The 55,965-nt window shown below is 67.6% G+C and carries 52 protein-coding genes and 1 tRNA gene (1 of these 53 cut by a window edge); 19 read left to right on the forward strand and 34 right to left on the reverse strand.

Annotated features, from left to right (window positions below; genetic code table 11):
- Positions 1-26: 26 nt before the first annotated feature.
- Together ACW175_RS12075 and ACW175_RS12080 are read right to left on the reverse strand one after the other, a co-directional pair.
- The gene (locus tag ACW175_RS12075; RefSeq protein WP_492104695.1) at positions 27-599 is read right to left on the reverse strand and encodes a gluconate 2-dehydrogenase subunit 3 family protein; all 573 of its coding nucleotides are present in this window, start codon (positions 597-599) and stop codon (positions 27-29) included.
- Positions 599-2,338, reverse strand: a complete 1,740-nt coding sequence (locus ACW175_RS12080) for an FAD-dependent oxidoreductase (RefSeq protein WP_492104696.1) — start codon at positions 2,336-2,338, stop codon at positions 599-601. The genes ACW175_RS12075 and ACW175_RS12080 overlap by 1 nt, the downstream gene beginning before the upstream one ends.
- Positions 2,339-2,510: 172 nt before the next feature.
- Between ACW175_RS12080 and ACW175_RS12085 the strand changes: the two genes are divergently transcribed.
- The gene (locus ACW175_RS12085; protein WP_492104697.1) at positions 2,511-3,329 is read left to right on the forward strand and encodes a 3-keto-disaccharide hydrolase; all 819 of its coding nucleotides are present in this window, start codon (positions 2,511-2,513) and stop codon (positions 3,327-3,329) included.
- A 50-nt stretch (positions 3,330-3,379) separates the two neighbouring features.
- Here the strand turns inward: ACW175_RS12085 and ACW175_RS12090 are convergent, their stop codons facing one another.
- The 6 genes from ACW175_RS12090 to ACW175_RS12115 form a co-directional block, all read right to left on the reverse strand.
- Positions 3,380-3,889 (reverse strand): cupin domain-containing protein, encoded by a 510-nt coding sequence (locus ACW175_RS12090; protein WP_492104698.1) that lies wholly within the window; start codon positions 3,887-3,889, stop codon positions 3,380-3,382.
- Positions 3,890-3,910: 21 nt separating this feature from the next.
- Complete coding sequence (locus tag ACW175_RS12095) at positions 3,911-4,270, reverse strand: c-type cytochrome (protein WP_492104699.1); 360 nt, start codon at positions 4,268-4,270, stop codon at positions 3,911-3,913.
- 136 nt (positions 4,271-4,406) lie between these two features.
- Complete coding sequence (locus ACW175_RS12100; RefSeq protein WP_492104700.1) at positions 4,407-5,462, reverse strand: sugar phosphate isomerase/epimerase family protein; 1,056 nt, start codon at positions 5,460-5,462, stop codon at positions 4,407-4,409.
- Positions 5,459-6,592, reverse strand: coding sequence for a Gfo/Idh/MocA family protein (locus ACW175_RS12105; protein WP_492104701.1), 1,134 nt, complete (start codon positions 6,590-6,592; stop codon positions 5,459-5,461). Before ACW175_RS12105 ends, ACW175_RS12100 begins: the two co-directional genes overlap by 4 nt.
- Positions 6,592-7,515 carry a sugar phosphate isomerase/epimerase family protein gene (locus ACW175_RS12110; protein WP_492104702.1) on the reverse strand — a complete coding sequence of 308 codons (924 nt, stop codon included), beginning with the start codon at positions 7,513-7,515 and terminating at the stop codon, positions 6,592-6,594. Before ACW175_RS12110 ends, ACW175_RS12105 begins: the two co-directional genes overlap by 1 nt.
- Positions 7,516-7,537: 22 nt before the next feature.
- Entirely contained in the window at positions 7,538-8,779 is a 1,242-nt protein-coding gene (locus ACW175_RS12115; RefSeq protein WP_492104703.1) for an MFS transporter, read from the reverse strand.
- A 135-nt stretch (positions 8,780-8,914) separates the two neighbouring features.
- Between ACW175_RS12115 and ACW175_RS12120 the strand changes: the two genes are divergently transcribed.
- Positions 8,915-9,922, forward strand: coding sequence for a LacI family DNA-binding transcriptional regulator (locus tag ACW175_RS12120; protein ID WP_492104704.1), 1,008 nt, complete (start codon positions 8,915-8,917; stop codon positions 9,920-9,922).
- On the opposite strand, the gene ACW175_RS12125 is transcribed toward ACW175_RS12120, so the two are convergent.
- Positions 9,919-10,692 carry a 3-keto-disaccharide hydrolase gene (locus ACW175_RS12125; RefSeq protein WP_492104705.1) on the reverse strand — a complete coding sequence of 258 codons (774 nt, stop codon included), beginning with the start codon at positions 10,690-10,692 and terminating at the stop codon, positions 9,919-9,921. The genes ACW175_RS12120 and ACW175_RS12125 overlap by 4 nt on opposite strands.
- Positions 10,693-10,914: 222 nt before the next feature.
- Here ACW175_RS12125 and ACW175_RS12130 point away from each other — a divergent pair, with 222 nt between their 5' ends.
- Positions 10,915-12,408 (forward strand): putative 2OG-Fe(II) oxygenase, encoded by a 1,494-nt coding sequence (locus ACW175_RS12130; RefSeq protein ID WP_492104706.1) that lies wholly within the window; start codon positions 10,915-10,917, stop codon positions 12,406-12,408.
- 109 nt (positions 12,409-12,517) lie between these two features.
- On the opposite strand, the gene ACW175_RS12135 is transcribed toward ACW175_RS12130, so the two are convergent.
- The gene (locus tag ACW175_RS12135; RefSeq protein ID WP_492104951.1) at positions 12,518-15,385 is read right to left on the reverse strand and encodes a TonB-dependent receptor domain-containing protein; all 2,868 of its coding nucleotides are present in this window, start codon (positions 15,383-15,385) and stop codon (positions 12,518-12,520) included.
- A 646-nt stretch (positions 15,386-16,031) separates the two neighbouring features.
- Between ACW175_RS12135 and ACW175_RS12140 the strand changes: the two genes are divergently transcribed.
- On the forward strand, positions 16,032-16,766 hold the full coding sequence (locus ACW175_RS12140) for a 2OG-Fe(II) oxygenase family protein (protein WP_492104707.1): 735 nt from the start codon (positions 16,032-16,034) through the stop codon (positions 16,764-16,766).
- 25 nt (positions 16,767-16,791) lie between these two features.
- Entirely contained in the window at positions 16,792-17,322 is a 531-nt protein-coding gene (locus ACW175_RS12145; RefSeq protein WP_492104708.1) for a hypothetical protein, read from the forward strand.
- Here the strand turns inward: ACW175_RS12145 and ACW175_RS12150 are convergent, their stop codons facing one another.
- The 12 genes from ACW175_RS12150 to ACW175_RS12205 all read right to left on the reverse strand — a co-directional run bounded on the left by ACW175_RS12150 (position 17,323) and on the right by ACW175_RS12205 (position 30,130).
- Positions 17,323-18,021 carry a winged helix-turn-helix domain-containing protein gene (locus tag ACW175_RS12150; protein ID WP_492104709.1) on the reverse strand — a complete coding sequence of 233 codons (699 nt, stop codon included), beginning with the start codon at positions 18,019-18,021 and terminating at the stop codon, positions 17,323-17,325.
- Positions 18,022-18,028: 7 nt separating this feature from the next.
- On the reverse strand, positions 18,029-20,614 hold the full coding sequence (locus ACW175_RS12155; protein WP_492104952.1) for an ATP-binding protein: 2,586 nt from the start codon (positions 20,612-20,614) through the stop codon (positions 18,029-18,031).
- A 108-nt stretch (positions 20,615-20,722) separates the two neighbouring features.
- Positions 20,723-21,301 (reverse strand): potassium-transporting ATPase subunit KdpC, encoded by a 579-nt coding sequence (kdpC, locus tag ACW175_RS12160; RefSeq protein WP_492104710.1) that lies wholly within the window; start codon positions 21,299-21,301, stop codon positions 20,723-20,725.
- A 20-nt stretch (positions 21,302-21,321) separates the two neighbouring features.
- Complete coding sequence (kdpB, locus tag ACW175_RS12165; RefSeq protein WP_492104711.1) at positions 21,322-23,394, reverse strand: potassium-transporting ATPase subunit KdpB; 2,073 nt, start codon at positions 23,392-23,394, stop codon at positions 21,322-21,324.
- A gap of 18 nt (positions 23,395-23,412) precedes the next feature.
- Positions 23,413-25,122: a potassium-transporting ATPase subunit KdpA gene (gene kdpA / locus ACW175_RS12170; protein ID WP_492104712.1), complete on the reverse strand. Its 1,710-nt coding sequence runs from the start codon at positions 25,120-25,122 to the stop codon at positions 23,413-23,415.
- A gap of 13 nt (positions 25,123-25,135) precedes the next feature.
- Positions 25,136-25,228 (reverse strand): potassium-transporting ATPase subunit F, encoded by a 93-nt coding sequence (locus ACW175_RS12175; protein ID WP_143324376.1) that lies wholly within the window; start codon positions 25,226-25,228, stop codon positions 25,136-25,138.
- Positions 25,229-25,422: 194 nt separating this feature from the next.
- Complete coding sequence (locus tag ACW175_RS12180) at positions 25,423-25,629, reverse strand: hypothetical protein (protein WP_099577983.1); 207 nt, start codon at positions 25,627-25,629, stop codon at positions 25,423-25,425.
- A 216-nt stretch (positions 25,630-25,845) separates the two neighbouring features.
- Positions 25,846-26,652: an MBL fold metallo-hydrolase gene (locus ACW175_RS12185; protein WP_492104713.1), complete on the reverse strand. Its 807-nt coding sequence runs from the start codon at positions 26,650-26,652 to the stop codon at positions 25,846-25,848.
- On the reverse strand, positions 26,649-27,437 hold the full coding sequence (locus ACW175_RS12190) for a TatD family hydrolase (RefSeq protein ID WP_492104714.1): 789 nt from the start codon (positions 27,435-27,437) through the stop codon (positions 26,649-26,651). Before ACW175_RS12190 ends, ACW175_RS12185 begins: the two co-directional genes overlap by 4 nt.
- Positions 27,434-28,438 (reverse strand): DNA polymerase III subunit delta', encoded by a 1,005-nt coding sequence (locus ACW175_RS12195; protein WP_492104715.1) that lies wholly within the window; start codon positions 28,436-28,438, stop codon positions 27,434-27,436. Before ACW175_RS12195 ends, ACW175_RS12190 begins: the two co-directional genes overlap by 4 nt.
- A complete protein-coding gene (tmk, locus tag ACW175_RS12200) occupies positions 28,438-29,064 on the reverse strand; it encodes a dTMP kinase (RefSeq protein ID WP_492104716.1) in 627 nt (208 codons plus the stop codon). Before tmk ends, ACW175_RS12195 begins: the two co-directional genes overlap by 1 nt.
- 55 nt (positions 29,065-29,119) lie before the next feature.
- The gene (locus ACW175_RS12205) at positions 29,120-30,130 is read right to left on the reverse strand and encodes a septal ring lytic transglycosylase RlpA family protein (protein ID WP_492104717.1); all 1,011 of its coding nucleotides are present in this window, start codon (positions 30,128-30,130) and stop codon (positions 29,120-29,122) included.
- Between the two features lie 105 nt (positions 30,131-30,235).
- Between ACW175_RS12205 and ACW175_RS12210 the strand changes: the two genes are divergently transcribed.
- From ACW175_RS12210 to ACW175_RS12225, 4 genes are all read left to right on the forward strand, one after another.
- Positions 30,236-30,325 (forward strand) — tRNA-Ser (locus ACW175_RS12210).
- Between the two features lie 37 nt (positions 30,326-30,362).
- Complete coding sequence (locus ACW175_RS12215; protein ID WP_492104718.1) at positions 30,363-31,271, forward strand: class I SAM-dependent methyltransferase; 909 nt, start codon at positions 30,363-30,365, stop codon at positions 31,269-31,271.
- Positions 31,271-32,011 carry a pseudouridine synthase gene (locus tag ACW175_RS12220; protein ID WP_492104719.1) on the forward strand — a complete coding sequence of 247 codons (741 nt, stop codon included), beginning with the start codon at positions 31,271-31,273 and terminating at the stop codon, positions 32,009-32,011. Before ACW175_RS12215 ends, ACW175_RS12220 begins: the two co-directional genes overlap by 1 nt.
- Positions 32,004-32,237: a sulfurtransferase TusA family protein gene (locus ACW175_RS12225; protein WP_492104720.1), complete on the forward strand. Its 234-nt coding sequence runs from the start codon at positions 32,004-32,006 to the stop codon at positions 32,235-32,237. The genes ACW175_RS12220 and ACW175_RS12225 overlap by 8 nt, the downstream gene beginning before the upstream one ends.
- Here ACW175_RS12225 and ACW175_RS12230 read toward each other — a convergent pair.
- Positions 32,206-33,171 (reverse strand): YihY/virulence factor BrkB family protein, encoded by a 966-nt coding sequence (locus tag ACW175_RS12230; RefSeq protein WP_492104953.1) that lies wholly within the window; start codon positions 33,169-33,171, stop codon positions 32,206-32,208. The genes ACW175_RS12225 and ACW175_RS12230 overlap by 32 nt on opposite strands.
- A gap of 174 nt (positions 33,172-33,345) precedes the next feature.
- On the reverse strand, positions 33,346-34,473 hold the full coding sequence (locus ACW175_RS12235; RefSeq protein ID WP_492104721.1) for a CaiB/BaiF CoA transferase family protein: 1,128 nt from the start codon (positions 34,471-34,473) through the stop codon (positions 33,346-33,348).
- A gap of 216 nt (positions 34,474-34,689) precedes the next feature.
- Between ACW175_RS12235 and ACW175_RS12240 the strand changes: the two genes are divergently transcribed.
- From ACW175_RS12240 to ACW175_RS12255, 4 genes are all read left to right on the forward strand, one after another.
- Positions 34,690-36,015 (forward strand): diguanylate cyclase domain-containing protein, encoded by a 1,326-nt coding sequence (locus ACW175_RS12240; RefSeq protein WP_492104722.1) that lies wholly within the window; start codon positions 34,690-34,692, stop codon positions 36,013-36,015.
- Between the two features lie 90 nt (positions 36,016-36,105).
- Entirely contained in the window at positions 36,106-36,765 is a 660-nt protein-coding gene (locus ACW175_RS12245; protein WP_492104723.1) for a DsbA family oxidoreductase, read from the forward strand.
- Between the two features lie 35 nt (positions 36,766-36,800).
- The gene (locus ACW175_RS12250) at positions 36,801-37,325 is read left to right on the forward strand and encodes a CcdC protein domain-containing protein (protein WP_492104724.1); all 525 of its coding nucleotides are present in this window, start codon (positions 36,801-36,803) and stop codon (positions 37,323-37,325) included.
- Between the two features lie 256 nt (positions 37,326-37,581).
- Positions 37,582-39,819 (forward strand): DEAD/DEAH box helicase, encoded by a 2,238-nt coding sequence (locus ACW175_RS12255; protein ID WP_492104725.1) that lies wholly within the window; start codon positions 37,582-37,584, stop codon positions 39,817-39,819.
- A 39-nt stretch (positions 39,820-39,858) separates the two neighbouring features.
- Here ACW175_RS12255 and ACW175_RS12260 read toward each other — a convergent pair whose 3' ends face one another.
- Both ACW175_RS12260 and ACW175_RS12265 read right to left on the reverse strand, forming a co-directional pair.
- On the reverse strand, positions 39,859-41,040 hold the full coding sequence (locus ACW175_RS12260; RefSeq protein ID WP_492104726.1) for a BaiN/RdsA family NAD(P)/FAD-dependent oxidoreductase: 1,182 nt from the start codon (positions 41,038-41,040) through the stop codon (positions 39,859-39,861).
- 55 nt (positions 41,041-41,095) lie between these two features.
- Positions 41,096-42,940 (reverse strand): methyl-accepting chemotaxis protein, encoded by a 1,845-nt coding sequence (locus tag ACW175_RS12265; RefSeq protein ID WP_492104727.1) that lies wholly within the window; start codon positions 42,938-42,940, stop codon positions 41,096-41,098.
- A gap of 223 nt (positions 42,941-43,163) precedes the next feature.
- Between ACW175_RS12265 and ACW175_RS12270 the strand changes: the two genes are divergently transcribed.
- The 3 genes from ACW175_RS12270 to ACW175_RS12280 all read left to right on the forward strand — a co-directional run bounded on the left by ACW175_RS12270 (position 43,164) and on the right by ACW175_RS12280 (position 46,757).
- Entirely contained in the window at positions 43,164-44,504 is a 1,341-nt protein-coding gene (locus ACW175_RS12270) for an Hsp70 family protein (RefSeq protein WP_492104728.1), read from the forward strand.
- Between the two features lie 88 nt (positions 44,505-44,592).
- Entirely contained in the window at positions 44,593-46,188 is a 1,596-nt protein-coding gene (locus ACW175_RS12275; RefSeq protein ID WP_492104729.1) for an ice nucleation protein, read from the forward strand.
- An 83-nt stretch (positions 46,189-46,271) separates the two neighbouring features.
- Positions 46,272-46,757 carry a hypothetical protein gene (locus ACW175_RS12280; RefSeq protein WP_492104730.1) on the forward strand — a complete coding sequence of 162 codons (486 nt, stop codon included), beginning with the start codon at positions 46,272-46,274 and terminating at the stop codon, positions 46,755-46,757.
- On the opposite strand, the gene ACW175_RS12285 is transcribed toward ACW175_RS12280, so the two are convergent.
- Positions 46,754-47,653: a LysR family transcriptional regulator gene (locus tag ACW175_RS12285; protein ID WP_492104731.1), complete on the reverse strand. Its 900-nt coding sequence runs from the start codon at positions 47,651-47,653 to the stop codon at positions 46,754-46,756. The genes ACW175_RS12280 and ACW175_RS12285 overlap by 4 nt on opposite strands.
- A 141-nt stretch (positions 47,654-47,794) precedes the next feature.
- Here ACW175_RS12285 and ACW175_RS12290 point away from each other — a divergent pair, with 141 nt between their 5' ends.
- The gene (locus ACW175_RS12290; RefSeq protein ID WP_099578021.1) at positions 47,795-48,493 is read left to right on the forward strand and encodes a pirin family protein; all 699 of its coding nucleotides are present in this window, start codon (positions 47,795-47,797) and stop codon (positions 48,491-48,493) included.
- Positions 48,494-48,583: 90 nt separating this feature from the next.
- Positions 48,584-49,183 (forward strand): NAD(P)H:quinone oxidoreductase, encoded by a 600-nt coding sequence (wrbA, locus tag ACW175_RS12295; protein WP_492104732.1) that lies wholly within the window; start codon positions 48,584-48,586, stop codon positions 49,181-49,183.
- A gap of 127 nt (positions 49,184-49,310) precedes the next feature.
- Here the strand turns inward: wrbA and ACW175_RS12300 are convergent, their stop codons facing one another.
- The 5 genes from ACW175_RS12300 to ppdK all read right to left on the reverse strand — a co-directional run bounded on the left by ACW175_RS12300 (position 49,311) and on the right by ppdK (position 53,895).
- Positions 49,311-50,225, reverse strand: a complete 915-nt coding sequence (locus ACW175_RS12300) for a DUF4861 family protein (RefSeq protein ID WP_492104733.1) — start codon at positions 50,223-50,225, stop codon at positions 49,311-49,313.
- A gap of 10 nt (positions 50,226-50,235) precedes the next feature.
- A complete protein-coding gene (locus ACW175_RS12305) occupies positions 50,236-50,694 on the reverse strand; it encodes a heme-binding protein (RefSeq protein ID WP_492104734.1) in 459 nt (152 codons plus the stop codon).
- A gap of 88 nt (positions 50,695-50,782) precedes the next feature.
- A complete protein-coding gene (locus ACW175_RS12310; RefSeq protein WP_492104735.1) occupies positions 50,783-50,917 on the reverse strand; it encodes a hypothetical protein in 135 nt (44 codons plus the stop codon).
- Between the two features lie 24 nt (positions 50,918-50,941).
- The gene (locus tag ACW175_RS12315; protein WP_492104736.1) at positions 50,942-51,118 is read right to left on the reverse strand and encodes a hypothetical protein; all 177 of its coding nucleotides are present in this window, start codon (positions 51,116-51,118) and stop codon (positions 50,942-50,944) included.
- Between the two features lie 89 nt (positions 51,119-51,207).
- A complete protein-coding gene (gene ppdK / locus ACW175_RS12320) occupies positions 51,208-53,895 on the reverse strand; it encodes a pyruvate, phosphate dikinase (protein ID WP_492104737.1) in 2,688 nt (895 codons plus the stop codon).
- 319 nt (positions 53,896-54,214) lie between these two features.
- Here ppdK and ACW175_RS12325 point away from each other — a divergent pair, with 319 nt between their 5' ends.
- Positions 54,215-54,763 (forward strand): GNAT family N-acetyltransferase, encoded by a 549-nt coding sequence (locus ACW175_RS12325; protein ID WP_492104738.1) that lies wholly within the window; start codon positions 54,215-54,217, stop codon positions 54,761-54,763.
- Here ACW175_RS12325 and ACW175_RS12330 read toward each other — a convergent pair.
- On the reverse strand, positions 54,760-55,596 hold the full coding sequence (locus tag ACW175_RS12330) for a hypothetical protein (RefSeq protein ID WP_492104739.1): 837 nt from the start codon (positions 55,594-55,596) through the stop codon (positions 54,760-54,762). The two genes, ACW175_RS12325 and ACW175_RS12330, sit on opposite strands and share 4 nt — an antisense overlap.
- An 11-nt stretch (positions 55,597-55,607) precedes the next feature.
- Positions 55,608-55,965: the 3' portion of a hypothetical protein gene (locus tag ACW175_RS12335; RefSeq protein ID WP_492104740.1), read on the reverse strand. It continues 326 nt past the right edge of the window; only the last 358 of its 684 coding nucleotides appear in the window; its start codon lies off the right edge, out of view; the stop codon is at positions 55,608-55,610.

Genomic DNA, 55,965 nt, shown 5'->3' on the forward strand with positions numbered 1-55,965 from the left:
GGCCCGAGCGCCTAGATGGCGTTACGCTAGCGCGTCGCCCAGGCGCGGCCGATCTCGGACAGCGGCACGCAGCCGTGATAGGCGCCGGGTACGGGCTCGTACTTCAGCGCCACGGTCGCGCCGGGCTCGGAGGTGAAATAGCCGACTGTGACCATGTCCTCCAGCGCCGGGAAGAAGTGCGACTGGCCCTGCCCTTGCGCGACCCCGGCCTCCTGGTCGTAGGCCGTCAGAAGCGCGACCTGCTGTTCGGGCGTCAGCGCCACGAAGACATCGCCATGCGCAGCGCGGGCGTCGGCGTCCATGCGCGCCAGCCCACCCAGCAACTGATCGACCTGCTTCTTCTCGTAGAAATCGCCTACCGCGCGGTCGATGAACCGCGGAACGCCGGCTTCGCGGGCCCCCGGCGTATCGGTCGCCGGGATGATCAGCTCGGCCACCACGTCGATCAACCGGGCCTGCTCCGCCGTTAGAGCCGTCGGCGTCCAGGTCAGGGCCGGCGCGGGCGCCGCGGCGGCGGCCAGGGCGCGCTCGGTCCAGCCCGTCGAGGCGACGCCGACCGCCAGGGCCAGGCCGCGAAGCGTGTCGCGTCGGTTCAGCATCACAGGTCTCCCCGCTTGCGAGCCTTCACCGCGTGGTCGGCGGCGCGGGCGGTCAGGGCCATATAGGTCAGCGACGGGTTCACGCACGAGGCCGAGGTCATGGCCGCCCCGTCGGTGACATAGACGTTCTTGCACTCGTGGACCTGGTTATGGGCGTTCAGCACCGAGGTCTTCGGGTCGCGCCCCATCCGGGCGGTGCCCATCTCGTGGATGCCCAGGCCTGGGGCGAAGCCTCCGTCGTGGCCTTTGACGTTCTTGAAGCCAGCCGCCTCCAGCATCTCGACCGCCGCCTGCTGCATGTCGCGGCGCATCGCCATTTCGTTCTCGCGCATGGTGACGTTGAACGACAGGGTGGGCAGGCCGAAATGGTCCTTCACATCACGGTTCAGGGTGATGCGGTTGTCCTCGTAAGGCAGGATCTCGCCGAAGCCGCCCAGTCCCATGCTCCAGGGCCCAGGCTGGGTGAGCGCGGCCTTGCGCGCCGCGCCAAAGCCCTTGCCGCCCTTGCCGAGATCGCGATCCCAGATCGGACGCGAGGCGCCGCCCTGGTAGCCGAAGCCGCGCAGGTAGTCGGTCCGCTTGCTGGCCGCGTCGCCCAGATTGCGGAAGCGCGGCACATAGATGCCGTTTGGACGCCGGCCCGAATAGTACATCTCGGCGAACTCGGGCGCCTCGCCCGACGCGCCGACGCCCAGGTGATGGTCCATGACATTGCGGCCCAGCTGGTCGCTGCCGTTGCCGAAGCCGTTCGGGAACCGCGAACTGGTCGAGTTCATCATGATCCAGGCCGAGTTCAGGGCCGAGGCGCACAGGAAGATGACGTCGGCGTGGAATTCCTCGTCCTGCCGGGTCTCGGCGTCTAGGATTCGCACACCGGTCGCCTTGCCGGCCTTCTCATCATAGATCAGTTCGGTGACGATCGAGTTCGGGCGGATCACGAGGTTGCCGGTCCGCTCGGCCGCCACCAGCCCGCCGGCGTTGGAGCTGTAGTAGGCGCCGAACGGGCAGCCACGGATGCACTGGTTGCGGTACTGACACTTGGTGCGGCCCAGGCTGAGCTGTTCCTCGGTCGGCTCGGTCAGGTGGGCGGCGCGGCCAATGCTGACGCGGCGATCCGGGAAGCGGGCCTCCGAACGGCTCTTAAAGGCCTTCTCGACGCAGTTCATCTCCATCGGCGGCTGGTAGTGGCCGTCGGGAAAATGCGGCAGGCCCTCGGCCTGGCCGGATACGCCGATGAAGCGCTCGACGTGCTCATACCAGGGGGCCAGTTCCTCGTAGCGGATCGGCCAGTCGACGCCGATGCCCTCCTTGGCGTTGGCCTCGAAGTCGATCGGGCTATGGCGATAGCTCTGGCGCCCCCAGGTCAGCGAGCGACCGCCCACGTGATAGCCGCGGATCCAGTCGAAGCGGTTTTCCTCGGTGTAAGGGTTCTCGTCGTCCTTGACGAAGAAGTGCTTGCTGTACTCCGTCATGGTGTAGCCGGTGCGGCGCTGCACCGGATAGTGCGCGTCCAGCTCGGCCTTCGGGAGCTGTCCCTGCGGGTACTTGGTCTGCCAGGGATCGAGGACCGCGGTCGGATAGTCCTCGAGATGGCGGACCATGCGGCCCCGCTCGAGCACCAGGACCTTGAGCCCCTTCTGGGTCAGCTCCTTAGCCGCCCAGCCGCCTGTGATACCGCTACCAACAACGATCGCGTCATAAGTGTTCTTACGCCGCGCGCGGCCGCTCAGATTGGCCATGTTCGCTCCCTTCGCGGTCGCTCGATGGACCACGTCGGAAGCTTTAAGCCACGCGACGCCCCGACTTCGGCGACCCCCTCATTCTTGCCTGGAGGCTTCCATGAAATGGGTTACATTGCAAGAAAGCTTGGCGTTCAACGTCAAAATCGCCGACCGCCCTGGGAGGGACATCATGACGAGATCGACGACGCGCGCGCGGTGGGTGGCGACGGGCCTGCTGCTGGCGCTGTACGCGGGCGCGGCGAACGCCCAGAACGTAAAGGCTGGCCCCTGGCGGCCGCTGTTCGACGGCAAGACCCTGAACGGCTGGACGGCGAAGGTCGCCAAGCATCCGACCGGCGAGAACTACCACCAGACCTTCGTCGCCGATCACGGGGTGATCCGCGTGTCCTACGCCGGCTATGACAAGCTGGACGGTCAGTTCGGGCACCTGTTCTACAAGACGCCGTTCAAGGCCTATCGCCTGAAGCTGACCTACCGCTTCCTGACCGAAGGCGGCCTGGCCGACACCCCTGCATGGGCGCATAGCAACAGCGGCATCATGTTCCTCAGCCAGAGCCCCGAGAGCATGACGGTCGAGCAGCCCTTCCCAGTCTCGGTAGAGTTTCAGCTGCTGGGCAAGGACGGTGAAGCGCCCCGCCCCACCGGCGCGGTCTGCACGCCCGGCCTGACCATCACCATCGACGGCGCGAAGGTAAAGGAGCACTGCACTCCGCCCGCCAACGCCCCGACCATTCCCAATGGGACCTGGGTCCAGGCCGAGCTGGAAGTCATGCCCAATGGCGAGATCACCCAGAAGATCAACGGCGTGGCCGTGCACCGCTATGCCGGCGTCACCCTGGATCCCGACGACACCGTCGCGGGCGGGGCCAAGCCCTATATCCTCGCGCGCGGGGCCCAGCCGGTGACGGAAGGCTACATCGCCCTGCAGAGCGAGGGCCACCCGATCGAGTTCAAGGACATTCAAATTCAAGAGCTGACGGCGCGCTAAGGCGCCTGTCATGGCAAATTCAAGAGCTGACGGAGCGCTAAGGCGCGCTGTCATTTCCCGCCGGGCAACTTGATGCCCAGCAGGACCAGCCGCTCGCCGGTGATCCCGAACCAATGAGGCACGCCTGCCGGAATCAGGATGACGTCGCCCGGACCCAGCGCACGCGTCAGCCCGCCTTCGATCTGGCTGCCCTCGATCAGATTGGCGTTCTTGGCCGTCGGATCGGCCATGGTCCCGCCCGAAACCAGCGTTCCGGCGCCTTCCAGTACGATGGCGTATTCCGCTTCGGCGGGATGAACGGCGGGGCGGCCCGGCTTCTTCCATATTTCGATCGCCGCCACGGTCGCGCCGTCGCGAACCAGGGGACGCCACATGAACCCCTGGTCGGGCTTCATCGCGGCGAGCATGTCGCGGAGCTGGGCCTGGACATCCACGCCGCTTGCGAAACCGGATGGGCCGGCGGCTTGAGCGCCGTTGGTTTGCGCGGAAGCGGTGGCGACGGAGGCGGCAAGCGCCAATGACGTCGCGCAGATCGTGAACGCTCTGGCCATCCCCCTCATCTCGGCTCTCCCTTGCCCAGTCTACTTCTTCACGGATGTCAGATACTGGATCACCGCCGCGCGCTGCTCGGCGTCCGGCGCGCCCAGCAGCATCTTAGTGCCCGGGACCTTTTTGCCCGGCGCCTTGATGAAGGCGTCCAGCTCTTCCGGCGTCCAGGTTATGCCCGAGGCCTTCATCGCGGCGCTGTAGGCGAAGCCCGGCGCGGTCCCGGCCTTGCGGCCCGCGACACCGGCCAGGGGCGGCCCCATCTTGCCGGGGGTGGGCTGCAGCGAATGACAGACCGTGCAGCGCTGCTCGAACACCTGCTGGCCCGTGGGGGCGGCGACGGCGCTGGTCGCGATGCCTGCCAGAACGGCGGCGAGCGTAAGCTTGAACTTCATCGAGAATACTCTCCGTCAGAGATTGGGCGGCGGCCTAGAGCATTTTCCGACGAAGTGGGTACCGGTTCGTCGTCAGAAAATGCGTCAAAACAAGAGGCTAGAGCATTTCACCGATCCAATTGGATCGAAAAATGCTCTAGAGGCCCAATAGCCGGCGATTGCGACCGGCGTCTGGCGCGCTGCCGGCGAAATCGTCGAACGCCTTGTCGGTCACCTGGATGATATGGTCGCGGATGAACGGCGCGCCTTCGCGAGCCCCCTGCTCCGGGTGCTTCAGGGCGCACTCCCATTCCAGCACCGCCCAGCCTTCGAAATCGTACTGGGCCAGCTTGGAGAAGATCGCCTTGAAGTCCACTTGGCCGTCCCCCAGCGAGCGGAAGCGGCCCGGGCGCTCGGCCCAGCCCTGGTAGCCGCCATAGACGCCCGACTGGGCCGTCGGCCGGAACTCGGCGTCCTTCACGTGGAAGGCCTTTATCCGCGCGTGATAGCGGTCGATGTAGCCCAAATAGTCCAGCTGCTGCAGCACGAAGTGGCTGGGATCGTAGAGGATGTTGGCGCGTGGATGGCCGCCGACCTCGTCCAGGAACCGCTCGAAGGTGGCGCCGTCGTGCAGGTCTTCGCCCGGATGGATCTCGTAGGCGACGTCGACGCCGTTGTCTTCGAAGACGTCCAGGATCGGCTTCCAGCGACGGCCGAGTTCCGCGAACGCTTCCTCGATCAGGCCCGCCGGGCGCTGCGGCCAGGGATAGAAATACGGCCATGCCAGGGCGCCCGAGAAAGTGGCGTGGGCCTTGAGGCCCAGGCGCCGGCTGGCGACGGCGGCGGCCTTGACCTGCCCCACGGCCCACGCCTGACGCTCGGATGGCTTGCCGCGCAGCTCGGGCGGCGCGAAACCATCGAACAACTCGTCATAGGCCGGATGCACGGCGACCAGTTGACCCTGCAGGTGGGTTGAGAGCTCGGTGATCTCCAGGCCATGCTCGGCCAGGAGCCCCGCGATGTCGTCGCAATAGGTCTGGCTCTCGGCGGCCAGGGCCAGGTCGAAGAACGAGTCCGCCCCGCCCGTCGGCATCTGCACCCCGACATAGCCGAGGTCGGCGACCCATTTGGCCATGGTCTCGAGCTTGTCGAACGGCGGCTCGCCGCCGATGAACTGGGCCAGGAAGATGGCTGGTCCCTTGAGCGTCTTCATCGCGCGTCTCCTTCCAAGGCGACCCAACCGGCGTCGTCGCGACTGGCGGCCACGGCGCGCTCAACGAAGGCCATGCCGCGCAGGCCCGCTTGGATATCCGGCACGAACCCGCCGCCCCGCCCTTCGATGGCGTCGGCGAACTCGCGATAGATATTAGCGAAGGCCTCGATGAAGCCTTCCGGATGGCCCGTGGGCAGACGTGTGACCGCGCGGGCGGCCGCGCCCAAATAGGCCGAGCCGGCGTGTAGCACCTGGCTTGGGCCGTCCAGCCAGTCGATCGTCAGCACGTTGGGATCCTCGTGCGACCAGGTCAGGCCGCCCTTCTCGCCATAGACGCCGAGTCGCAGGCCGTTGCGGGCCCCGGCCGATATCTGCGAGGCGATCAGCACGCCGCGCGCGCCGCCGTCGAACCGCAGCAGCACGTTGCAGTCGTCGTCCAGGCCGCGACCCGGCACGATGGTCGAGACATCCGCGCACAGGCGCTCGACCCGGCGGCCGGTCACGAACTCGGCGATGTTGAAAGCGTGGACGCCAATGTCGCCGATGCAGCCGCCCACGCCGGATTGGGCGGGGTCCGCGCGCCAGCTGGCCTGCTTGTTGTCGCCGTCGCGCTCGAGCGGCTTCGACAGCCAGCCTTGCGAATATTCGACCACGACCTTGCGCACCGCGCCAAGGTCGCCGCGCGCCACGATATCCCGCGCTTCGCGAACCATCGGATAGCCGGTGTAGGTATAGGTCAGGCCGTAGAGCTTGCCCGACGCCGCGACGACGCCGGCCAGTTCCTGGGCCTCGGCGAGGTTCAGGGTGGCGGGCTTGTCGCTGATCACGTGCAACCCGCCCTTCAGCGCGGCGGCCGAAACGTCGAAGTGCAGATGGTTGGGCGTGACGACCGAAACGAGGTCGACGCCATCCTCGCGCGCCCGCTCGGCGGCGATCATCGCGTGATGGTCCGGATAGACCCGGTCGGGCGCGACGCCCCAGGCGGCCGCGGCCTGGGCGCTCTTGGCCGGGTCGCGGCTGAACACCCCGGCGACCAGCCGGATGCGGCCATCCAACTCGGCGGCCATGCGGTGCACTGGCCCGATGAACGACCCGGGACCGCCGCCGACCATGGCCATTCTCAACGTCATCAGGCGACGACCTTGGCCAGGTAGTCGTAGCTGATCTTGGCCGACTCCAGACGGGCATGAGCGAACGGCGGCTCCTGCTCGTAGTAGAACCCACGGACGCCCGCGGCATAGGCGGCCGGCAGCAGCTTCTTCCAGTCGATCATGCCGCTCCCGACCTCGGTCGGGTCCTGCTTCAGTTCGAAATTGGTCTTGGTCGTTGCCTTGATGTCCTTGACGTGCATCTGGGTGAAGCGTCCTGGATGCGCCTTCAGCAGGGCCAGCGGATCATGGCCTGCGGCCGTGACCCAGCCAGCATCCATCTCGAATGTGACCAGACTGGGATCCGTGCCCTTCAGCAGGATCTCCATGCCCGTGGTTTCGCCTAGCGGGGCGAACTCGAAATTGTGGTTGTGGTAGCCGACGGCGATGCCGGCTTTCTTCAATACGGCGGCCTTCTCGTTGAGGAAGTCGGCGTTCCACTTCCAGTCGTCGGCCGTCATCTGAACGCCGGCCTGGCGCAGGTCGGCGCCGAGGCGATCGGGAATGTAGAGGATCGGCATGATCGCCGACTTCACGCCGATCACGTGCAGCTCATCGGCCAGCTTGGCGAGATCACCGCTGAAGCCGCCCGGCCCCTTGGGCGCGATGTGGGCGCTGGGGCAGACAAGGCCCGCCTTGTCGAAGGCGCCGCGCAGTTCGTTCGGGGTGCGGCCCAGGTAGCCGGCCAGCTCGACCGACTTGAAGCCGATCTTGGCGACCGTGGCCAGTTGGGAGTCCAGCTCCTTGGCGAGGTCCGGACCCAGGCTATAGAGCTGGATGCCGACCGGCAGTTCGTGGCGCTGGAAGAACGGCGTCGCCGCCGCGCTCGCGCCGCCAGCCAAGGCCGCCCCCGCGAAGGCCGCGCCAGCGCCGAGAAGACCACGTCGAGAAAGGTGTTCGTGCACGGGGTTTTCCTTTGGAGAAAGGCTAGACTTGGGCCGGGCTGGCCGCGGCGGGAACCTCGTCGGCCTCCGCGACTGGACCGCGCGACGGCGGGCGGAAGAACAGGGCCAGCAGGCAGACGGCCGCCAGGGCCATGCCGGTCGGGACCATGAACAGGGTGGTGTAGTCGACGGCTCCGCCCGTGCTCAGACGGCTGACCAGCGTCGGGAACAGGAAGCTGGCGACCACATTGCCAACGCCCAGGATCAGCAGGTTGAACAGCCCCTGGGCGCTGGAGCGGACGTCCTTGGGGAACACCGCGTCGACGAAGATGTACACGGTGGCGAAGAAGAACGCGTAGCAGATCCCGTGCAGCAATTGCACGGCCACGATGACCGGGATGCTGTCGGCGAAGAAGGCGAACACCGCGAAGCGGGCGGCGTGGCCCAGCACGCCGACGATCATCGTCACCTTCCAGCCCAGGCGCACCAGCACCCGGCCCAGCACGAACATGGTCAGGATCTCGGCCACTTGGCCGAGGCTCAGGACCACCATGCTGAGGTTGCCGGCGATCCCGACCCTGTTGGTCAGGAAGGCGTCGGCCATCACGAAGTAGCCGTTATGGATGACGCTGTCGATGAAGGTGACCAGGAACAGCACCAGCACGAACGGCGCCGCCAGCAGCTTGAAGGCCCGTCGCCAGGCCAGATTGTCGATACCCGGCGCATCCTTGCGGGCCGGAGTATGCGGCAGGGTCAGGGCATAGCCGGCGAAGGCGAACGAGACGATCGCCGCGACCAGGAAGATCCAGCGCACCTGCTCGACCGACGCGTGGGCGCCCAGCAGGAACACGAAGGGCCAGCTGACCAGCACCCAGCCGACCGTCCCGCCCATTCGCACCGGGCCAAAGCCGGCGGCTGGGTCCTTCAGGTTGGCGAAGGCGATGGAGTTAGTCACCGACAGGGTCGGCACATAGACCAGGCTGAAGATCAGGTAACAGCCGAAGAATGGCCAGAAACTGGTGGCGAACGCCGTCCCCACCAGGGCCAGGCCGCCGATCAGATGGCTGGCGGCCAGGAACCGTTCGGCCGCGAAATTGCGGTCGGCGAATTGGTTGGAGAAGAAGATGCCAACCAGGGCGGCCACGCCCCAGGCGCTGCCGACCATCGACTGCTGCCAGGGCTCGAAGCCCAGCATGCCCATGTAGGGAAAGATCTTCGGCGCCCAGGCGCCCCAGATCGCAAGCTGCAGCACCATCATCACGAAGAGCCGGAAGCTCGTGTTCATGGATCTGGCCCTCCCGACCAGCTTGGGCGGCTGGTTCGCCCTTTTGGACGCCCTCCGCTCCGATGTAATCGAAATCATCGATAACAGGGGTCGGTCTACTTGCCAAGCTGTCGGCTAGTCGCCAGTGTCCCGCCGATGGCGACCATTCAAGATGTTGCGCGCGACGCGGGCGTCTCCACGGCGACGGTTTCTCGGGTGTTCAGCGCGCCGGAGCTCGTGCTGGAGACCACGCGCGACAAGGTGATGGAGGCGGTCAACCGTCTCGGCTACGAGCCGAACTTCGCCGCCAAGAGCCTGCGCACCCTGCGGACCGAGAAGATCCTCGTCACGGTGCCGGACATTTCCAACCCGTTCTTCTCCCATGTCATTCGGGGCGTCGAGGAAGCCGCCCTCGCCGCCGGCTACTCCGTGCTGCTGGGCGACACGCGCCACGAGGAAGCGCGCGAGGAGCAGTACGCGGCCATGTTCCGCCGCAAGGAGGCCGACGGGCTGATCTTCCTGGGTCATCGCCTGCCTGACGTCCTGGCGGACATGGTAGCCGCCAAGGGTCCGAAGACGCCGATCGTCAACGGCTGCGAGTTCAGGCCGGGCCTGGCCGTCTCCAGCGCCCATATCGACAACGAGCGCGCCGCGGCCGAGGTCGTCGACTACCTCTACAGCCTGGGCCACACACGCATCGGCGTGGTGACCGGCCCGCTGGCCAGCCCGATCAGCAGCGATCGCCTGGCCGGCGTGCTGTCGGCGGCCCACCGCCACGGCCGCGCCAGCGCCCTGCGCATCGCCATCGGCGACTTCTCGATCGAGTCCGGCGTGCGCCAGACCGGCGAGCTCCTGGACGAACCCGGCCGACCGACGGCGATCTTCTGCTTCAGCGACGAGATGGCCATGGGCGCGCTGGAGGCGATCCGGCAACGCGGCCTGCGCTGTCCCGAGGACGTGTCGCTGGTCGGCTTCGACGACATCCGCTTCGCCCAGTATCTGCACCCGCAGCTGACCACGGTCAGTCAGCCCAAGGAGCAGATCGGCCACGAAGTGGTGCGCCTGCTGATGGACATCCTGAGCGGTCGCGCCACCGCGCTGCAGAACGTCACCCTGCCTCACCGGCTAGTGGTGAGGTCGAGCGCCGCCCCGCCGCCCGCCTAGGGGCGCGGCGACAGCTCGCGAACCCAGATGTTTCGGAAGCTGATCGGCGCGCTGGGATCGCCATGCGCCTGCAGCTTGATCGGCGCGGCCCCGTGAGCGTTGTAGCTCGGCTTGCCGATATAGACCGTCTCGCCAGCCAGCACCGCGTTGTCCTGGACCAGAACGCCATTGTGGATCACGGTGACCACGGCGGGTGAAACGAGCGCGCCGTTCGTGTCGAAGACCGGCGCGCGCCAGACGATGTCATAGATCTGCCACGCGCCCGGCTCGCGACTGGCGTTCACCAGGGGCGGATACTGCTTGTAGACGCTGGCCGCCTGGCCGTTGACGTAGGTCGGGTTCTCGAAGCTGTCGAGGATCTGCACCTCGTAGCCCTTGTCGCCGTCGCCGGTGGACGCCAGGAAGACGCCGCTATTGCCGCGCGCCTGGCCAGAGCCCGTGATCCCGGCCGGGATGCGCCATTCGAGATGCAGCTGGTAGTCGCGAAACGCCCGCCGGGTCTCGATATTGCCCTTCGACTTGTCGACGGTCATCAGGCCATCCGCGACTGTCCAGGCGGCCGGCGACTTGTCCTGCGTGGCGACCCATTGGCCGAGGTCACGGCCGTCGAACAGCACGATCGCGTCGGAGGGCGCGCCGCCGGGCGTCGCCGCGGGAGAGACAGCCGGCGGAACGGGCTTCCAGACCTCGGTGTCCTCCGGCTTGCTCTGGGCCAGGGCCGAGGACGTGACCAACAGGCCGAGTAGCGTAAAGGTGGATCGGGTCAGCATGCGGCGCCTTGGCTCCCTGTCGGACGGACCAGAGACTCCCATGCGTCCGCGAATACGACCACCACATTCTCAACAAAGGCCGGCCGCCATGCGGCGACGACGCGGCTGGATCGCGGAGCCCATCACCGCGCTTCCGAAGTCGAAGGTCGGTTCCCCGCGATAGTCCTTTGAATGCGCCCGGCCTCTTTCTAGGATCGGATCCTTCGCAATCCGCCACGATCCATGACCGACTCGCTCACGCACAATGCCTGGACCCTTATCGATCGCGGCCAGGCGGCGGAGGCGCTGAGCCTGACGCGATCGGCGGCCCAGGCCAGCAACGCCACGCCGGGCCTGCTGATGGCGCACGCCGCGGCGCTGAAGGCCCTGGACCGCGCCGAGGACGCGGTGGCGTTCAACCGGCGCGCGGTGACGCGGGCGCCGTCAGACCGCTTCGCCTGGTACAATCTGGCCGCCACGCTGGGCGACCTGAAGATCGACGCCGAAGCCGAAGCCGCCGCGCGCCGCACCCTAGCCTTGGGCCTGGATGCCCCGGAGGTCTGGCTGGTGCTAGGCAAGGCCCTGCAGGGCCTGCGTCGCTACGACGAGGCCGAAAAGGCCTTCCTGACCGCCCTCGCCCGGCGGCCCAGCTACGCGGCCGCGCATCTGGACCTGGCTCAACTGCGCTGGATGCGCTCGGGACGGCAGGACGAGGCCCTGACCGTGCTGGGAGCCGCGCTGCGCCAGCATCCCGCCGATGCGGGCCTGTGGCTGATCAAGAGCACCGTGCTGACGTTCGCGGGTGATCAAGCCGGGGCTGACGCGACGCTGGAAGCCGCCGTTGGGGCCTCGCCAAACGATGTACTGCTGCGGTTGGCCGTGGCGCGCGCGGCCGGCGCGGTTGGCGACGCCGCTCGGATGCTGGCCCATGCCCGCGCGGCCCAGCGCCTGGCGCCCGCCGCGACCGAGGTCCACGCCGTGCTCTGCGAGGCCCTTCTGGCGGACGGCCAGGCCCAGGCGGCCGCCCAGACGGCCGAACAACTGGTGGCGGCCACGCCGCGAGACCAGTACGCCCTAGCCCTGCGCAACACCGCCTGGCGGTTGACCCAGGACCCGCGCCTGGCGCCGTTTAGCGACTACGATCGGCTCGTCCGCGCCTATCGCCTGGAGACGCCTGACGGCTGGCCTGACCTGGAGACGTTCCTCGAGGCGCTGCGCGCGCGACTGCTGGAGCTGCACGACCTCAAGACCCACCCGCTGCAACAGTCGCTGCGCGGCGGCACTCAGGTTCCCTCCCTGGACCGTTCGGAGGAGCCGCTGGTGCGCGCCTTCTTCGTTTCGGCCCGCAAGGCGGTGGCGCGCTATATCGAGGATCTCGGCCCCGGTGACGATCCGATACGCGCGCGTCGCTCGGCGGCCTTCGACTTCGCCGGCGGCTGGTCGGTGCGCCTGCGCTCAGACGGTTTTCACGCCGACCATGTCCACCCGAAGGGCTGGATTTCCTCGGCCTTCTATCTGGACCTGCCGGCCGTCGTCGATGACGGCGAGACCCGCGAGGGCTGGCTGCAGTTCGGCCTGCCAGGCTGTCGGACGTCTCCCGCCCTGCCCGCCGAGCACATGGTCAAGCCCGAGCGCGGCGTGTTGGTGCTGTTCCCGTCATGCTTCTGGCACGGGACGCGGCCATTCTCCGATCCTGGTCATCGCCTGACCATGGCCTTCGACGTCACGCCGCGCTGAGCGTTTCACCACGACATTGAACAGAAAAAGGCCCGCCCCGAGTGATCGGGGCGGGCCTTTTGCCGAGATCCCCTCCCCGACGCCGAGGCGCCGAGGAGGTTCAGATCTCTTAGTAGCGCAGGCGGGCGTTGATGAAGAACGTCCGGCCCAGGACGTCGTACGTGGCGGGGTAACCGCTGTTCGACGGCGAGGCGTTGCCGCCCAGGATCGGGTACTTCTCTTGCGTCAGGTTGCGCACGCCAGCCGTGAAGGCGACGTGGTCGTTGATGCTCCAGTCGCCCGACAGATCCCAGTAGTTCTTCGCGCCGATACGCTCGACGGTGTAAACCGTGGCGGCGTCGTCATTGACGTCGTCCAGGTGGCTCCAGACCACGTTCACGCCGAACTGGTTCATGGTCCAGTTCATCGTCGAACGCAGCTTGTGGCGCGGGGTCGGGTTGCCGCACCGCGTACCGAACTTGTCGGCGCACTTCACCGGCGACGATATCTCATCCGGCGTCGTGGTCGAGTCCCAGGTGTTGGTGTACAGCGAGCGGAAAGCCAGCGAACCCCAATCCGGCAGACCCAGGTTTTCCAGGGTCGTGCGGTAGGCGACGCCGATGTCCAGACCCGCCGTCGTGATCGTGGCCACGTTTTGCGCGGTCAGCGAGATGTAGTCGATCGAGCCGTTGGCGAGGCGGTTGATGGCCTTGCAGTACGGTGAGTTCGGGTTGCCGTTGACCAGCGCGCCATAGCAGACGTTCATGACGTTCGAAGCGCTGCCGCCGAAGGAGGCGATCGCGTCGTCGATCTTGATGTCGAAGTAGTCGGCGGTCATCGAGAAGCCCGGCAGCCACGACGGCGTATAGGCGAAGCCGGCCGTGAAGGTCTTGCCCGATTCAGGACGCAGGTTCGGGTTGCCGCCCGACAGGGTCTGGGTCTGCTGGTTGGCGTTGATCAGGCCGACGACGCTGGCCGCGACGCCCGAGTTGATGCAGGCCTGACGGATGGCGGCCGTCGGAGCGGCGCGCGCCGAGCAGGGGTCGGTGGCGGTCGGGAAGCCGTTGCTTTGCGGCGCGTACAGGTCGCCGATCGACGGAGCGCGGATCGCCTTGTTGTACGAAGCGCGCAGCATCAGGTCGTCGAACACCTTCCACGAACCGGCGACCTTGTAGGTCTTAACCGGGTGCGGTTGGCCGGTGTAGTCCGACGTACGGCCAGCCAACTCCAGGTCCAGGGACTTGATGAGCGGCAGGTCCTTCAACAGCGGAACCAGCAGTTCGGCGTAGCCTTCGTAGACGTCGAAACGACCCGAAACCGGCGGGCTGGCGTTGAAGCCCGTCAGGTTGCCGGTAGCCAGATCCTGGCTGGGCAGGAAGGCGAATTCTTCAGCGCGGTACTCGGCGCCGATGGCGAAGCCGATCGGGCCGGCCGGCAGCGAGAACATGTTCGCCGTGTCGCCGTTGATGCTGAAGCCGCCGTACTGCTGCTCATAGTCTTGCGACGAGTTGATGCGGGTCTTGATGAAGTTCGCGGCGGCGGCCGAGATGTTGCCTTGACCGAACAGGTTGATCGGCACGCAGCCGCCCGACGGATCCAGACAGCCGGTGCCAGCCGCGTTCAGCAGCAGGGCCTGCTGGATGCGCGACAGGCTGGTGTCGCCGATCAGCGAGTTGCTGCCATGGGTGTTGCCGTATTGATAATACAGATCGAAGCCGCCGTTGATGGCCTCGATGTCGCCCTTCAGGCCCAGCTGCATCTGGTAGCCGAAGAAGTTGAACTTCGAAATCCGCGGGCCGACTTCGGTCAGGCGGCGGTTGAACACGCCGGTGACGGTGTCGTAGATGCCGTTGTTGTTGGCATCGACGTCGGTGAACGTGCCGGCCGTCCACGAGCTCGAGGCCGGGATGGTGTAGGCGGTCGACGAACCCAGGCTGTTCAGCGCGGCCTTGGCGGCCGGCGTCAGGAACGGGTTGTTGTCCAGCGAGAAGCGGAAGGTACGGCTGCCGACCGGGGTCGGGGCCAGCTGGGTCACGACCTGGCTGTTGACGAAGTTACCCTTGGCGTAAACTTTCAGGCCCGGCTTGATTTCGTAGTTGGCCATCGACGTGACCGAGAAGCGCTCTTGCGGCGTCTGGACGTAGTTGACCGGCGCGAAGTTGTAGGTGTCGTTGGCCGAATTGTAGAGGCGGACGTTGCCGTCCGTCAGGAACAGCGCGGCGTTCGCGGCGTTGTTGGCCACGCCCGGCAGGGTGATGAACTTGCCGGCGACGAAGGCGCCGACCTGGCCCGGTTCGTTCGAACCCGAGCCCGACGGCACGAAGCCGGTCTTGGTGGCGTTGTCGCCCCAGGCCGTGCTCAGCATGCCGCCGCGCTCGCCTTGGGTCAGGGCTTCACGCTTGTTGTAGCCCAGGCTGAGGACGACGTTGCCCTTACGATCGGCGAAGTTGGCGCCGATGGTAAGGTCAGACGAGTAGACCGGAGCTTGACCGTCACGGGCTTGCGAGTAGCCGGCCGTGAATTCCATGCCCTCGAAGTCTTGCTTCAGGATGAAGTTCACGACGCCAGCGACAGCGTCCGAGCCGTAAACGGCCGAGCCGCCGCCCGACACGACGTCGATGCGCTTGATAAGGGCGGGCGGGATCAGGTTCAGGTCGACGCTGCCGCCCTGGGTGGTCGGGGTCTGGCGCTTGCCATCGACCAGCACCAGGGTCCGGTTCGAGCCGAGGCCGCGCAGGTTGACCGTGGCCGTACCGTTGCTGCCGTTGTTGACGGTCGAGGTGATGCCCGGAACCGCCTGCGGCAGGGTGTTCAGCAGGTTTTCGGTGTTCACCACACCCGACTGCTTGAGCTCCTTATCGCCGACCACGGCGACGGGGCTCGAGGACGTCAGGTCCGGACGCGCGATGCGCGAACCGGTGACGACGATCTCTTCGACCTGAGCGGAGTCGCTCGGCGCGGCGGCTTGCTGCGCCCAGGCGCCAGCGGCCGGCAGCATGAAACCGCAAAGGATCGAAGACGCCAGCAGGCGCTTTCTACGAGTGGTCACACTAAACAAATTCCACCTCCAAAACTATACGCCGAGCCCTGCGGACGAGCATACGGCGCTCCCCCTGTCCCCCCTGGAACCGGGTTTTGCGCAAGAGTGGAATTCGAAGACCTTTGGTCAATCAGGATGGTGGCGCGACTGCCCAGGAAATTTCCACGTGTTACCCAAATGTGACGCACCTGACACAAGCCCTGGCCACGATCCGGCCAAGAATGTGTAATTTCAAGAGGATGGCGACGACGCCTTCATTGCATATAGGCAATGCCGTACACGATATACGAAGTAATCGCTCGATACTTGGCGTTTCCGTCGCAATCCAATGACGTCGCCGCTCTAGTTCAGCCCCCACTCGCCGCAAGGAAAAAGTTCTTCCATGAACTCGGATCGACGTCGCGTTATGCTGCGTTTCTCGCCTTTCAGGCGTTCAAATTGCGACAATATTCGTTTTTCGACTTGAAATGCGCTCACGCCTGCGACAAGTCGCCTCAGGTAATGGCGATTTAAGCCACAGGGACAGTTGCACGGGAACGAAAAGCACCGCTTGAATAAAATACGAGCAAATCCATGCTCACGATCCCTCACCGACGAGTCCCGCATGCCCGCGCACCCGCCCCTCAGAATCAATGGCGACCTGCCGACAGAGACGTTCGCGACAAGGTTCGCGCGGGACGGATTCGTGCAGATTCCCGTCTTCCTGGCCCCGGCCGACGCAGAGGAAGTCGCCGGAGCGATGGAGGGCCTGACCTGGAACATCGTGGCGCCCGACGAGACGTCCGAAACGCTGGTCATCACGCCCGAGGTGATCAAGAAGTTCGGCGAGGCGCAGGTCCGGCAGTTCCTGCAAGGCGCGCTGAAGCGCGCGGCGACCGGCTTTTCGTTCGTGCACATGTCCTATGCCCTGCAAGACGAATATCAGCGCGGCGATGAAGCGCGCATCCACCGGGCGACGCAGTTCCTGCAGAGCGAGGACTTTCTCGAGTTCGGCCGGCGAGCAATCGGCGCGCCCGCCGTGGCGGGCGTTCGGGTCCAGGCCTCCTACTACCGCCCCGGCGACTTCCTCACCCTGCATGACGACAGCCACCGCAAGGACACGCGCCTGGCCGCGTTCACCCTGGGCTTCACCCGAAACTGGCGCGCCGACTGGGGCGGGCAACTCCTGTTCCATGACGCCGAGGGCAACGTCACGCGAGGCTTCCAGCCGGCGTTCAACGTGCTGACCTTGTTCAAGGTGCCCACCGCCCATTCGGTGGCCCAGGTCGCCTCCTATGCCGCGGCCAAAAGGCTTTCGCTGACCGGATGGCTACTGGGCGACGCCCCCGTCGCCGTTTAAGACTTCGCCGCGCAAGGAGTTCTAGATGACCAAGCTGCTGCTCGCCGCCGCGATCGCCCTCATCGCCGCCCCTGAACTCGCTGGGGCCGCCGAGCCCGCCGAGCCAGCGGTGATCGCCGCGTTGAAGGCTTGCCGCGCCCTCACGGCCGACGCCGAGCGGCTGGCTTGCTACGACAAGGCCGCCCAGTCGGTGACCAAGGCCCAGGAAACGGGCGAGGTCATCATCATCGACAAGCAGACGGCCCGCGCCGCGCGCCGCCAGGCGTTCGGCCTGGAGTTGCCGACACTGTCGATCCTCGACAAGGGCGCCGACAAGGCCGAGACCGAGAAGATGCAGTCCGTGGTGAAGAGCGCCCGCGTCGACGCCGAGCAACGGCTAGTGGTCACGCTGGAGGACGGCGCGGTGTGGCGTCAGATCGATGACACCATGCTCGGCAAGCCGCCCAAGGCCGGCGACACCATCGAGGTCAGAAAGGCCGCCATGGGCAGCTACATGATGAAGATTGGCAGCCAGCCAGCCATACGCGTGCGCCGCATCGAGATCGGTGGGCGCTGATCAAGCCCCGTCGTCGACGAAACGGTAGCCGACGCCAGGCTCGGTCTGCAGAAGCTTCGGCGACGCCGGGTCCGCCTCCAGCTTCTGGCGAAGTTGGCCGACGAAGACGCGCAGATATTGGGTGTCCCGCGCGTGCGCGGGTCCCCAGACGGCGGTCAGCAGCTCCTTGTGGGTCAGCACCTTGCCGTGTCCGAGAGCCAGACGGACCAGCACATCGTATTCGCGCGGCGACAGCTTCACGGCCTCTCCGGCGCGGGTGACGCGACGCTTCTCCAGATCGATCTCGACCTCGCCGGCGCGGATCGGCCCGCTGGGGGCCTGGGCCCGCCCGGCCTGGCGCATGGCGGCGCGCAGACGGGCCAGAAGTTCGCCGACCCCGAAAGGCTTTTCGACATAGTCATTGGCGCCTCGGTCCAGGGCCTCGATCTTCTCGATCTCGCGGTCGCGGGCCGACAGGATCAGGATCGGACCATCGTAAAAGGCCCGGGCCTTTTCCAGCACATCCTTGCCGTCCATGTCGGGCAAGCCGAGATCCAGCACCACGGCGTCGGGCGACCACAGGGCGATGGCGCGCAGGCCCTCCTGACCGCCGTCGGCGCGGAGCGGCTCGTAGCCGGCCGCGTCCAGAGCCGGGCCCAGGAAACGGTGGATCTGCGGCTCGTCGTCGATGACGAGGATGCGTTGGCGTCCTGTGTTCATCAGCGGCTCATAGCAGATCGCGCGGCGTGGCGACGGCCTTGGGCAGGCTGATCAGCACCCGCGTGCCGCGCCCGTCGCGGATCGGGCTGGCGGCGGCGATCCGGCCGCCCATGGCGTCGACGAAGCCCTTGGCGATGGCCAGGCCCAGGCCAGCGCCCTGATGACGATCGCTGGGCTCCTCCATGCGGTGGAACTTGTCGAAGATCCGCTCCAGCTCGGCGGGCGGTACGCCCCTGCCCTCGTCCTCGACGCTGATCACGACATTGCCGCGATCCTCGTAAGCAGCGAGTTCGATCCGGCTGCTCGGTTCACTGTAGGTGATGGCGTTTTCCAGGATGTTGACAATGACTTGTTCCAACAGGCTCGCGTCCGCCTGGACCAGAGTCAGAGACCCAGGATAGTCTCGAACCAGGCCGCGTCCGCCCAGGCGGCGCGTCACCCGCTCGGCGGCGGCGTTGAGCACATCGCGCACGTCGACCCAGTCGGTGCGAAGCTTCAGCCCGCCGCCCTCCAGGCGGGTCATGTCCAGCAGATTGGCGACGTAGCGGCTGAGGCGCTCGGCTTCCTCGCGGATGCTGATCAGCAGGTCATCGCGCACGGCCTTCTTCATCTTGTCGCCGTAGTCGAGCAGGGTGCTGGAAGCCCCCAGCACGGTCGACAGCGGCGTGCGGAGGTCATGGCTGACCGAGTTCATCAGCGCCGAACGGAAGCGGTCGGCCCGGCGCAGGGTCTCGGTCTCGAGCGCCTCGGACGCCAGTTGCGAGCGCTCCAGCGCCACGGCGCCCTGTTCCAGCAGCGCCAGGACCAGGCGCTCCAGGTCCGAGCCCGGCGGGGCGGCGCCGGCTTCCACGCCGGCCACGCCGGTGCGGGCGCGCACGCCCTGCAGCGGCCAGAAGGTCCAGCGGGCTTGCGGCAGCGTGCCGGTCCCGAAGCCCGCCGCCTCGCCCTTTTCCCAGGCCCAGCGCGCGGCGGCCATCTGGGCCGCGTCGAGCGGCTCCAGGCCGGGCGCGCCGGCGGTCGGGACGATCTCCGCGTCACGCGGCAACAGCACCATCGAGCGCCCACCCGCCGCGGCGGCGACCTGCTCGGCCAGGGCGTGGGCGACGGCGTCCCTGCCCGTGGCCGCTGACAGCGTCCGGCTCGCGGCCAGCAGGGTGGCGACGGCGGCGGCGCGGCGCTGCGAGCCCACGGCCTGATCGCGAACCCGCCCCGCCAGGCCACCCGACGCCAGGGCCACGGCCCAGAACACCACCAGGGTGATGAAGTCCGTCGGCGAGCCGATCGCCAGGCTGTAGCGCGGCTCCAGGAACAGGTAGTTGTAGATGAAGAAGGCCACGGTCGCGGCGACCAACGCCGGCCTCAGCCCGTGCAGCACGCCGGCGGCCAGGACAGCGGCCAGAAAGATCATCCCCAGATCGACGTGGTCGAAGACGACGTCCAGCCCCCAGGCGCCGAGCGTGGCGGCGACAACGAACAACGCGCCGACGGCATAGCCCCGCCAGGCGCCCAGGCCGAAAGGCTTTGTGGGTTTCGACTGCCGCTCATGGCTGGCTTCGGTGACCACGTGGACGGCGACGCCCCGCGCCTCGCGCAGCAGGGCCACCGCGAGCGACCGACCCAGAAGCTCGCGCCACCGGCTCTCGACCGATTTGCCGATGACGATCTGGGTGACATTGCTGCGCCGGGCATAGGCCATGACGGTCGCGACGATATCGCCGCCCGTCAGCGCGACGGTCGTCCCGCCCAACTGTTCCGCCAGACGATAGGCTTCGCTGAGTCGGGCCGCGCTGCCCTCGCCCGCCGCCGGACGATCGGCGCGCTCGACGTGGGCGACGATCCAGGGCGCGTCCATCATCATGTCCGACAGCCGCCGCCCGGCGCGGACCAGAGAGCCAGCCATGGCGTCGCCGCTGACCAGGACCAGGATCCGCTCGCCCGCCGCCCATGGGCCCTCGACGCCCTTCTCGCGCATGGCGGCGACCAGTTGGTCGTCGACGGTCTGGGCCGCGCGGCGCAGGGCCAGTTCGCGCAGGGCGGTGAGGTTCTCGACCTTGAAGAAGTTGTCCGCCGCCAGACGCGCGGTCTCGGGAACATAGACCTTGCCCGCCGCCATCCGCTCGCGCAGCTCTTCGGGCGTGATGTCCACCAGCTCGATGGAGTCGGCCCGGGACAGGGCGCTGTCGGGGACCGTCTCGCGCTGGCGCACGCCCGTGATGCGCAGGATCACCTCGACCAGACTTTCCAGGTGCTGGACGTTCAGGGTGGTCCAGACGTCCACGCCGGCGGCCAGCAGTTCCTCGACATCCTGCCAGCGCTTGGGATGGCGCGAGCCGGGCGCGTTGGAGTGGGCGTATTCGTCGACCAGCAGCACCTTGGGCTTGCGCGCCAAGGCTTCGTCGAGGTCGAACTCCATCAGCACATTGCCGCGATGCTCGATCGACTTGCGCGGCAGGAGCTCCATGCCGCGCAGCAGGCTTTCGGTCTCGCGGCGGCCGTGGGTCTCGACGACGCCGATCAGGACGTCGACGCCCTCGGCCTTGCGGCGGCGGGCGGCGCGCAGCATCTCGTAGGTCTTGCCCACCCCCGGGGCCATGCCCAGAAGCACCTTGAGGCGCCCCCGGCGCGCACGATTGGCGGCGGCCAGGAGCGCCTCGGGATCGGGACGCCCAGGTTCGTTGTGGGAGCGATCCTCGGTTGGCAACTAGCCGTCCTTCGGGAAACGCGCGTCGAGCGCCCGGTTGACGGCCAGGACATTCACCGCCGGCTGGCCGATGAAGCCCAGTAGCGGCGCCGTGGTGTGGGCGTCAATCACCGCCTCAACCTCGCCCACGGGCACGCCGCGCGACCGGGCGATCCGGGGCGCCTGGAAGCGGGCGTTGGCGGGCGAGACGGCCGGATCCAGGCCCGAGCCAGAAGTGGTGACCGCATCGGCCGGGATGGCCACGCCGGGGTTCTCGGTCCGCAGCACGGCTGCGTCGGTCTTCTCCCGCGCGATCAGCTTGTCGTTCAGCGGACCCATGTTCGAGCCGCCCGACGCCGAGGCGTCATAGCCGTTACCCGCCGCCGAAGGACGCGGATGCAGATATCGCGGCTTGCTGAAGCCCTGGGCGATCAGGGACGAGCCGACGACCGTCCCCTTGGCGTCCTTGACCAGACTGCCGTTGGCCTGGGCCGGGAAGGCCGCCTGGGCGACGCCGGTGACGGCCAGGGGATAGGCGACGCCCAGGAGCGCCATGAACAGGCCCATCGAGACCAGGGCCGGGCGAAGGTGAGAAATCATGGGATTTGTCTCCGAAAGGATCAGGCCAGGCCCAGGGCCGAGATGATCAGGTCGATCAGCTTGATGCCGACGAACGGGGCGATCAGACCACCCAGGCCGTAGACCGTAAGGTTGCGCGACAGGAGCTTGCCGGCGCCGATGGCGCGATACTTCACGCCCTTCAGGGCTAGCGGGATCAGCGCCGCGATGATCAGGGCGTTGAAGATCACCGCCGACAGGATCGCGCTCTGGGGGCTGTGCAGATGCATGACGTTCAGCGCGCCCAGGGCCGGCAGGGCGACCACGAACATCGCCGGGATGATGGCGAAGTACTTGGCCACGTCGTTGGCGATCGAGAAGGTCGTCAGGGCGCCGCGGGTGATCAGCATCTGCTTTCCGACCTCGACGATCTCGATGACCTTGGTCGGGTCGCTGTCGAGATCGACCATGTTGCCGGCCTCGCGAGCGGCCTGGGCGCCGGTCTGCATGGCCACCCCGACATCGGCCTGAGCCAGGGCGGGCGCGTCATTGGCGCCGTCGCCGCACATGGCCACCAGCCGGCCCTTGGCCTGCTCGTCGCGCATCAGGCGCAGCTTGTCCTCGGGCGTGGCCTCGGCGAGGAAGTCGTCGACGCCGGCTTCCGAGGCGATGGCCGCGGCGGTCACCGGGTTGTCGCCGGTGATCATCACGGTGCGCAGGCCCATGCGGCGCAGATCGGCGAAACGGGCCTTCACGCCGGGCTTCACAACGTCCTTCAGGTGGATGACGCCGACCAGGGCGCCGTCCTCGCTGACGGCCAGGGGCGTGCCGCCCGAGCGAGCGATACGGTCCACCGCGGCGTTGACCTCGGCCGGGACGGTCTTCGGATCCAGGGCCAGCGAGCGGTAAACCGCGTCGACCGCGCCCTTGCGCCAGCTGCGGCCACCGGCGTCCAGGCCCGACTGACGAGTCGTGGCGCTGAAGGCGATGGCGGTCGCGCCTTCCGGCGCCTCGACCACGACGCCCTGGTTGCGGCCCAGCTCGATGATCGAGCGGCCCTCCGGAGTCTCGTCGGCCATGGAGGCCATCAAAGCCGCGCGGAGCGCGATATCGGCACGCACGCCGGGGGCCGGGATCACCTCGGTGGCCATGCGGTTGCCGAAGGTGATGGTGCCGGTCTTGTCCAGCAACAGGGTGTCGACGTCGCCGGCCGCTTCCACGGCCCGGCCCGAGGTGGCCAGGACGTTGACCTTCAGCAGGCGGTCCATGCCGGCGATACCGACGGCGGACAGGAGGCCGCCGATGGTCGTGGGGATGAGCGTGATGAACAGCGCCCCCAGCACGATCGGGTCCAGATTGACGCCCGAGAACTTGCCCAGGCCCAGCAGGGTGACGACCGCGATCAGGAAGATCAGGGTCAGGCCCGCCAGCAGCACGGCCAGGGCGATCTCGTTGGGCGTCTTGCGACGGTCCGCGCCCTCGACCATGGCGATCATGCGGTCCAGGAAGGTCGAGCCCGGCGCGGCGGTGACGCGGATCTTCAGCCAGTCGGAGACCAGTGTGGTGCCGCCGGTGACCGCGGAACGGTCGCCGCCGCTCTCGCGGATGACCGGCGCGCTTTCACCGGTGATGGCGGCTTCATTGACGCTGGCGATGCCTTCGATGATCTCGCCGTCCGTCGGGATGACGTCTCCAGCCTCGACCAGGATGATCTCCCCTACGCCGAGCTTGTGGGCCGGGGTCGGGATCCAGGTTCCGGTGTTGGGATCGACGATCAGCTTGGCCTTGGTGGTGACGCGAGCAGCGCGCAGGCTGTCGGCCGCCGCCTTGCCGCAGCCTTCGGCGACGCTTTCGGCCAGGTTGGCGAACAGCACGGTGGCCCAGAGCCAGAGGGCGACCTGAAGGGCGAAGCCCGCCGACTGGTGCGAGACCAGGGCCGCGACCGCCGAGATGGTCGACAGCAGGGCCACGATCCAGGTGGCGAAGATCACAGGATTGCTGGTCAGCTTGCGCGGATCCAGCTTCACGAAGCTGTCCTTGGCCGCGCGGGCCAGGACCGCCCCGGAGAGGCCGCCGGCGAGCGCGCGCCCGCTCTTCTGGGGGCCCTCGCCAGAATGGGTTTCAACGGTTGTCATGGGAGTGATCGCCTTCGATCAATGGCCGGCCACGAAGGCGAGCGCTTGGAAGTGCTCGACGATCGGACCCAGGGCCAGAGCGGGGAAGAATTGCAGGCCGCCGAGGATCAGGATCACCCCGATCAGGAGGCCGACGAAGAGACCGCCGTGCGTGGGCAGCGTACCGGCCGACGGCGCCAGCTTGGGCTTGGCCGCCAGGGCGCCGGCGATGGCCAGCACCGCGACGATCGGCGGGAAGCGGCCCAGCATCATGGAGACGCCCAGGGTCGTGTCCCACCACGGCGCATTGGCCGTGAGTCCCGCGAACGCCGAGCCGTTGTTGGCCGTCGCCGAGGTGTAGGCGTAGAGGATCTCCGACAGGCCGTGCGGGCCAGTGTGCATCAGGCCCTTGAGGGCTTCGGGCAGCACCGCGGCGATGGCCGCGAACCCCAGGGTCGAGACCGGGATGGCCATGACCGCCAGGATCGACAGCTTCACTTCGCGCGCTTCGATCTTCTTGCCCATATATTCCGGCGTGCGGCCCACCATCAGGCCAGCGACGAACACGGTCAGGATGGCCATGACCACCATGATGGCGATGCCCGAACCGATGCCGCCGGGCAGGATCTCGCCCAGGTGCATCAGGAACATCGCCATGCCGCCGCCCAGCGGCATAAGGCTGGCGTGCATGCCGTTGACCGAACCGTTCGAGGCGCCGGTCGTGGCGGCGGCCCAGGCGGCGGTGGCCGGGGCGCCGAAGCGTACTTCCTTGCCTTCCATGTTGACGGTCGTCTCGACCCCGGCGGCCATCTGGGCTGGCGGCGTGCGGGTCTCGGCCGCGTAGATGGTCGCCGCGCCGGCGAACAGCAGCACGGAGGCGGCGATCACCAAGGCGCGAATGTCCTTCTTGGCGAGGGCGCTACGACCGAAGGCGAAGAAGGCGGCCCAGCCCAGCACATTGATCGAGGTCGCCGTGATCAGGTTGGTCAGCGCGGACGGGTTCTCGAACGGGTGCGCGGAGTTGGCGTTGAAGATCCCGCCACCGTTGATGCCCAGCATCTTGATGGCTTCCTGCGAGGCTACCGCGTAGAGCGAGATCTTCTGCTCGGCGCCTTCCATCGTCTGGGCCAAGACGCCCGCCGACAGGGTCTGGGGCAGCCCCAGGGCGACCAGCAGCACCGCCAGCACGAACGAGAGCGGCAGCAGCACATAGAGCGTGGTGCGGACCAGGTCGGCCCAGAAGTTACCGACACCCTCGCCGCGGTTGGCCGTGAAGGCCCGCGCCAAGGCGGCGGCCACGGTCGCGCCGGTCGCGGCCGAGACGAAGTTCTGGGTGGTCAGGACCAGCATCTGGCTGAGCGTCGACATGGTCGTCTCGCCCGCATAGCTCTGCCAGTTGGTGTTGGTCACGAAGCTGATGGCGGTGTTGAACGCCAAGTGCCCCGACAGGCCAGCGAAGCCCTGCGGGTTCAAAGGCAGCACGCCCTGCAGGCGCAGCACCGCGTAGGTGAACAGAAAGCCCATCAGGTTGAACGCCAGCAGCGCCAGGGCATAGCCATGCCAGGTCTGGCTCTTCTTCGGGTCGACCCCGCAGGCGGTGTAGAAGACGGCTTCGAACGGCTTCATTACCGGATCGAGCCAGGTGCGCTCGCCATTCCAGACGCGCGACATGAAAACGCCCAGCGGCCAGCCGATCGCGACCGCCAGGCCAAGCGTGAGGGCGATCTCCGCCCACCCTTGCCAATTCATAGGGGTATGTCCGTCAGAACTTGTCGGGTCGCAGCATCGCCGCGACCATGTAGCCGGCGACGACGATCGCCCCGGCGGCCCACAGGAAGTTCACGAGCATGGTCACACGCGCCTCAGCGCGGCGGCGAAAGCGCCGAACAGGGCGAACAGGCCAACCGCCAGCGCCCCGAAGATAAGATCAGCCATAACGGCCTCCTTTGGTGTCGGAGGCCATGGACCATGTCCGGGCGTAAGGGCTCTATGCCGAAGCGGAGCCGCCGCATAAGGGCGGCATAAAGATCGACTCCCCGCAGGACGCGCTTAGGCCGCGAGCCTGGCGTCGAGCGCGGCCAGCTTGGCCAGTATCCGATCGAGGGTCGAGCGCTTCACCGGCTTGCCGTCGCGCAGCTTGGTCCAGGTGGTTTCGCTGATCGCGTAGCAGTCGAACAGGTGCTCGCGCGTCACCGCCGGCAGGCGCGAGCGGAGGCGCTGGAAGATCTCTCGGGATATGGTGACGGTTTCGGCCATGGGATGGTGTGGTCAATGACGCTCGGGAAGGTGACCCTACCGCGTCCCTATGACGGTGTTGTTGGACGAGCTTATTTCAACGCTGTTACGTAAAGCCAAGTTTTCGCCAAACTTGGCAAAAGTTGCCGCCAAGCGTGCCTTTCGACGCCCAAAACGCATACAGGCGCTGTTCGGGGCGGCGCTGTTGGAGAACTCCGCCACCGTCCGAAAAGTTGCCTAGACCGTGAACCGCAGGCCGTCGTAGCCCGCCTCGACCCCCGGCGGCAGACGCGCGGACAGGGCGTTGTAGTCCAGGTCGATGTGCAGGTTGGTCAGGATGGCCCGCTTCGGCCTGGCCTTGCCGATCCACTCCAGGGCCAGGTCGACGTGGGCATGGGTCGGATGCGGCGTCCAGCGCAGGGCGTCGACGATCCAGACGTCGAGATGGGCCAGGTCCGCCCAGCTGCCGTCCGGAATGGCGCGGACGTCGGGGGTATAGGCCACGCCGCCGAACCGGTAGCCGACCGCGCGGATCTCCCCGTGGTCGACGTCGAAGGTGTGGACCGGGATCGACCCGCTAGGCCCGTCGATCTGGAAGTCCTGGCCCAGCGGCGGGATCAGGCGCGGCTCCAGGATAGCCGGATAGCCGCCCCGGGTCTCGAAGACATAGCCGAACCGCGTCAGCAGGCCATCATGCGTGGCCTGGTCCATCCAGGTGGGGATGCGGACCCGCTGCTTCAGGAAGAAGGGCCGCAGGTCGTCGATGCCGTGGGCCTGGTCGGCGTGGTCGTGCGTATAGAGGGCCGCATCGACGCGCTTTACCCCCGCCGTGGCGGTTTGCAGTCGCAGGTCGGGTGAGGTGTCGACGATGACGGTGGTCTCATGGCGCGCCCCGCCCTCGCCTTTGCGGCGGACAAGCAGTGAGCAGCGCGATCGGTGGTTCTTGGGCTCGGCCGGATCGCAGTCGCCCCAATCGCCGTCGGCGCGCGGAACGCCGCCGGACGAGCCGGAGCCCAGGATGGTGAACTCCAGCGGGCCGGTCATGGACGAGGGATCCGGTCGAACAGGTTGAAGAAGGCGTCCTCGGTGCGGGCTTCCGTATCCGCCCGGCTCCAGCCCCGGATCTCGGCCAGCTTGTCGTAGACATGCGGCAGATAGGCCGGCTCGTTGCGACGGCCGCGCATCGGCACGGGGGCCAGGTACGGGCAGTCGGTCTCGACGATGATCCGGTCGGCGGGCATGTCGCGGATCACCTCGCGCACGTCCTCGGCCGCCTTGAAGGTCGCGATGCCCGAGACCGAGAACCAGGCGCCCAAGGCCATGGCGCGGGCGGCCAGCGCCGGACCGCTGGTGTAGCAGTGCATCAGGATCTTGAACGGCCCGGCGGCGTACTCCTCCTCGAGGATCTGGCCCATGACGTCGTCGGCCTCGCGGGTGTGGACCACCAGCGGCAGGCCGCTCTCGCGGGCGGCGACACAATGCTGGCGGAACACGGCCGCTTGCACCTCGCGGGGCGACAGGTCGTAGTGGAAGTCCAGGCCGCACTCGCCGATGCCGATGACGCGCGGGCGCTGGGCCAGTTCGATCAAGCGCGCGGCGGTCAGGTCTGGATCTTCCTTGGACTCATGCGGGTGCGTGCCGACCGTGCACCAGATGTCGGGCTCGGCCATGGCGATCGCGTGGACGGCCTCGAAGGACGAGACCTTGTCGCAGATGGTGACCATCAGGGCGATGCCGGCTTCGCGGGCGCGGGCGATGACGGCGTCCTTGTCCTCGGCGAACTGGGGCGCGTGGAGATTCACGTGGCTGTCGATGAGCATGCCGCTCAAATCGCCGTCTTGGCCGCCGCGCGCAAGTCCGAGATGACGCTCCAGAACACATCGGCGCGGTCGAGGTTCACGGCCTCGGCCTCGCCGGGCACGTTGGACAGCCGCTCCCACACGGCCGCCCAGCGGTCGAGACCGGGCGAGTTCTTGCCATCGGCCGCCACCTGGGTGGCGAAGATCCGCACCTGGTCGGCCATGCGCTCCATCAGGAGCTCGAACCGCGCCGCGCCCTCGCCGCCCCGGAAGGTGTCGGTCAGAGCGAGGAGCGCGCCCTCGTCCAGCTTGGGCAGACCGCGCAGTATCTCGTTGGCGGCGTCGTCCATCTCGATCGCCTTGGCGGCTGCCAGCTGCAGCGCCTTGCCCGGCGCGCCGTGGGCCATGCGGGCCAGACGTTCGGCGTCGCGCTCGGAGACGTCGGCCATGCGCTCGACCATCTCGGCGGCGGCCCGCACGCCTGGCGCGGGCACGACCAGGCGACGGCAGCGCGAGCGAATGGTCGGCAACAGCTTGCCCGGCGCGTGGCTGATCAGCAGGATCACCCCGCGCGGCGGCGGCTCCTCCAGCGTCTTCAGCACGGCGTTGGCGGCGTTGACATTCAGGTCGTCGGCCGCGTCGATGATCGCCACGCGATAGGGCGAGACGGCCGGCGAATTGGCGAAGAATTCCGGCAGGCGGCGGGCCTCGTCGACCGGGATCGACTTGCGGGCCTTGCCGTCGTCGGTCAGGCGCTCCAGCACCATCAGGTCCGGATGCGAGCGGGCGGCGACCTGCCGGCTGACCACGTCGGAGGGCGCGGCGCCCAGCAGGCCCATCGACGGATCGGGCTTCGCGCCCAGCAGGCGACGGGCCATGCGATAGGCCAGCGTCGCCTTACCCACGCCCTCCGGGCCGGTCAGCAGCCAGGCGTGGTGCAGACGGCCCCGATCCAGCGCGTCGAGGAACGAGGCCTCGGCGGCGGACTGGCCGTCCAGGCCGTAGACGTCGCGTGGATGGGCCGGGGTCATCAGAGATCCAGCCGCTGGGTCACGGCCTCGACAATCGCGGCGGTCACGGCGTCCAGCTCGGCGTCGGCGTCGATGACGACGCAGCGCTCGGGCTCCTGGCGGGCGATCTCCAGATAGCCGGCGCGCAGGCGCTGGTGGAAGTCGAGCCCCTTGGATTCGAACCGGGCCGCGCCGCCCCGCGCCTCGGCCCGGCTCAAGCCGACCTCGGCCGGCAGATCGAGAATCAGGGTCAGGGTCGGGACCGAGCCGTTCAAAACATGGACTTCCAGCGCCGCGATCAGGCTGGCCGGCGCATCGCCGCCCGCGCCCTGATAGGCCCGTGTGGAATCGGCGAAGCGGTCGCAAAGCACGACCTTGCCCTGCGCTAGCGCCGGACGGATAACCCGCTCCAGGTGGTCGCGGCGCGCGGCGTACATCAACAGGGTCTCGGTGACCGGCGACCAGCGATCGGCCGAACCGTTGACCAGCAGATCGCGGATCGCCTCGGCGCCGGGGCTGCCGCCCGGCTCGCGGGTGACGACGACGTCATGGCCGGCCGCTCGCAGCCGCTCGGCCAGGCGGCGGATCTGGGTGGACTTGCCCGCCCCCTCCCCGCCTTCGAAACTGATGAAAGAACCCTGGGTCACCCGGCCTCATTCGACCGGTTTCCAGGGCTTGTCCAGAGGTGGTTGCGGCCCCTCGTTACGGACGAAGAACCGTCGCGCCCTGATAGCCCAGCGACTCGACCCGCTGGCGCAGGCTCCACGCCTCGCCCTCGTTAGGACCGGCCGACACGGTGACGCGGTAAAGCGTGCCGCTGGCCCGCTCGATGGCGTCGATCTTCGCCTCGCCCGCGCCCGAAAGCTGGCGCACGGCCCTTTCGGCGTTCTCGCGGCTGGAGAACGAGCCGGCCTGGACCCGGAAACCGGACTTGCCAGCCGAGGCATAGACGCGATCGGGGACGCGATCGGGCGGATTGATCGGCGGGGCCGACTGCTGGACGGGCGCGCTCCACTCCGGATCGGGCTGGCGCGACGGAATGACCTGCACGCGCTGGCTCGGTTCCTGGATATCGTCAAAGCTGCGCTCGCGCGGCGGCGGCGGCGCGGACTGCGTGACGGCGTACTGGCGCGGACCATCGAAGGCGTTCTTGGGGGCCGGACCGACATATTTCACCCGCACGCGGGCGACGCCCTGACGGTAATAGCCGAGCTGCTGAGCAGCGGCCTTGGACAGGTCGATGACGCGACCGTCGACGAACGGCCCGCGGTCGTTAACCCGCACGATCATTTTCTTGCCGTTGTCGAGATTGGTCACCTCGACCAGGCTCGGCAGAGGCAGGGTCTTATGAGCCGCCGACGGGATGTCCATGTCGAAGATTTCGCCGTTGGATGTGCGGCGGTTGTGGAACTGCGCGCCGTACCACGAACCGACGCCGACGACGTTGTAGTCCTTGTCCTGGCGCGGATAATACCACACGCCGTTGATCTGATACGGCTTTTCGGTGCCGCGCAACGGCTTGCCGTCGCGGCCGACCGTCGAGCCGGAGCGTGGCGACGAACCGCGCGTGGTCTCGTTGCGGGCGCTGGCCGTGTAGCCGGACTTGCCTAGATCGTATTTCGGCGTGGCGCAGGCGGCGAGGCTCACGGCCGCCAGGGCCATCAGGCCCAGGTTGCGCGCAATTCGCCAAACCTGATCGATACGCTGGTTCATCCGATGGTCGTCCAGGCGGGTCGCACCCCTTCCGAGCGCAGATCATCGCCGGTTTGTTTTGAAGTCTGGTTAAGGCGCCGACGCGCTGATATAGCCGCCTGCTCCGGGCAGGTGGCCGAGTGGTTTAAGGCAGCGGTCTTGAAAACCGCCGTAGGTGAAAGTCTACCGTGGGTTCGAATCCCACCCTGCCCGCCAGAGCTCTTGGCGACCGGAAAACCCTTTCAGGACAAGCATGTCGGCTTCCAATACCGCGATCTATGGCCAGGCCGATCATGACCTGGCGCCATCCGCGGCGGACGCCGTGCAGTTGTCGCCGCTGGTCGTCGGCGCCAGCGACATCGCCTCCATTCCGGACGAATCCTTCGCCGCCGTGACCGTCCGCGCGCCCGCCGGCGCGGTGGAGCGACGATTTGTCCTCGCCCAGGCGTTGCGCGTTCTGGCCCAAGGCGGCCGCATGACCGCCTTCGCGCCGAAGGACCGCGGCGGCCTGCGCCTGAAAAAGGAACTCGAGGCCCTCGGCTGCGAGGTCGGCGAGAGCGCCCGTCGCCACAACCGCATCTGCCTGGTGGTTCGCCCCGCCGTGATCAAGGGCCTTGCCGAAGCCGTCGCCGCCGGAGCCCCGCGCCAGATTTCCGAGAACGGCCTGTGGACCCAGCCTGGCGTGTTCAGCTGGGACCGTCTGGACGCCGGCACCAACGCCCTGCTGCAGGTCCTGCCGCCGTTCGCCGGGACCGGCGCCGATTTCGGCGCGGGCATCGGTCTCCTGGCCCTGCACGTCCTGGCCGAGCGCAAGGTGACCAAGCTGACCCTCGTCGAGCTGGACCGACGCGCGCTCGATGCGGCCCGCCACAATGTCACCGATCCGCGCGCCGACTTCATATGGAATGATGTCCGTCAGACCGAATTGAAGGATCTGGACTTCATCGTCAGCAACCCGCCGTTCCACGAGGGCGGTGGCGAGGACAAGACCCTGGGCCAGGCCTTCATCGCCTCGGCCGCCGGCGCACTGCGCAAGGGCGGGACCTTGTGGATCGTGGCCAACCGCCATCTGCCGTACGAGGCGATCCTCGGGGAGAGCTTCGCCAAGGTCCGGCTGGTCGCCGAGGGTGGCGGCTACAAGGTTTTCGAGGCCCGCAAGTAATGGCCAAGGCCCTCATGGCCCGGCTGGATCGGCTGCTGGCCAACCTCGGCTACGGCAGTCGCAAGGAGGTCCAGACTCTGGTCGCCAGCGGCAAGGTCATCCTGGACGGCAAGGTGCTGAAGGACGCCGGAGTCCGCATCGCCGTCGACGCGACGTTGCCCGAGCGCATGAGCATCCGGGGCGTCGCGGTCGATCCGCCGGCTCCGCTGGTGCTGCTGATGCACAAGCCGCTGGGCGTGACCTGCTCGCACAAGGAAGATGGCGAGAAGATCTACGACCTGCTGCCGCGCCGCTGGCGGGTGCGGGACCCTGGCCTGTCGACCGTCGGCCGGCTGGACAAGGACACCAGCGGCCTGATCCTGATCACCGACGACGGCGACTTCCTGCACCGGGTGATCTCACCCAAGCGCCATGTGCCCAAGACCTATCTGGCTACGCTTGACCGACCCCTGGCCGGCTCGGAGGGCGTGGTGTTCGCCGCCGGGACGCTGATGCTGGAGGGCGAGGAAAAGCCGCTGCTGCCGGCCCAGCTCGACGTCGTCGACGGCAAGACCGCCAGGCTGACGATCACCGAAGGCCGCTATCATCAGGTGCGCCGGATGTTCGCCGCCGTCGGCAACCACGTGGTCACGCTGCACCGCGAGCGGATCGGCGGCCTCACCCTGCCCATCGACCTGGAGCCTGGCCAATATCGCATCCTGCCGGCCAACGAGGCAGAGGCGGTGTTCGCCGATGCCTGATCCGATCCTGGTCGACGCCCGCGGCCATCATTGCCCAGTGCCAACCCTAAGACTGCGCAAGGCTCACGAGGCCGCCGCGCGGGGCGCTGAGCTCGTCCTGCTGGCCACCGATCCGATGGCGCGGATCGACGTCCCGCACTTCGCCGCTCAGATCGGCGCGACCGTGCTGGAGATCAGCGACCAGGACGGCGGCGTCATCCGTTTTCGAGTTCAGAAGGCGTCTTAAGGGGGATCGCCCTCGGACCTTCCAGCAGGGCGCGAGGGCGTTCATCCAGGGCGATCTCGACCTCGGTGGCCAGGGCCCCGCCAAAAAAGATGGCGTTCACGCTCCACGACAACCAGATCAGGAAGATGATCACCGCCGAGATCGAGCCGTAGGTCGCGCCCAGGTGGACGATCTTCTCGACATAGAAGGCGCTGGCCCACGACATGAACACGCAGAGGGCCGCCGCCGCGACGCCGCCCGAGATCGCGGCGCGCCAGCCAACCACCTCGCGCGACATGGCGTAGCGGTAGACCAGACTCATGCCGACCACGATGCCGAAGCTGGCCCAGGTCCATTCCGACTGGATCCACGAGACCCCGGCCAGCGGCTTCAGATCCATGGCCGAGCCCAGCAGGCGCAGGGTCAGGAAGACACCCGACATGAAGAACAGCAGGCCAAAGGCGGCCATCAGCACCAGCAGCGCCATCAGGTTGAAGCCGAAGAAGCCACGCTGATCCTCCTCGTCGTGGATGAACGACAGGCCGGCCAGCAACGCCTTGAAGCCGCGGTGGGCGGCGTAGGCGCCGACGACCAGCACGACGCCGCTCTGTAGCGAGATGGTCTGGCCGGGCGCGTGGGCCAGGCGCGAAAGCTCGTCCTGAAACATCGAGCGGGCGCCGGAGGGAATCAGTTCGGCCAGCTTGGTCGCCTGGCGCGCGGCGCTCTCGGGCGTCAGGAAGAAGCTGTAGAGACCGATCAGAATCGCCAGCCCGGGAAACACGGCCAGCAGCGCGAAAAACGAGACGCCGCCGACATATAGCATGACGTCGCGGCCCCACAGGCGCGACAGGGCCAGGCCCAGAACGCGGAGGATTTCACGAACCCAGTGGATCGGATCAAGCTGAAGGTCGCGCCAACGAATGTGGTGCTGCGGATCTTGCATCCGGCGGACCATGGCGATGCGAGCCCCCAGAGTCAAAGACGCGCCGCCTAGGGGAAGGCGACGCGTCTCCGCAGGAAGTCCCTGTGAACCGGACGCCGCATCGAGGGACGGATGGCGCGACGGCCGGTCGACACACGCAATCTGGGACTTCGCGCCTGAACCGAACCTGAACGCGATCAGCAGGTTTCAGAGCGCTCCCGCCGTCTTCAGCCCGGCGATGGCGTCGGCCGAGAATCCCCAGTCGGCCAGGGCCTCGTCATTGTGGGCCCCGATCTTCGGCGGCGGTCGTTGGATGACGCCCGGCGTGGCCGAGAAGCGCGGCGCGGGCGCGGGCTGGACGACGCCGGCGACCTCGACAAAGGTCTCGCGGGCGGCGTTGTGCGCGTGGCTGGGCGCCTCGTCCATGGTCAGGACGGGGGCGAAACAGACGTCCGTGGCGTCCATGATCGCGCACCAGTCGTCACGGGACTTGGTCTTGATCACCGCCGCCAGCTTCTCGCGCAGCTCCGGCCACTCCTCGCGGCTCATCTGATGCTGGAACTGCGGGTCGGAAATCCCCGTCTTTTCCAGGAGAAGCAGGTAGAACTGCGGCTCGATCGAGCCGATCGAGATCCACTTGCCGTCGGCGCATTCGTAGGTGTCGTAGAAGTGCGCGCCGCCGTCGAGAAGGTTGGTCCGCCGGCCTTCGTTCCACATGCCGCCGGCCTTGAATCCGTAAAACATGGCCATCAGCGAGGCCGCGCCGTCGCTCATGGCGCAGTCGATCACCTGGCCCTGCCCCGTCGCGCGGGCATGGATAACCCCGGCCAGCAGGCCGAAGGCCAGGTAGAGGGCCCCGCCTCCGAAGTCGCCGACCAGGTTCAGCGGCGGCACGGGCTTGTCGCTCGTGCCGATCGCGGCCAGGGCCCCAGTGATGGCGATGTAGTTCATGTCATGGCCGGCGGCCTTGGCGTAGGGCCCCGTCTGGCCCCAACCGGTCATGCGCCCGTAGACGAGCTTGGGGTTACGAGCCAGCGCCTGGTCCGGTCCCAGGCCCAAGCGCTCCATGACCCCCGGTCGAAAGCCCTCGATCAGCCCATCGGCGCTTTCCAGCAGCTTCAGGCAGGTCTCGATCGCCTCTGGGTGCTTGAGGTCCAGCGCCACGGAGCGGCGGCCGCGCGCGGTCACATCTGCCGGCGAGCCGCGACCTTGCCCCTTGCGGTCGATCCGCACCACGTCCGCGCCAAGGTCCGACAGCAGCATGCCGCAGAACGGTCCCGGACCGATGCCGGCGAACTCGACGATCTTCAGTCCTGAAAGCGGCCCCTGGCCCATGATCGATCTCCCTATCGGCTCTACGAACGCGGCCGGTTTCGATCACTAGAACGACCCTGACGTTCGGTCAGGCAAGCCCTCACGGGCGTGGTATCGAAAACACCCCCAGCCTGCGGCGTTCCGGAGCTTTGACCGCGCAAAGCCTCTGCTATGTTGCAGCGTCGAATCTCAGGGCCGGTGTGGGCGGTCCCCATGAGATTTCGGGCGGAGGTTGGTTTGGCGGTTGACGCCCGGATCCTGATCGTGGCGCGCGACGATGTTCGCGCCGGACCGCTGGCCGAAGGGCTGGACCGGTTGGGCTGGCGCACGATCACCGCCCGCGGCCCCTATGCCGCCCTCGCCGCCCTCGGCGACTTGCCGATCGAGGCCGTCATCGTCGACCTGGCCAGCGCTGGTCCCGAGACCCAGACCCTGGCCCGCCGACTGAAAGCCGCCGTGGCCCCGCGTCGTCTCCCGGTCATCGCCATCGGCGACCCGGACGGCGACTATCGCAATCAGGCCTTCGACCTCACCCTCTCGCCGCCGCTGCACCCGTCTCAGGCCGCCCTGCGCCTGGAGAGCCTGGTGCGGACCGCGATCGCCGAGGAAGAGTTCGAGCTCCGCCTGGAGACTTTCGGCGAGCGCGGACGGCGCCTCGATCTGCCCGAGCCGCCGGACACGCCTGTCCGCATCCTGGCGGTCGGCGAGCCGGCCCCGCAATTCCTGGCCCTGTCCAACGCCCTGCAGGCCAGTGGAGCCGAGGTGGTCGGCGCCTTCACCGCCTACACGGCCTTCGACTACCTGCACGAGCGGGCCTTCGACTCGGTGGTGCTGTGGGCCGGCGACAGCCAGCAGGAAGCGCTGTCGATCGCGGCCGGCATGCGCCGCAACACACGCCTCTTTCACATCCCGGCCCTGCTCTATCTGAAGGCCGAAAGCTATGTGACCATGTCCGAGGCGTTCCATCGCGGCGTGTCCGATGTGGCCTCGCCCGAAACGCCCGAGATCGAAACGGCCCTGCGCGTCATGGAGCTGGCCCGTAGCTACCGACGCGGCGAATCGATCCGCGGCGCGCTGGAAAAGGCCCGCAGCTCGGGCTTGATGGACGCCGCCACGGGACTCTTCACCCGCGACCTGTTCGCCGCCCACCTCGCACGCCTGGCCAAGGCCGCGACCGAGCGCGCCCGACCGTTGTCGATCTGCGTGCTACGAGTCGCCGACAAGCCCGAGACCGTCTGGGCCCGCCAGAACGGCTGGCTTGACCGCGCCATCCCGCAGATCGGCTCGATGATCGGTCGCCTGGTCCGCGTCGAGGACACCTCGGCACGCCTGGCGACTGAAGTCTTTGCCCTGGCCTTGCCGGCGACCAATCTGGGCGCGGCCAAGGCCGCCGCGGAGCGGATCGCCGCCGTGATCGGCTGCACCGCCTTCGACGCCGGCGAGGATCGCCCGCCGTTCGTCTGCGAATTCGACATCGGGGTTGCCGAGGTCCAGCACGGCGAAGGCGCTGTCCGGACCCTGGAGCGCGCCGCCGCCAACGCCCTGCGCCGCGAAGCCAGCTGAACCAAAGTCGAAGGTAAGATTGGGCGCCGTAACGGCAGCTCCTATATGGAACCTGTCCTGTAGCGGACAATAGTTCCCGAGGAGTACGCCGTGGCCCAGCAGCCCCAGACAGCCCCGCTGATCATCGACGTCGTCGCCGACGTCGTCTGCCCCTGGTGTTATCTCGGCTGGAGACGCCTGAAGTCGGCCCTGGCCCTGCGCCCCGACGTCGAGGCCAAGCTGATCTGGCGACCCTACCAGCTTGATCCGACCCTTCCCGAGGAAGGTGTCGACCGCAAGGCGTACATGGCCAGCAAGTTCAGGGACCCCGAGAAGCTGAAGGCCGTCCACGCGGCCCTGGTCGAGGGCGGCGCCGAGGAGGGCATCCGCTTCGACTTCGAGGCGATCGAATTCTCGCCCAACACCAACGCCGCCCATCGCCTGATCCGCTGGGCCTTGACGGCCGGCGCGCAGGACGCGGTCGTCGAGGCGCTGTTCAAGGCCTATTTCACCGACGGCCTCGACATCGGCGACCCGATGGTGCTGGGCGACATCGCCGAGGCCGCCGGCATGGAGCGCTTGGTTGTGCTGCAACTTTTGTCGGAAGGCGCAGACAAGGAGGCCGTGGCCCGCGAGCACGCCATGGCCGTCCAAGGCGGCGTCACGGGCGTGCCGTTCGCTATCTTCGCGGGCAAGGTGGCCGTGGTCGGGGCGGAATCCGCGGAACGCATCACCCAGGCGATTGACCAGGCGCTGGCTTCGGGCGTCTGATCCGGACGACGTCGGAGTCGGGGGGCTTAAGCGCCATGGACCACAACAATCAGCGCATGATCAGCTACGCCATCAGCGGCACGGTGATCGCCCTGGTGCTGTTCTTCCGTATGCGACGGCTGACCCAAGAACGGCGACTGAAGCTAGAGCTGATGTGGATCATGCCGGCCGTGATGTTCGTGGCCATGGTCGCCCTTTTCTTCCAATTCCCGCCTCAGGGCATGGACTGGCTATGGCTGGGCGCGATCTTCACCGTCGGCGCGGTCATCGGTTGGTGGCGCGGCAAGCTGGTCCCCATCGCCATCGATCCCGAGACCCACCGCCTCAACACCAAGCCCTCGCCGGCCGCCCTGCTTTTCCTGCTGGGCCTGTTCGTCGCCCGTTTCGCCATGCGCGCCTACCTGGAGAGCAACGCGAGCGCCCTGCATATCAGCATCAGCCTTCTGACCGACGGCTTCGTCGTCCTGGCCGTGGGCCTGTTCGCGGTGTCGCGGATCGAGATGGCCCTGCGGGCCTGGGGCCTTCTTAAGGCCGCGCGCGCGGCCAAGGCGGCGGCCTAAACCACGCTTGCGGTCGACGGATAGCGCCCGATCCTTCACGACGCTTGCTTTTGGCCCCGCAACAGGCGCATAAGGCCGCTCATTAAGCCTCGTTTCTCCGCCCGAGCATCGTCTCGGCGGCGAAACGAGGCTATTTTCGTTGGAATTCGACCAATAAGCGGTCCGAGGGAAGCGTTACTGGCTTCAGGGGTCCGATTTGGTCATTGGCGCGAGCCGCGCGTTTTTGTGTGCGCGGCCGCAAATGAACTGGACCTAGATGCCCTTCCCCGCCTCCCACCCCGCTCTCGAGCGGGCTCTCGCCGCGCAAGGCTATGCCGAGCCCACCCCCGTCCAGGCCGCCGTGCTGGAAGCCGACGCCGAAGGCCGCGACCTGCTGGTCAGCGCCCAGACCGGCTCGGGCAAGACGGTGGCCTTCGGTCTGGCCGCCGCCCCCACCCTGCTGGGTGACGAAGAGATTCTCGGCCGCGCCGGCGCCCCGCTGTGCCTGGTCATCGCCCCGACTCGAGAACTGGCCATTCAGGTCAATCGCGAACTGACCTGGCTGTACGCCCAGGCCATGGCCGTCGTGGTCAACTGCGTCGGCGGCATGGACGCGCGTCGCGAACAGCGCGCCCTGAACTATGGCGCCCACATCGTGGTCGGCACCCCGGGCCGCCTGCGCGACCACATCGAGCGCGGCCACCTGGACCTGTCGGAGCTGAAGGTCGCCGTCCTCGACGAGGCCGACGAGATGCTCGACATGGGCTTCCGCGAGGACCTTGAGTTCATCCTCGACGCCGCCCCGGCCGAACGCCGCACCCTCCTGTTCTCGGCCACCCTGGCGCGCGAGATCGTGCAGTTGGCCAAGAACTACCAGAACGACGCCGTACGCATCGACACCGTCGGCCGCAACGAACCGCACCGTGACATCGAATATCGCGCCGTCCGCGTCGCGCCGAACGAAGTCGAGCACGCGGTCGTCAACCTGCTGCGCTTCTTCGAGAGCCCCGGCGCGCTGGTGTTCTGCAACACGCGAGAAAGCGTCCGTTCGATGCACGCCAAGCTTCGCGAGCGCGGCTTTGACGTCGTCGGCCTGTCGGGTGAACTGAGCCAGCGCGAACGCGCCGACGCCCTGCAAGCCCTGCGCGATGGCCACGCCCGCGTCTGCGTCGCTACCGACGTCGCAGCGCGCGGTCTCGACCTGCCGGACCTGGGCCTGGTGATCCACGCCGAACTGCCGGTCAACAAGGCCACCCTGTTGCACCGTTCGGGTCGTACGGGCCGGGCCGGCAAGAAGGGCGTCTCGGCCCTGGTCGTCCCCTACACCCGTCGTCGCAAAGCCGAGCAACTGCTGATGGCCGCCGGCGTCGAAGGCCAGTGGGGCGGCGCCCCGACCGCGGACGAGATCCGCGTCAAGGACACCGAGCGTCTGCTCGACGACCCGATCTTCAACGAGCCGGCGGTGGAAGAAGACACCGCCCTGGCCGAAGCCATGCTGGCCAAGCGCACGCCGCTGGAAATCGCAGCGGCGCTGATCCGCACCCGCCGCGCCAAGCTGCCGGCCCCGGAAGAGATCTATGACGATCCGCGCCACGGCGCCGATCCGGGTCCGCGCGGCCGCGAGCCGCGCGAGCCCCGCGACTTCGGCGGCGAGCGCGACTTCGGCGACCGCCCCGAGCGCGTCAGCATGGACGGGTCGGAGTGGTTCCGCCTCAACACCGGCCGTCGCAACAACGCCGACCCCAAGTGGCTGATCCCGCTGATCTGCCGCCTGGGCCACATCACCAAGAAGGACATCGGGTCGATCCGGATCTTCGACTACGACACCAAGTTCGAGATCTCGGCCGAGGCGGCCGTGAAGTTCGGCGCCGCGGTCCAGCAGACGGTGCGTGAAGACGTCTCGATCACCCCGACGGCGGCTCCCGCCGCCCGCGAAGCCGGTCCGCGCCGCGAATATGCGCCGCGTCCTCCGCGGGAACATGGGGCGCGCGACAACGACGCTCCGCGCGAGTACAAGCCGCGCCCGCCTCGTGACGATGCGCCGCGCGCGCCGCGCGCCAACGCGCCAGGCTCGCGTGATCATACCCCGCGCCCGTCCAGCTACGGCGACGACGGCGTCAGCAACGCCAAGCCGTACGGCCGTGGCGAAGAGCCGAAGGGCGACTACAAGCCCCGCGAGTTCAAGCCCCGCGCCCCGCGTGATGAAGCGCCGCGTCCGTACTCGCCGCAGGATTCCGACAGCCCCAAGCGGGCCTACAAGCCGCGCGCCGAAGCCGGCGCCGAGGCGCCGCGAGAGTTCAAGCCTCGCGCCCCGCGTGCGGATGGTGACGGCCCGAAGAAGCCCTTCAAAAAGGCGTTCGGCGATAACGCCGCCGGCGCCAAGCCGTACACGCCCAAGCCCTATGCCGGTAAGCGCGACGACGCGGGTTCCGGCAAGCCGTTCAAGGGCCCCAAGCCCTTCAAGGCCAAGAGCTTTGACGGCAAGCCGGCCGGTAAGCCGTTCAAGAAGAAGTAGTTAGACGAAGATCCTCCCCCTCGCGGGGGAGGATTTTTCTTATGCGGCCTGCCCCGCCGACCAGCCGGACGCCCAGGCCCACTGGAAGTTATAGCCGCCCAGCCAGCCGGTGACGTCGACGACTTCACCGATGAAATAGAGCCCCGGGATGGCCTTGGCCTCCAGGGTGCGCGAGTCCAGGGCGTCCGTATCCACGCCGCCCAGAGTCACTTCCGCCGTGCGATAGCCTTCCGAGCCCACCGGCTTGAAGGTCCAGGCGTTGACCGCCGTGGCCAACCGGCCCAGCACCTTGTCAGAGCAGTCGGCGATATTGCCTTTGGCCCCCTCCTCGTCCTCGGCGATCAGTTGCGCCACCCGCTTGGGCAGCAGGGTCGAAAGCACCGTCGCCACCGCCTGACGCGGCGACGCCGCGCGGGCCGCCTTCAGCGCCGCCAGGGCGTCGACGCCAGGGGCCATGTCGACCCGAATTTCGTCGCCTTCGCGCCAATAGGACGAGATCTGCAGGATCGACGGCCCCGACAGCCCCCTGTGCGTGAACAGCATCCCTTCGCGGAACTTCGTCTTGCCGTGGGCGACCACGGCGTCCAGCGCCACGCCTGACAGCGGCGTCAGCCGCGCCAGCATGCCGGCCTCGAAGGTCAGTGGCACGAGCGCAGGACGGGTCTCGACGATGTTAAGACCGAACTGCTTGGCGATCTCGTAACCCAGCCCCGTAGCGCCCATCTTCGGGATCGACTTGCCGCCGCACGCCACCACCAGTGACGCGCAGCGCACCGTGCCTGACGATAGTTCGACCTCGAAACCGGTCTCGGTCTTGGCCAGATCCTGAAAGCTCGTTTCCAGCCTTAGCTTGACGCCGGCGGCCTTCATCTCGGTCAGCAGCATGTCGATGATCTGCTTGGCCGAGCCGTCGCAGAACAACTGCCCCAACGTCTTCTCGTGGTAGGCGATGCCGTACCGCTCGACGAGCGCGATAAAGTCCTTGGGCCGATAGCGGCGAAGGGCCGACAGGGCGAACTTCGGGTTGGCCGACAGGAAATTATGGATCGACGCGCCGGTGTTGGTGAAGTTGCACCTCCCGCCGCCGCTGATGCGGATCTTCTCGCCGGGGGCCTTGGCGTGATCGATCACCAGCACCGAGCGCCCGCGCTTGCCGGCCTCGATGGCGCACATCATGCCGGCCGCGCCCGCGCCGATCACCAGGACGTCGAAGTTTTCCAAGGTCTTCCCGCTACTTGCTCTGGCCTCTTCGACCGGAGCCTGACGGCGGAGTCAATCAGCCCGCGTGGCGATAGCCTGGTCGCGAAGCCGCGTGCCGCCGTTGCGGCGCCGCCTTCGCGCTGACCTCGAAGCGGCCGATCATGCGGACGAGCCCGCTGATGTCGTTCTTCAGGGCGTGGCTGACGGCGGTGGCCTGTTCGACCATCGCCGCGTTCTGCTGCACCCCCTGGTCCATCTGATTGACGGCGGTGTTGACCGCGTTGAGGCCGGTCGCCTGCTCCTGGGCCGAGGCCGCCAGTTCGGACACCAGGGCGTCGATCTCTCCGACCTTGAGGACGATGCCGTCCAGCGCCTCGCCGGTCTGGCCGACCAGCCGCACGCCCTCGTCGACCTGGGCCGTCGAGGCGCTGATCAGGGTCTTGATCTCCTTGGCCGCATCCGCCGAGCGCTGGGCCAGGGCCCGCACCTCTTGGGCGACAACCGCGAAGCCACGACCGCTCTCGCCCGCTCGGGCGGCCTCCACCCCGGCGTTCAAGGCCAGGAGGTTGGTCTGGAAGGCGATCTCGTCGATGACGCCGACGATATTGCCAATCTGAGTCGAGGACCTCTCGATGCCGGTCATGGCCGCGACCGCGCCGCGCACGACCTCACCAGAGCGCTCGGCGTCCGAACGGGTGGAGGTGACGACGCGGCTGGCCTCACCGGCGCCCTGCGAGGCCCGGCGGACGGTGGCGGTGATCTCATCGAGGGCCGCGGCGGTTTCTTCCAGGCTGGCGGCCTGCTGCTCGCTGCGGCGGGCGGTGTTGTCGGCGGCCGCGGCGATCTCGTCGGCGCCGCTCCCCACGGTCCCGGCCACGGCGACAATGCCGCCCATCGCTTCGTCCAGTTGGGTGATGGCGGCGTTGAAGTCGTCACGGATGGTTTCATAGCCTCGCGGGAAGGCGTCCGTCAGGCGGACGGTCAGGTCGCCGTTCGACAAGCGGGACAGGGCGTTGGCCAGCCGCTCCATGGCGAAGGCCTGGTCCTTGGCGGCGGCCGAAGACACCGCTTCGCTACGGGCGCGCTCGCTGTCGCTGGCGGCCGAGATCCGGGCCTGTTCGGCTTCCGAAGAACGCAAGGCCACGGCGTTGTCCTTGAACACCTGGACGGCGCGGGCCATCAGCCCGACCTCGTCCTTTCGACCGCCCCCCACCACCTCGACGTCCAACTGACCCTCCGCCAGATCCGTCATACCGCGCGACAAAGACCGCAGCGGCCGCGAAATCTTCGACGAACCGATCCACAGGGCGAACAGCATGCCGCACGCCGCGGCGCCCAGGCCGAACAGAAGGGTCAGCCACGAGCCGGCGGCGGCCGACTTGCCGGCCGTCTCGACCATGGCCGCGGTCTGCTTGTTATAGACGTCGCCCCAGGCCTTGCCTTCCTTGGCCATGGCGTCGATGGCGGGATCGACCCGGCTCAGGCCGCTGACGGCGCCGGCGTCGTCGTTCTTCAGGGCTAGGTCGGCGGCGGACCGGGCGTCGGCATACGCCGCGTCCAGCTTGGCCTTCATCCCAACCGTATAGTCGGCGGTCGTCGGATCGGCGGCGGCGATCTTGTCGAGGCTCTCCATGCCCTCGCCATAGACCTTGTCGAGCTCCTTGGACGCCGCGGCGGCCTGCTCGGACGCGCCCTCGTAGGTCGCCGTCCGATGGGCCGCGTAGCCCATCATGCTGATCCGGCGCAGGAAACGGGCCGACTGCACCTCGGCCGGCGAGCGATGCTTGACCAGTTGCTCGGTGGCGGCCTCGGCGCGCTTCTGCTGCCAGACGCCCAGGCCGGCGCAGGCCAGCGTGGCGGCCGCCAGCACGGCGGCGGGCAACAGAACCTTGGACGATATCTTCAGGTCGTCGAGCTTCACGGCGTTTTCCCCACTACTCCCGACGCCACTACACGGCGCCGCCTGAGTTATTCCGTTCCCTGCGGACACCGGTGTCAGGCGAATCGTCATGCGCCGGCCCAATTGCACGCGAGAGTCCGGCTCGGACCGTAAATGAGCGCTTAAAAAGGCCCATACCGCTTGACCTTCGCGCGAGAGGCGCTACGACGCACGCCCCTCCCGACCGACAACATCGAGCCATCCCATGACGGCCGCTCCCCCCGCGCCGAAGAATGGCGCGCCGACCATTGGCGTCGACTTCGGCACCACCAACACCGTCGTCTCGCTGACGCGCGGCGACGATCAGGCGCATCTGGTCCGTTTCTCGATCGACAATCGGGAGCTGTTCGCCTTCCGCTCTGCGCTGAGTTTCCACAGCGTCCAGGGCCAGAACGGCGCGGTGAACGAGCGCGTGGTCGAGGCCGGCCCTTGGGCCATCGAGTCCTATCTGGAAGATCCGCTGGAAACGCGGTTCATCCAGTCGTTCAAGACCTTCGCCGCCTCGCAAGCCTTCACCGAGACGCGGATCCTGAACAAGCGCTACCTGTTCGAGGATCTGCTGGCCGCCTTCCTGCTGCGTCTGCAGGAGCATGCCGCGGGCCAGCTGGACGCCCTGCCCCCGCGCGTCATCGTCGGCCGCCCGGTGACCTTCGCCGGCAGCTCGCCCAACGAGGCCCTGGCCCTGACCCGCTATGAAGAGGCCTTCAAGCGCCTGGGCTTCACCGATATCCGCTATGCGTACGAGCCGGTCGGCGCGGCCTTCTTCTTCGCCCGCCAGCTGAAGGAGGACGCCACGGTGCTGGTGGCCGACTTCGGCGGCGGCACCAGCGACTTCTCGCTGGTCCGCTTCGAGCGCGACGCCGACGGCACCCTGCGCTCGACGCCGCTGTCGCGCTCGGGCGTTGGCATCGCCGGCGACGCCTTCGACTACCGGATCATCGACCAACTGGTCTCGCCGGAACTGGGCAAGGGCTCGGACTACCGGTCGTTCTCCAACAGCCTGCCGATCCCGCAGCGATACTACGCCGCCTTCGCCCGCTGGGACCAGCTGGCCCTGCTTCGCGCTTCCAAGGACATGCGCGACATCCGCGCCCTGGAGCGCACGGCGGTGGAGCCGGAGAAGATCGCCGCCCTGATCGAGGTGCTGGACGGCAATCACGGCTACGCCCTCTACAAGTCGGTCTCGGCGCTGAAGGAGGCGCTGTCGGCCCAGACGGAAGCGACGTTCCACTTCGCCGCCGGCTCTGTCGAGATCGAGAAATCCGTCCAGCGCGGCGAGTTCGAGAGCTGGATCGCCCCGGAACTGAACGCTATCGAGACCGCCGTCGGCCAGGCTCTGGAGCGCGCCAACCTCACCGAGGCGGGCGTCGACCGCGTGTTCCTGACCGGCGGCAGCTCGTTCGTGCCGGCCGTTCGCGAGATCTTCCTGCGCCGCTTCGGAGCCGAAAAGATCGAGAGCGGCGGCGAGTTCGAGTCGATCGCCTCCGGCCTGGCCCTGATCGGCCGTGAGAACGACCTGGATCTGTGGACCATGCGCGCCGAGTAGGCTTTCTCGCCGCATGGTCGAGTGGGGCCGTTTCGCATAAGGTTAACGCGACCGATTCACGTCGCGACCTTGTGGGGCAACGAGTCCAGTGCCGATTTCGTACCTCTCCGCCGCCCAGATCGCCGCCCTGTCGGTGTCGACGATCACCAATCTCTCGACCACCAAGCTGGAGACCCTGGCCAGCACGCAGGTCGCCGCCCTGTCGAACACGGCGCTGGGCAGCCTGTCGGCCAGCCAGGTCTCGGCCCTGTCGAACACCGCCGTGAAGGGCCTGACGGCCACCCAGATCCCAGCCTTCGCCCCGAACCTGATCTTCGACGCCGAGCAACTGGCGGCCTTTAGCGGCGGCCAGCTGAACGCCCTGACCTCGACCCAGCTGGCCAAGCTGGACACCGAACGGCTGGAGAAGCTGAGCGCCGTCCAGATCGGCGCGCTGGACACCACGCACTTCACGGGCCTGGACGGCACGCAGATCACGGCGCTGAACACCACCCAGGTCAAAAGCCTGACGGCGGCTCAGATCGGGGCCATGCGCCTGGAAGACCTGGGCGAGATGTGGCCCGATCAGTTGCAGGCCCTGTCGCCGACTCAGCTCTCGGCCCTGCCGGCCACCCTGATCCCGGCCCTGGACGACCTGCAGTTCGCCGCCTTGACGACCAGCCAGCTGAAGGGCCTGACCGCCACCCAGGTCGGATCGCTGTCGCTGGATCAACTCCGCGACCTCGACACGGACTTCAACGTCTTCTCGGCGGCGCAGCTGGGCGGCCTGACTAGCGCCCAGACCGGCTCCCTGTCCGACACCCAGTTCTCGGCCCTGACCGCGACACAGCTGGCGGGCCTTTCCAGCAGCGGCTTTACGGGTCTCTCGGCCACCAAGGTCGCCGCCCTGACCGCGACCCAGATCGGGGGCCTCACCGCCGCGCAGGTCCGGACGCTGAGCGTCACCGACTTCACCAAGCTGACCCCGACCCAGGTCGCGGGCTTCACGGCGGGACAGCTGTCGGCGCTGTCGACCGACAACTTCAACGCCCTTTCGGCCACCCAGATCGCGGCCCTGAGCCCGACCCAGTTGGCGGGCCTGGCCGCGACACAGATCGCCGGCCTGACGGCGACCGACTTCGCCGAGCTGTCGGCCACCCAGTTCCAGAGCCTGAGCGCCAGCCAGATCGGCGGCCTGTCGGCCGAGAATCTGTCCGGCCTGGACGCGACCGCCTTCCAGACGATCAGCTCGACCCAGATCACCGGACTGACCGCGACCCAACTGGCCGGTCTGTCGACCACGGACATGGCCGAGTTCTCGACCACCCAGGTGCGCGCCCTCAGCGGCGCCCAGCTAGGCGCGATCTCGATCACCGACCTCTCGGCCCTGTCGACCACCCAGGTCACGACCCTGACGACTAGCGCGCTGAGGGGTCTGTCGCCCTACCAGATGCGGAGCTTCTCACATGCCGGATTCAGCCAGTTCACCGTGACCCAGGTCCAATCCCTCAGCTCCACCCAGATTGGCTCGTTGGCGACGTCGGTGATCGCGGGGCTGACGACGACCCAGGTCGGCTACCTGCTGCCGGCCCAAATCCCAGGCCTGACCTTGACCCAGCTGGACTGGCTGTCTTCGACCAATCTGTCGGTCATGACTCCGCTGCAGGTCGGCGCCCTTACCCCCACCCAAGTCGCCAGTCTTTAGGTCCGAAAGTCTGGGGAAGAGAAAGCGCCTAGACGAACCGCGTCGCCCGGGCGTCTGATGGCGCCGCTCCCAGGAGGCGCTCCATGATCCGTTCCGCCCTTCCCGTTCTCGCCGCCGTCAGCCTGATGATGGCCGTGCCCGCCCAGGCGCGGACCGGCCCGCTGGGCGCGATCGGTCTCTGGAAGATCGATCTCGCGGCGTCACACTTCAACGAAGCCCTGACTGGGCCCGCGCCGCTGAGCGCGGAACTCGACGTCACCAAGGACGACGGCAGGAGCCTCGCCTGGACGTTGATCGAGGAAGACGAGAGCGGCCTGGCCGCCATTCAGTTCGCCGACGCCCCTTTGGACGGCACGCCGACAAAGGCCGTGGTCAACACCCAGATCGTGATGATCAGCGTCCGCCGCGACGGGACCAGCGGCGTCACCGCCGTCACCAGCAACAAGAGCGGCCGCAAGCAGTCGATGAAGGTCTGGCTCGTTGACGCCAACACGCTGAAGGTCGAACAGGACGTCGACGGCCAACCGGGTCCGCCGGACCAGAGCCTGACCTTCAAGCGCGTGCGCTAACCTTTGGCTGAAAGCGCCTTGCCCAGATAGTTGGCCAGCGCATCCACCCGCGCGGGACGCGGCCCGCCGGGCGGCATCACCAGATGCAGGGCGATCGGCGCGGCGGTCCAGTCGACGAGGATCTCCTCCAGCCGGCCGTCGGCCACGGCCGGGCCGACGATGAAGTCGGGCAGCACCGCCACACCGACCCCAGCGATCAAGGACGGGACAAGCACGTCGCCGTTATTGGCGCGGATCACCGACTTGGGGCGCACGGATGCCTCCTCGCTGCCTCTCTGGAAGCGCCAGGTCTCCGGCGCGGCCTGGTGGCCATAGGTCAGGCCGCGGTGCTCGGCCAGACCCGCCGGGTGTCCGGGCCGCCCATGCTTGTCCCAATAACCGGGCGACGCCACGACATGGCGCTTCACGCCCCTCAGGCGACGGGCGACCAGCGAGCTGTCCGGCAGCGAGGCCACGCGCAAGGCCAGGTCGAAGCCCATGCCGACCAGGTCGACGGTGGCGTCCGACAGGTGCAGGTCGACCGACACGTCGGGATAGGCCTCGAAGAAGCCCGGCAGCACCGGCGCCAGGGTGGTTATGCCCAGCGACATCGGCACGGCCATCCGCACGGTGCCTCGCGGGGCCGAGGACTGGCTGGAGGCCTCCTCCTCGGCGGCTTGCGCCTCGGCCAGCACGCGGCTGGCGCGCTCGACAAGGGACTGGCCCGCGTCGGTCAAGGCCAGGCGGCGCGAAGTGCGGTTGAAGAGGCGCGCGCCCAGACGTTCCTCAAGGCGGGTCACCGCCTTCGACACCGTGGCCTTGGACATGGCCAGCTCCTCGGCGGCGGCGGCGAACGAGCGCAGCTCCACCACCTTGGCGAACACGGCGAGGCCTTCGAGATCGGGCAGCTTGGACATGATGAGAGCTTAGTTTTGGCAACGATGAGTTTCAACAGTTTCCATTTCGGATCCTGTGCGATCCCCTATCTTCTCCTCAACAGGACGCGCCGACGCGGCGCACCGAGGGCCAAGGCCCAGAGGGAAAGAAAGGTTAGAGCCATGATCGACCGCAGACCGTTCGACAAGCTTGGCGGCGCCAACCACGGTTGGCTGAACGCCAAGCACCACTTTTCGTTCGCCAGCTACTACGACCCCAGCAACATGAACTGGGGCGCCCTGCGGGTATGGAACGACGACGAGATCGCCCCCAACACGGGCTTCCCGCCGCATCCGCACAGCGACATGGAAATCATCACCTATGTCCGCGACGGCGCGATCACTCACCAGGACAACCTGGGCAACAAGGGCCGCACCGAGGCCGGCGACGTCCAGGTGATGAGCGCGGGCACGGGCATCCGTCACTCGGAATACAATCTCGAGCCGGAAACCACCCGGATCTTCCAGATCTGGATCGAGCCCAAGACCTTCGGCGCGGCTCCCTCGTGGGGCGCCAAGCCGTTCCCGAAGGGCGACCGCTCGGGCAAGTTCGTAACCCTGGCTTCGGGCTTCAAGGATGACGCCGACGCTCTACCGATCCGCACCGACGCCCGCGTTCTGGGCGCCACGCTGAAGGCCGGCGAAAGCACCACCTACGCCCTGGGCAAGGACCGCAGCGGCTACCTGGTCCCGGCGGTCGGGGTTGTCGAAGTCAACGGCGTCAAGCTGAACGCCCGCGACGGCGCCGGCATCAAGGACGAGGACGTCATCACCGTCACCGCCCTGGAAGACGCCGAACTCGTTCTGGTCGACGCCGCCTAAGCGCGACCGCTTCGTTCAAGAGCCGGCGCGAGGAAACTGAAATCCTCGCGCCGACTTCCCTCCCCGACGTTCGTTTTCAAGGAGGCCTCCATGGCCAAGGTTCTCGTCCTCTACTACTCGTCGTACGGCCACATCGAGACGATGGCCAAGGCCGTCGCCGAAGGCGCCCGCGAAGCCGGCGCTCAGGTCGACATCAAGCGCGTGCCGGAAACCGCCCCGCCTGAAGTCGCCAAGAACGCCCACTTCAAGCTCGACCAGGAAGCCCCGGTGGCCTCCATCGCCGACCTTGCCGACTACGACGCGATCATCGTCGGCACGGGCACCCGCTTTGGCCGCATGAGCTCGCAGATGGCGGCGTTCCTCGACCAGGCCGGCGGCCTGTGGGCTCGCGGCGCCCTGCACGGCAAGGTCGGCGGCGCGTTCACCTCGACGGCGACGCAACACGGCGGCCAGGAGACCACCCTGTTCTCGATTATCACCAACCTGCTGCACTTCGGCATGGTGATCGTGGGCATGGACTATGGCCACGCCGGCCAGATGACGCTGGATGAAATCACTGGCGGCAGCCCCTACGGCGCCACCACCATCGCCGGCGGCGACGGTTCGCGTCAGCCCAGCGAAAACGAACTGACTGGCGCTCGCTACCAAGGTCGCAAGATCGCCGAGACCGCCCTGAAACTGCACGGTTAAGCAACCGCACGGCTGATCCCTTCCCCAAGGATCCAAAGCCGCGGCCGCCGTCCGCGCCCTCCCCCAGGCGGACGGCCAACGACCGCCCCGAGGCTCCCCTCCGCCTCGGGGCGGTTTCCGTTTTGGCCTAGTGCGTCGGGTCGAAGTCCGCCTTCGCGCCCGCCACATACGCGTCCCATTCGGCCGGCGTATGGAAGTCCAGGCCCTTATCCCAGGCCGCGCCCATGTAGTAGACGAACGGCTTGCCCGGCTCGACCTTGATGAGAACCAGGTAGTTGTCGAAGTCCTGGCGCACCTCGACGACCGACTTGGGGTCGACCATCAGGGCGATGGCCATCGCCCCCTTATCCGGATCCGCCGGCTCCCAGAACGTCACGCGGCCGGGAGCCAGGTCCTTCTTGAACACGCCCGAGCCGCTGGCGCGCTTGCGTTTGCTGATGCCGATGCCGACCACCAAAGGACCCGGTTTGTCGGAGCTGATGGTCGATACCATCCGCGTGAAGTTCGTGCCCAGCGGCAGGCTGAAGGTCCGCGTCTCCCAGACCTCGCGATCCACATCCACCGGCCACGGCGCGTAGTCGACGCTAAACTTGGCCACGTCCGGACCATTCTGGATCATCTTCCAGCTGGACCAGTTGCGCGAGGTCCACAGCTTGTTGTCCCGCCATACGCCCAGTCCGCCCGCGCCACGGCCGGTGCCGACATCATAAAAGTCCAGCCCCTCTCCGTGGTTGGCGTGCTGGTCACCGGTCTTCAGTTGGCGGTCCATATACGGCCAGCGCTCGCTTTTGCCCCAGGCGTCGATACCCGAGGTGGACGGCGGCTCGGCCTTCTCCAACTCGCGGCTGTACATCCGGTGCGCCGTGCGATCGTTTTCCCAGAGGATGTCGTTGAAGCGATAGGGGGCCAGCGTGACCGTGGCGCGCGGCTTCTGGCCCTCGGCGTCGGGCTTTGGCAGCGGCTTGGCCGGGCCGTGTTCCTGGGCGTGAGCGGCGCCCAGGAACAGCGTCAGTACGGCGGTGAGGGCCAGGGTCTTCTTCATGTCGGACGCCTCAGTGGAATTGCGGAAACTGGGCAAGCGCCGCCCGGGCGCATTGGTCGGCGGCCTCGTGCGTGGTGTCGGCGATCGCCAGGCCGCCGACGACAGCGCTCCCGACATGCAGCGGCAGCGAGCCGGCGTGCGGGTTCAGGTGGTCGGGATCGGCGGCGATCTTGGCCGCGAAGTCCGGGTCTGTCTTCTCGCGCGGCTCCATGACGCTGCCGGGCTGGTCGAAGACCACGGCGGCGTTGGCCTTGCGCGGCGCGGCGATCGGCGGTTTGGGGCTTAGCTCGTCACGCAGCACGACCAGCGGATTACCTTTGGCGTCGACCACGGCCGCCGAGACATGCGCACCCTTGGCGGCGCAGGCGTCGATCGCGGCCTTGGCCAGACTGATCGCAGTGGGAAGCGTGATGGGCCGCGGATCGGGCGCGGTCGCGAAGCCTGCCGCCAAAGCCAAGATCGCCAGCATCGTGCTTCCTCCCAGAAGTCTACCTTCCGGATATAGCCTTAAGAGAGAATTGGTCTAGCCAAAATCTCCAATTGGATAATCCAACGCGTCAGCCAGCCTTCGCGCGCACCACGGCGACCAGCCAGCCGCCGCCCCACGGAGTGTTGTTCTCGGCCCCGTCGAGCACTTCGCCCATCCCTTTCAGGCGATGCCAGAGGCGCGGGGGCTTCAAGGCCAGCCACATGGTCGGCCCAACCGCCCCCGACTTTCAGGTTTGGGGCATGGTGGGCGACGAGGCGCTCGACCTCGCCCAGGCCCCCAGCGTCCCCACGTCTCGACGCGCGGCGACGATCGGCTTGCCCCGCTTACGCATGAAGAGCTCGCCCAGCCACGGGCGGTCCAGCGAGAGGAGTTCCGTGAACCGGCGCCAGCGGAGATAGGCCATTGAACATCCCCGAGCGCTCTGTTCCCGGATAGGAAAAGGGCCCGACGCTGTCCAGCGCCGAGCCCCTTAAATCAAGCCTTGTCGGCCTGCTATCGCTTATTGGCCAGCGCTGCTTGCGCCGCCGCCAGACGGGCGATCGGCACGCGATAGGGCGAGCACGACACGTAGTCGAGGCCGACCGTCTCGCAGAAGGCGATCGAGGCGGGGTCGCCGCCGTGCTCGCCGCAGATGCCCAGCTTGACGTCCGGACGGACCGCGCGGCCGCGCTCGGCGGCGATGCGGATCAGGTCGCCGACGCCTTCCTGGTCGAGGCTCACGAAGGGGTCCTTCTCGAAGATGCCCTTGTCGATATAGGCGCCCAGGAACTTGCCGGCGTCGTCGCGGCTGATGCCGAACGTCGTCTGGGTCAGGTCGTTGGTGCCGAAGCTGAAGAACTCGGCGTTGGCGGCCAGGTCACCGGCCCGCAGGGCCGCGCGAGGCAGCTCGATCATGGTGCCGACGGTGTACTTCAGGTCGACGCCCTGCTCCTCCAGCACCGCCTTGGCGACGCGGTCGGTCAGGTCGCGCAGGTACTTCATCTCCTCGCCCTTGGCGACCAACGGGTGCATGATTTCGGGCACCGGCGCGGCTTTGCCCGACTTGGCGATCTCGCAAGCAGCCTCGATGATGGCGCGGACCTGCATCTCGTAGATTTCGGGATACGAGACACCCAGGCGGCAGCCGCGGTGGCCCAGCATGGGGTTGGTTTCGTGCAGCTCCTTGGCGCGACGCATCAGCTTGGCGGCGTCCAGGCCCGTGGCTTGCGCGACGGCTTCGACGTCTTCCTCGGTATGCGGCAGGAACTCGTGCAGCGGCGGATCCAGAAGGCGGATCGTGACCGGCAGGCCTTCCATGATGGTGAACAGCTCGACGAAGTCGGCTTTCTGGAACGGCGCGATCTTGGCCAGGGCCGCGCGACGGCCCTTCTCGTCGTCGGCCAGGATCATCTCGCGCACGGCGGCGATCCGGGTGTCGTCGAAGAACATGTGCTCGGTGCGGCACAGGCCGATGCCTTCCGCGCCGAACTGGCGGGCGGTCTTGGCGTCAAGCGGCGTCTCGGCGTTGGCGCGCACCTTCAGGCGGCGGACCTGGTCGGCCCAGCCCATCAGGGTGGCGAAGTCACCGGTCAGCTCGGGCTCGATCATCTTCGGCGAACCGGCCAGGATCTCTCCGGTCGAGCCGTCGATGGTGATGATCTCACCGGCCTTGAACTCTCGGCCACGCACCCGGAACAGGCCTTCCTTCGGGAACATCGACACATCGCCGGCGCCGGAGACGCAGGGACGACCCATGCCGCGCGCCACGACGGCGGCGTGGCTGGTCATGCCGCCCCGGGCCGTGATGATGCCGCGGGCGGCGTGCATGCCGTGGATGTCTTCCGGCGAGGTCTCCTCGCGCACCAGGATGACGCTTTCGCCGGCGGCCGAAGCCTTCTCGGCGGCGTCGCTGTCAAAGACGACCTTGCCGGTCGCCGCGCCGGGCGAGGCCGGCAGGCCGGTGGTGATCACGTCGCGATGGGCGGTCGGGTCGATCGTCGGGTGCAGCAGTTGGTCCAGCGAGGCCGGCTCGACGCGGCCGATCGCCTCTTCCTTGCTGATCACGCCCTCGGCGGCCATGTCGACGGCCGTCTTCAGCGCGGCCTTGGCGGTGCGCTTGCCGTTGCGGGTCTGCAGCATGTAGAGCACGCCGCGCTCGACGGTGAACTCGATGTCCTGCATGTCGCGATAGTGACGCTCCAGCGTCTCCACCACCGACTTGAACTGGGCGAACACCTCGGGCATCGCCTCTTCCATCGAGGGAGCGACGTCGCCCATTTCCTCGCGGGCGGCCTTGGTCAGGGACTGCGGCGTGCGGATGCCCGCCACCACGTCCTCGCCCTGGGCGTTGATCAGAAACTCGCCGTAGAGGCGGTTGTCGCCGTTCGACGGGTTACGGGTGAAGGCCACGCCGGTCGCCGAGGTGTCGCCCATGTTGCCGAACACCATCGACTGGATGTTCACGGCCGTGCCCCAGCTCTCGGGGATGTCGTGCATGCGGCGATAGAACTTGGCGCGGTCGTTCATCCAGCTGGCGAACACGGCGCCGACGGCGCCCCACAGCTGCTCCTGGGCGTCCTGCGGGAACGGCTTGCCCAGGTGATCCTGAACAGCGGCCTTGTAGTCCTTGATCACGGCGGCCCAGTCGTCGGCGGTCAGGCCGGTGTCGACATGAACGTCCAGGCGATCCTTATGGTCGTCCAGGATCTCCTCGAACATGTGATGCTCGAGATTGAGCACGACGTTCGAGTACATCTGGATGAAGCGGCGGTAGCTGTCATAGGCGAAGCGGCGGTCGCCCGACAGCTTGGCCAGGCCCTCGACGGTCTCGTCGTTGAGGCCCAGGTTCAGCACGGTGTCCATCATGCCCGGCATCGAGGCTCGGGCGCCCGAGCGCACGGAGACCAGCAGCGGGTTGGCCACATCGCCAAACTTTTTGCCCGTCAGTTCCTCGACCTTGGCCAGGCCGACGGCGACCTGCTCGGTCAACTCGGTCGGGTACTGCTTGCCGTTCGAATAGTAGTGGACACAGGCTTCCGTGGTGATGGTGAAGCCCGGCGGAACCGGCAGGCCCAGGGACGACATCTCCGCGAGATTGGCGCCCTTCCCGCCCAACAGGTTCTTCATCGAGGCGTCGCCGTCAGCGCCGCCTCCGCCGAATGCATAAACCCAACGGGCTTTGGTCAACGTCTCAACCGGCATATGTTCTCACCCTGCGATCAGTGAAGATGGCCGCGCCTCTCTTTGGAGGTCGTCTCGCCTTGGAACAGCGCTGCTTTGTCGTGATCCCGCAGTGCAATATCCGGGCGTCTCAGTAGCACTTCGCTCAAGAACGCGTCCACTGGCGCTTAGCGTTCCACGGCCCGACACGAGAATTCGGCAAATAATTCCAATGACAACGTTGTCCGACCGCGCGCGTTGGCGAGGTTTCGAGCAATCTTACGCCAAATTCGCGATGTGAGCCGAAACCGGACGATCACAGCCGCTTGTTTTCGCAGCGCGGAACGCTTCCATTGCGGGCATGGACCCGCACATCGTCCGACTCAATCCGTGTCTGGGCGCGTCCCGGAATGAGGCGGACGCCATCGCCGACCTGCACACCCGCAGTCGCCAAATCGCCTATCGCGGTCTCTATGGCAACGCCCATTTGGACCATGCGCTGCCGGAGATCTCGCGGACCGTCTGGCGCAAGCGGTTCGAGACCTTCGACCCGGCGACCGACCTGATTCTGGCGGCGATGGAGGGTGGCGAGCCGATCGGCCTGGCCTACGCCTCGTTCAAGCTGAACCCCGCCGTCGGCGTCTTGCTCGACAACCTGCACGTCGCGCCCGAGCGCAAGGGCGGCGGTCTCGGCACGGCCCTGCTGGCCGAGGTGGCGCGGTGGCTGATCGAGGACCACGACGGCGCGCCGCTGCACCTGGAGGCCTACGCCCCCAACCAAGCCGCGCTCGGATTCTACATCCGCAAAGGCGGTGTGGAGGCGGCGCGCTACCGCGAGACAGCGCCCGGCGGTCGGGACGTCGATGTCGTGCGCTATCGCTGGGCGCGGCCTCAGGATCTGCTGGCTTAGCGCTCCAGCTCAGTGGCCATGGCCGAGGCCAGAGCGCCTAGCTGGTCCGGCCCGATGCGATCGGTCTTCAAATTGTAGAGGCCGCGCAGATAGGCCTTGTCGGAAGCGGTCATCCGCTTGGGACCGCCAGGCTCGACGAATAGATTCAGGATCGAGGCCTGGTCGGGCTGGGTCGCGTCGGGGCGGATGTCCGCCAGGGCGACCAGACTGACATAGTCCGCCAGGGCTCCGATCTCGACTCCGTCAGTCTTGCGCGCGTCCACGACCACAAGGCTGTAGTGAAGACGGCTGGCGACCGGCTGGAGGATATGGCTGTCCGGGGCCCGCATGGCGCGGATATCGGTGTCACCGGACGAGATGTCGCCATAAGCCGGAACCTCGCCGGTGTAGCTGAGCCAGCGCACGGGGTTGGTATTGGCCTTGAACCGGTCGATGCGCGGAAGCGAGATGGTGTCGTAACGAATCTTCCCGCGCCGGCGCGCCTGATCCAGCAAGACCTCCGGCTCGCGCGAGAACAGGATCAGCAGGTTCGGATAGCACTTCTGGGTGTCGAACCTCAGGCCGACATCGCCCGCCACCTGACGCAGCCGCGACCGCACATACCCGTCGACGGCCCCGCCCGCGCCAGCCACGACAGGACAGAGCTTCGGCCCGCGACGGCTGACCATACCGCTCGACAGTTCGGTCGCCGCCCGGACGTAGTTCATGGTCCGGGCGCGGTTGGCGGCCTTAACCACCAAGGTGTCGGAAACCAGCGGCGCCTCCTGAGCCACCGCTAGCGTCGTCGTCGGAACCATCGCGGCCAGGATCAGGCCGACAAGCCAGGGCCGCATCAAGCCCTCGCCTATCGCGTGCGGTAGACGGCGCGGAGATAAGCCCGGTCCGCCTCGGTCATGGCCTCGGCCTTGCCGTTGTCGAACAGGTTCAGGATCGTGCCGTCTGCCGGCGCCGCGCGGGCTTGAACATCAGCCAGCGAGACCATGGTCACATAGTCCGCCAGGGCCGAGACCTTGACGTCCGCGGCCTTGTTGGCGTCGACCACGACCAGCGAGTTATAGGGGCGCGCGTCCCGCGTCTTGATCCCCGGGGTCGCGCTGCCGTGCATCCAGCGGACCGGCTGGGTGCTGGTCTTGAACTGCTTGGCGCGCTGGGCGGTGACGCCGCTATAGTTGAACCGCTTGTCGCGCGAAGCCGCGTTCAGA

This window comes from Caulobacter sp. FV1ye6ST, assembly GCF_058681225.1.

Excerpts from the sequence above, each read along its gene's own strand:
- wrbA (WP_492104732.1), top strand. The coding sequence starts at position 48,584 with ATGGCCAAGGTTCTCGTCCTCTACTACTCGTCGTACGGCCACATCGAG.
- ACW175_RS12285 (WP_492104731.1), bottom strand. The coding sequence starts at position 47,653 with ATGTCCAAGCTGCCCGATCTCGAAGGCCTCGCCGTGTTCGCCAAGGTG.
- ACW175_RS12080 (WP_492104696.1), bottom strand. The coding sequence starts at position 2,338 with ATGGCCAATCTGAGCGGCCGCGCGCGGCGTAAGAACACTTATGACGCG.
- ACW175_RS12120 (WP_492104704.1), top strand. The coding sequence starts at position 8,915 with ATGGCGACCATTCAAGATGTTGCGCGCGACGCGGGCGTCTCCACGGCG.
- ACW175_RS12310 (WP_492104735.1), bottom strand. The coding sequence starts at position 50,917 with ATGTGGCTGGCCTTGAAGCCCCCGCGCCTCTGGCATCGCCTGAAAGGG.
- ACW175_RS12225 (WP_492104720.1), top strand. The coding sequence starts at position 32,004 with ATGCCTGATCCGATCCTGGTCGACGCCCGCGGCCATCATTGCCCAGTG.
- ACW175_RS12290 (WP_099578021.1), top strand. The coding sequence starts at position 47,795 with ATGATCGACCGCAGACCGTTCGACAAGCTTGGCGGCGCCAACCACGGT.
- ACW175_RS12205 (WP_492104717.1), bottom strand. The coding sequence starts at position 30,130 with ATGAACCAGCGTATCGATCAGGTTTGGCGAATTGCGCGCAACCTGGGC.
- ACW175_RS12085 (WP_492104697.1), top strand. The coding sequence starts at position 2,511 with ATGACGAGATCGACGACGCGCGCGCGGTGGGTGGCGACGGGCCTGCTG.
- ACW175_RS12215 (WP_492104718.1), top strand. The coding sequence starts at position 30,363 with ATGTCGGCTTCCAATACCGCGATCTATGGCCAGGCCGATCATGACCTG.
- ACW175_RS12105 (WP_492104701.1), bottom strand. The coding sequence starts at position 6,592 with ATGACGTTGAGAATGGCCATGGTCGGCGGCGGTCCCGGGTCGTTCATC.
- ACW175_RS12115 (WP_492104703.1), bottom strand. The coding sequence starts at position 8,779 with ATGAACACGAGCTTCCGGCTCTTCGTGATGATGGTGCTGCAGCTTGCG.
- ACW175_RS12255 (WP_492104725.1), top strand. The coding sequence starts at position 37,582 with ATGCCCTTCCCCGCCTCCCACCCCGCTCTCGAGCGGGCTCTCGCCGCG.
- ACW175_RS12185 (WP_492104713.1), bottom strand. The coding sequence starts at position 26,652 with ATGACCGGCCCGCTGGAGTTCACCATCCTGGGCTCCGGCTCGTCCGGC.
- kdpB (WP_492104711.1), bottom strand. The coding sequence starts at position 23,394 with ATGACAACCGTTGAAACCCATTCTGGCGAGGGCCCCCAGAAGAGCGGG.
- ACW175_RS12075 (WP_492104695.1), bottom strand. The coding sequence starts at position 599 with ATGCTGAACCGACGCGACACGCTTCGCGGCCTGGCCCTGGCGGTCGGC.
- ACW175_RS12280 (WP_492104730.1), top strand. The coding sequence starts at position 46,272 with ATGATCCGTTCCGCCCTTCCCGTTCTCGCCGCCGTCAGCCTGATGATG.
- ACW175_RS12195 (WP_492104715.1), bottom strand. The coding sequence starts at position 28,438 with ATGACCCCGGCCCATCCACGCGACGTCTACGGCCTGGACGGCCAGTCC.
- ACW175_RS12140 (WP_492104707.1), top strand. The coding sequence starts at position 16,032 with ATGCCCGCGCACCCGCCCCTCAGAATCAATGGCGACCTGCCGACAGAG.
- ACW175_RS12235 (WP_492104721.1), bottom strand. The coding sequence starts at position 34,473 with ATGGGCCAGGGGCCGCTTTCAGGACTGAAGATCGTCGAGTTCGCCGGC.
- ACW175_RS12100 (WP_492104700.1), bottom strand. The coding sequence starts at position 5,462 with ATGAAGACGCTCAAGGGACCAGCCATCTTCCTGGCCCAGTTCATCGGC.
- ACW175_RS12270 (WP_492104728.1), top strand. The coding sequence starts at position 43,164 with ATGACGGCCGCTCCCCCCGCGCCGAAGAATGGCGCGCCGACCATTGGC.
- ACW175_RS12305 (WP_492104734.1), bottom strand. The coding sequence starts at position 50,694 with ATGCTGGCGATCTTGGCTTTGGCGGCAGGCTTCGCGACCGCGCCCGAT.
- ACW175_RS12300 (WP_492104733.1), bottom strand. The coding sequence starts at position 50,225 with ATGAAGAAGACCCTGGCCCTCACCGCCGTACTGACGCTGTTCCTGGGC.
- ACW175_RS12130 (WP_492104706.1), top strand. The coding sequence starts at position 10,915 with ATGACCGACTCGCTCACGCACAATGCCTGGACCCTTATCGATCGCGGC.
- ACW175_RS12095 (WP_492104699.1), bottom strand. The coding sequence starts at position 4,270 with ATGAAGTTCAAGCTTACGCTCGCCGCCGTTCTGGCAGGCATCGCGACC.
- ACW175_RS12325 (WP_492104738.1), top strand. The coding sequence starts at position 54,215 with ATGGACCCGCACATCGTCCGACTCAATCCGTGTCTGGGCGCGTCCCGG.
- ACW175_RS12230 (WP_492104953.1), bottom strand. The coding sequence starts at position 33,171 with ATGGTCCGCCGGATGCAAGATCCGCAGCACCACATTCGTTGGCGCGAC.
- ACW175_RS12250 (WP_492104724.1), top strand. The coding sequence starts at position 36,801 with ATGGACCACAACAATCAGCGCATGATCAGCTACGCCATCAGCGGCACG.
- ACW175_RS12135 (WP_492104951.1), bottom strand. The coding sequence starts at position 15,385 with ATGCTGCCGGCCGCTGGCGCCTGGGCGCAGCAAGCCGCCGCGCCGAGC.
- ACW175_RS12220 (WP_492104719.1), top strand. The coding sequence starts at position 31,271 with ATGGCCAAGGCCCTCATGGCCCGGCTGGATCGGCTGCTGGCCAACCTC.
- ACW175_RS12180 (WP_099577983.1), bottom strand. The coding sequence starts at position 25,629 with ATGGCCGAAACCGTCACCATATCCCGAGAGATCTTCCAGCGCCTCCGC.
- ACW175_RS12150 (WP_492104709.1), bottom strand. The coding sequence starts at position 18,021 with ATGAACACAGGACGCCAACGCATCCTCGTCATCGACGACGAGCCGCAG.
- ppdK (WP_492104737.1), bottom strand. The coding sequence starts at position 53,895 with ATGCCGGTTGAGACGTTGACCAAAGCCCGTTGGGTTTATGCATTCGGC.
- kdpC (WP_492104710.1), bottom strand. The coding sequence starts at position 21,301 with ATGATTTCTCACCTTCGCCCGGCCCTGGTCTCGATGGGCCTGTTCATG.
- ACW175_RS12125 (WP_492104705.1), bottom strand. The coding sequence starts at position 10,692 with ATGCTGACCCGATCCACCTTTACGCTACTCGGCCTGTTGGTCACGTCC.
- ACW175_RS12330 (WP_492104739.1), bottom strand. The coding sequence starts at position 55,596 with ATGCGGCCCTGGCTTGTCGGCCTGATCCTGGCCGCGATGGTTCCGACG.
- ACW175_RS12155 (WP_492104952.1), bottom strand. The coding sequence starts at position 20,614 with ATGGCCCCGGGGGTGGGCAAGACCTACGAGATGCTGCGCGCCGCCCGC.
- ACW175_RS12090 (WP_492104698.1), bottom strand. The coding sequence starts at position 3,889 with ATGAGGGGGATGGCCAGAGCGTTCACGATCTGCGCGACGTCATTGGCG.
- ACW175_RS12145 (WP_492104708.1), top strand. The coding sequence starts at position 16,792 with ATGACCAAGCTGCTGCTCGCCGCCGCGATCGCCCTCATCGCCGCCCCT.
- kdpA (WP_492104712.1), bottom strand. The coding sequence starts at position 25,122 with ATGAATTGGCAAGGGTGGGCGGAGATCGCCCTCACGCTTGGCCTGGCG.
- ACW175_RS12315 (WP_492104736.1), bottom strand. The coding sequence starts at position 51,118 with ATGGCCTATCTCCGCTGGCGCCGGTTCACGGAACTCCTCTCGCTGGAC.